At 63.7% G+C, this 43,736-nt stretch carries 38 protein-coding genes; 22 read left to right on the top strand and 16 right to left on the bottom strand.

All coding sequences use genetic code 11. From position 1 onward, the window contains the following. From PLU72_16770 to PLU72_16720, 11 genes are all read right to left on the bottom strand, one after another. The coding region (locus PLU72_16770; GenBank protein ID HOT29833.1) for a PD-(D/E)XK nuclease family transposase at positions 1-184 on the bottom strand (184 nt) is incomplete at its 3' end. A 204-nt stretch (positions 185-388) separates the two neighbouring features. Beyond that, positions 389-2,347 carry a carboxypeptidase regulatory-like domain-containing protein gene (locus PLU72_16765; protein HOT29832.1) on the bottom strand — a complete coding sequence of 653 codons (1,959 nt, stop codon included), beginning with the start codon at positions 2,345-2,347 and terminating at the stop codon, positions 389-391. A 23-nt stretch (positions 2,348-2,370) separates the two neighbouring features. Beyond that, a complete protein-coding gene (locus tag PLU72_16760) occupies positions 2,371-3,090 on the bottom strand; it encodes a hypothetical protein (GenBank protein HOT29831.1) in 720 nt (239 codons plus the stop codon). A gap of 1 nt (position 3,091) precedes the next feature. Then, positions 3,092-4,069, bottom strand: a complete 978-nt coding sequence (locus tag PLU72_16755; GenBank protein ID HOT29830.1) for a hypothetical protein — start codon at positions 4,067-4,069, stop codon at positions 3,092-3,094. 160 nt (positions 4,070-4,229) lie between these two features. Then, positions 4,230-6,287 (bottom strand): secretin N-terminal domain-containing protein, encoded by a 2,058-nt coding sequence (locus PLU72_16750; protein ID HOT29829.1) that lies wholly within the window; start codon positions 6,285-6,287, stop codon positions 4,230-4,232. Continuing rightward, on the bottom strand, positions 6,274-6,852 hold the full coding sequence (locus PLU72_16745) for a hypothetical protein (GenBank protein HOT29828.1): 579 nt from the start codon (positions 6,850-6,852) through the stop codon (positions 6,274-6,276). The genes PLU72_16750 and PLU72_16745 overlap by 14 nt, the downstream gene beginning before the upstream one ends. A gap of 4 nt (positions 6,853-6,856) precedes the next feature. After that, positions 6,857-7,423 carry a type 4a pilus biogenesis protein PilO gene (gene pilO / locus PLU72_16740; protein HOT29827.1) on the bottom strand — a complete coding sequence of 189 codons (567 nt, stop codon included), beginning with the start codon at positions 7,421-7,423 and terminating at the stop codon, positions 6,857-6,859. Continuing rightward, positions 7,420-9,231 (bottom strand): pilus assembly protein PilM, encoded by a 1,812-nt coding sequence (pilM, locus tag PLU72_16735; GenBank protein ID HOT29826.1) that lies wholly within the window; start codon positions 9,229-9,231, stop codon positions 7,420-7,422. The genes pilO and pilM overlap by 4 nt, the downstream gene beginning before the upstream one ends. A 283-nt stretch (positions 9,232-9,514) precedes the next feature. Further along, positions 9,515-10,729: a type II secretion system F family protein gene (locus tag PLU72_16730; GenBank protein HOT29825.1), complete on the bottom strand. Its 1,215-nt coding sequence runs from the start codon at positions 10,727-10,729 to the stop codon at positions 9,515-9,517. Between the two features lies 1 nt (position 10,730). Next, complete coding sequence (locus PLU72_16725) at positions 10,731-12,431, bottom strand: ATPase, T2SS/T4P/T4SS family (GenBank protein HOT29824.1); 1,701 nt, start codon at positions 12,429-12,431, stop codon at positions 10,731-10,733. Beyond that, positions 12,428-13,213 (bottom strand): tetratricopeptide repeat protein, encoded by a 786-nt coding sequence (locus PLU72_16720; protein HOT29823.1) that lies wholly within the window; start codon positions 13,211-13,213, stop codon positions 12,428-12,430. Before PLU72_16720 ends, PLU72_16725 begins: the two co-directional genes overlap by 4 nt. A 351-nt stretch (positions 13,214-13,564) precedes the next feature. Between PLU72_16720 and PLU72_16715 the strand changes: the two genes are divergently transcribed. From PLU72_16715 to PLU72_16665, 11 genes are all read left to right on the top strand, one after another. Then, a complete protein-coding gene (locus PLU72_16715) occupies positions 13,565-14,173 on the top strand; it encodes a type II secretion system protein (protein ID HOT29822.1) in 609 nt (202 codons plus the stop codon). 164 nt (positions 14,174-14,337) lie between these two features. Further along, on the top strand, positions 14,338-14,763 hold the full coding sequence (locus tag PLU72_16710) for a hypothetical protein (protein ID HOT29821.1): 426 nt from the start codon (positions 14,338-14,340) through the stop codon (positions 14,761-14,763). Further along, a complete protein-coding gene (locus tag PLU72_16705) occupies positions 14,760-15,359 on the top strand; it encodes a hypothetical protein (GenBank protein ID HOT29820.1) in 600 nt (199 codons plus the stop codon). Before PLU72_16710 ends, PLU72_16705 begins: the two co-directional genes overlap by 4 nt. Positions 15,360-15,363: 4 nt before the next feature. After that, the gene (locus tag PLU72_16700) at positions 15,364-15,783 is read left to right on the top strand and encodes a hypothetical protein (protein ID HOT29819.1); all 420 of its coding nucleotides are present in this window, start codon (positions 15,364-15,366) and stop codon (positions 15,781-15,783) included. Positions 15,784-15,795: 12 nt separating this feature from the next. Then, positions 15,796-16,605 (top strand): ABC transporter ATP-binding protein, encoded by an 810-nt coding sequence (locus PLU72_16695; protein HOT29818.1) that lies wholly within the window; start codon positions 15,796-15,798, stop codon positions 16,603-16,605. A gap of 65 nt (positions 16,606-16,670) precedes the next feature. Continuing rightward, positions 16,671-17,027 carry a hypothetical protein gene (locus PLU72_16690; protein ID HOT29817.1) on the top strand — a complete coding sequence of 119 codons (357 nt, stop codon included), beginning with the start codon at positions 16,671-16,673 and terminating at the stop codon, positions 17,025-17,027. Positions 17,028-17,071: 44 nt separating this feature from the next. Continuing rightward, complete coding sequence (locus PLU72_16685) at positions 17,072-17,731, top strand: prepilin-type N-terminal cleavage/methylation domain-containing protein (GenBank protein HOT29816.1); 660 nt, start codon at positions 17,072-17,074, stop codon at positions 17,729-17,731. A gap of 256 nt (positions 17,732-17,987) precedes the next feature. After that, positions 17,988-18,764, top strand: a complete 777-nt coding sequence (locus PLU72_16680) for a hypothetical protein (GenBank protein HOT29815.1) — start codon at positions 17,988-17,990, stop codon at positions 18,762-18,764. After that, the gene (locus PLU72_16675) at positions 18,761-19,840 is read left to right on the top strand and encodes a hypothetical protein (GenBank protein ID HOT29814.1); all 1,080 of its coding nucleotides are present in this window, start codon (positions 18,761-18,763) and stop codon (positions 19,838-19,840) included. The genes PLU72_16680 and PLU72_16675 overlap by 4 nt, the downstream gene beginning before the upstream one ends. Positions 19,841-19,947: 107 nt before the next feature. Then, complete coding sequence (locus tag PLU72_16670) at positions 19,948-20,307, top strand: hypothetical protein (GenBank protein ID HOT29813.1); 360 nt, start codon at positions 19,948-19,950, stop codon at positions 20,305-20,307. Further along, positions 20,304-20,696, top strand: a complete 393-nt coding sequence (locus PLU72_16665) for a type II toxin-antitoxin system PemK/MazF family toxin (GenBank protein HOT29812.1) — start codon at positions 20,304-20,306, stop codon at positions 20,694-20,696. The genes PLU72_16670 and PLU72_16665 overlap by 4 nt, the downstream gene beginning before the upstream one ends. A 36-nt stretch (positions 20,697-20,732) precedes the next feature. On the opposite strand, the gene PLU72_16660 is transcribed toward PLU72_16665, so the two are convergent. From PLU72_16660 to PLU72_16645, 4 genes are read right to left on the bottom strand one after another with little or no spacing between them, the layout of a single operon-like run. Then, entirely contained in the window at positions 20,733-22,094 is a 1,362-nt protein-coding gene (locus PLU72_16660) for a PFL family protein (GenBank protein HOT29811.1), read from the bottom strand. 15 nt (positions 22,095-22,109) lie between these two features. Further along, positions 22,110-22,397, bottom strand: a complete 288-nt coding sequence (locus PLU72_16655; protein HOT29810.1) for an ACT domain-containing protein — start codon at positions 22,395-22,397, stop codon at positions 22,110-22,112. Beyond that, a complete protein-coding gene (locus PLU72_16650; GenBank protein HOT29809.1) occupies positions 22,394-23,119 on the bottom strand; it encodes a PHP domain-containing protein in 726 nt (241 codons plus the stop codon). The genes PLU72_16655 and PLU72_16650 overlap by 4 nt, the downstream gene beginning before the upstream one ends. Before the next feature lie 17 nt (positions 23,120-23,136). Beyond that, positions 23,137-26,979, bottom strand: a complete 3,843-nt coding sequence (locus PLU72_16645; GenBank protein HOT29808.1) for a response regulator — start codon at positions 26,977-26,979, stop codon at positions 23,137-23,139. Positions 26,980-27,250: 271 nt separating this feature from the next. Between PLU72_16645 and PLU72_16640 the strand changes: the two genes are divergently transcribed. Next, positions 27,251-29,284, top strand: coding sequence for a hypothetical protein (locus PLU72_16640; GenBank protein HOT29807.1), 2,034 nt, complete (start codon positions 27,251-27,253; stop codon positions 29,282-29,284). 69 nt (positions 29,285-29,353) lie between these two features. On the opposite strand, the gene PLU72_16635 is transcribed toward PLU72_16640, so the two are convergent. Next, a complete protein-coding gene (locus PLU72_16635; protein ID HOT29806.1) occupies positions 29,354-29,812 on the bottom strand; it encodes a Smr/MutS family protein in 459 nt (152 codons plus the stop codon). A 123-nt stretch (positions 29,813-29,935) separates the two neighbouring features. Between PLU72_16635 and PLU72_16630 the strand changes: the two genes are divergently transcribed. The 10 genes from PLU72_16630 to PLU72_16585 form a co-directional block, all read left to right on the top strand. Beyond that, positions 29,936-30,109: a hypothetical protein gene (locus PLU72_16630; protein ID HOT29805.1), complete on the top strand. Its 174-nt coding sequence runs from the start codon at positions 29,936-29,938 to the stop codon at positions 30,107-30,109. Beyond that, the gene (locus PLU72_16625) at positions 30,110-31,762 is read left to right on the top strand and encodes a radical SAM protein (protein HOT29804.1); all 1,653 of its coding nucleotides are present in this window, start codon (positions 30,110-30,112) and stop codon (positions 31,760-31,762) included. A 68-nt stretch (positions 31,763-31,830) separates the two neighbouring features. Beyond that, the gene (locus PLU72_16620) at positions 31,831-32,406 is read left to right on the top strand and encodes a BrxE family protein (protein ID HOT29803.1); all 576 of its coding nucleotides are present in this window, start codon (positions 31,831-31,833) and stop codon (positions 32,404-32,406) included. After that, positions 32,357-33,199, top strand: a complete 843-nt coding sequence (locus PLU72_16615; GenBank protein HOT29802.1) for a DUF1819 family protein — start codon at positions 32,357-32,359, stop codon at positions 33,197-33,199. The genes PLU72_16620 and PLU72_16615 overlap by 50 nt, the downstream gene beginning before the upstream one ends. After that, on the top strand, positions 33,174-33,749 hold the full coding sequence (locus PLU72_16610) for a DUF1788 domain-containing protein (GenBank protein HOT29801.1): 576 nt from the start codon (positions 33,174-33,176) through the stop codon (positions 33,747-33,749). Before PLU72_16615 ends, PLU72_16610 begins: the two co-directional genes overlap by 26 nt. A 4-nt stretch (positions 33,750-33,753) precedes the next feature. Continuing rightward, a complete protein-coding gene (brxC, locus tag PLU72_16605) occupies positions 33,754-37,461 on the top strand; it encodes a BREX system P-loop protein BrxC (protein HOT29800.1) in 3,708 nt (1,235 codons plus the stop codon). Positions 37,462-37,889: 428 nt separating this feature from the next. Then, entirely contained in the window at positions 37,890-38,945 is a 1,056-nt protein-coding gene (locus PLU72_16600; GenBank protein HOT29799.1) for a type IV toxin-antitoxin system AbiEi family antitoxin, read from the top strand. Continuing rightward, the gene (locus PLU72_16595) at positions 38,929-39,777 is read left to right on the top strand and encodes a hypothetical protein (GenBank protein HOT29798.1); all 849 of its coding nucleotides are present in this window, start codon (positions 38,929-38,931) and stop codon (positions 39,775-39,777) included. Before PLU72_16600 ends, PLU72_16595 begins: the two co-directional genes overlap by 17 nt. 46 nt (positions 39,778-39,823) lie before the next feature. Beyond that, complete coding sequence (locus PLU72_16590) at positions 39,824-41,776, top strand: SAM-dependent methyltransferase (GenBank protein ID HOT29797.1); 1,953 nt, start codon at positions 39,824-39,826, stop codon at positions 41,774-41,776. A gap of 662 nt (positions 41,777-42,438) precedes the next feature. Next, the coding region (locus PLU72_16585; GenBank protein ID HOT29796.1) for a hypothetical protein at positions 42,439-43,736 on the top strand (1,298 nt) is incomplete at its 3' end.

Here is a 43,736-nt window from a genome sequence, read left to right as displayed (position 1 = left end):
TGTCGTCGTGGAACTCCTTCAGATTCAGCGGGCTCAGCAGGGTCAACTCGGCGATGCACCGGTCGCCGGTGAAATGCAGGAGGGCATCGATCAGCCTCGCCAGAATCTCCTCGTTGCCCTCCCTGCCGAACACGAGCTTGAACACAACATCATTCCGCAATGGATACACTTTCCGGTCCGCCATCGCACCGCTCCTTCGCCCGATGATTCGAAGCGGCCCAACACCATCCGCTCCATCCATACATCAGGCGAACCGGGGGGCTGGTAAAGAATATTTTTCACTATCTTTTTTATCCGCAACCCCGGGGAAGTGATCGGCCTGGAACGGACAAGGCCCGGGGCGGGTTCCCCGGGCCTGTCGCTTTCCTAACTCCCCTTCCCTGTGTCTTTAGTAGTTGGGAGGGTTGTAATTCTCGAGGTAGGTGGTGGTCTTGGCCGCCACATCGACCAGCGACCAGGAGTGGAGGCGGTTGACATTGCCCGTGTCTTCGACCATCCACACCTGGGGCGGCGCGCTGACATCGGCGGGATCGTTGTACTGCGCACGCAGGATCGTCGAGTTGCCGTTACCGATATATACCAAATACTTTTCCGTATCGGACGTCGGCTGGAGGTGCTCGAGGCGGAAGGTTCCGGCGAGGTCCTCGTTGCCGGCGAGATCCTGACCCGTTCGAGTCGAGAGAATCGGCGAACCGGCGACCTCCCAGTAGGAGACTTCCTTTTCCGACTGTTCGCCGGCCACCAGCACAATGATCGTGCGGGTTTCGAGTTTCATGGGGTAGACCCTGACGATCAGGCCGTCGACACCCACGCCGGTCGTTTCGTTGACGTACCGGCCGGTGATGGCCCCGACGTCGGTTTCCTGGTTCTGGATCATCTGGTAGGCGAGCGTCGCCGGGAACATGGTCGTCACGCCATTGTTCTCTTTCACGATGAAGTTGATCGTCAGGTCCTGCCACCCCGGCTTTGAGAAAGTCAACTCGTAGTCGCCGGGCACGAGATTGGCGAAGGAGAAGCGGCCCTGGTCGTCGGTGATGGTGCCGCCCACGCCCTTCAGGGTACATGTCACATACTGGAGCGGCGCCTTCGTGAACGCATCATGAACGGTGCCGGCAGCGAGCGGGTGGACGACGTCATCTGCGGTCAGCACCTTCGGAGAGACGAACAGCTCAGGTTTTTCGGGAACGAGCGTGCCGTCGTTCAGAATCAGCACGACATAGGTCGCCGGGGAATACGCCGCCGCATCCCGCGCCAAACCGATGTTGTAGGTCCCCGGCGAAAGATTCTCGAAGACGAACTCCCCCTGTGCGGTCGTGTTGACGGATCCCACGAGCGAACCGCTCAGATAGGCCTCAACCAGGATATTGGGAAGCACTTCCGATGTCGTGGTTAATTTGACGACCCCTTGCATCGTCGTCTTTGGGCCGAGTGAGAAGTCCTTTACCTGGTCGACGTTCGACTGGATGGTGACCGTGGCTGTCTGGCGCCCGAAACCGCTTTTAGTCAGCGTCATCGAATAGGTTCCGGATCCGAGATAGAGACTGTATTTGCCATCTTCCCCGGTTTTGACATCTGACGCAGAGCCGACGCCACCGGACGGAACCACCCTGATCAGAACGTCCTTCTGCGGAGTCCCCTCCGTGTCGGTAACCAGGCCCGTCAAATACGCGCCATTCGGAGACAACGTGAAATCCTGGGTCACGGACGTGTTGGATACGATCGTCACCGTCGCGGTTCCGTTGGCATAGCCGCTTTTCGACGCCGTGACGAGATAGGTGCCTGTGGCCAGGGTGAATTGGTAGGCGCCCGCGGCATCGGTCATCACCGGACTGATCTGGAGCGCGGGTGTGGTCCGAGAAACGACCGTCACCGTCACACTGGCGATACTGGCTCCGGCACGAGCATCACGGATGGCTCCGCTCAGCGTGCCCACGGAAGAGGAAATCACGAGATTAGCTCCGTTCGTCCCTCCAATTGATACGATAACCGACTGGTCAACCGCTGCATACCCTGGTTGAGTGACGCGCATGACATATGAGCCGGGGGCCAGAAGAACCTGATAGGTTCCATCGGAAGCGGTCGTCGTACTTTTCACCAGTGTTCCATTCTGCAAAAAAGCGACGGTGGCACCACTGACCGGCTGAGCAGAGGCGTTTGTAATCTTACCAGAAACCAACTCTTCAATCCCTGAAACCGTTGGAAGGCCGCTCCAGGTTCCATCAGCTCCGCTTCGGCCGCCGCTGTTACAGCCGGCGATGACTGCCGCCAGAACCAGCACGGCCAGGAGGCTGCCGGCGAGCCGGCGTGCGAAGCCGGGGGTGTTTATCGTTCGATATCGCTTATTCATCTGATATTCCTCCCGAGCCGGGGTCAGTTGCCGCTTGCTTTCAGGATACTCGTCGACAGGGTGGTCTGCGCGGTCATCGAGATTTCCTTGTCGTTCAGATCGCGGCCATGGATCGTGATCCGGGCGACGATCGGGGTGATATCATCGCTCGGATTCGCATTTCCCCGGGTCAGATACGCGTAGAGAGCCGGCGAGTAGACGTCGAGCGTCGTGTACCCGGCCACATCCGACGGAATCGTCTGCTGCTGGCCGGAGCCGCCGGCGTCTTGAGCCCGGACAGAGGCACTGGTGCCGCTCGAACTACTGGAGCTGCTGGAACTGCTGGAGCTGCTCGAATTGCTCGAATTATCCGACGAGGAATCCCCGCTTCCCGAGTCGAAGGTCTTGATTTCGGGAGCCTGAATGAATGCCGAGAGAGCCCCGGAAACGTCGTAGCGGCCGTTGGCCAGCGAAACACCGTTCGGCGTATAATATCGAACAGAATATTGATCGAGAAACACGGAAACGCCGTTGGTCACGCGAAAATACACCTGCATGAGGGGAAACGTCGGCCCCGTGGATTCCGAATTTTCGCCGGAATCGGACGATTCTTCGGTGGGCTGGAGAACCGAGGGACTGACGCCGGCGACGTGAATATCGGATGAAGGCGAGAACAACTGGCCCGTGGAGTTCTGGCAGCCGGCGAGGGCGACCAGGAGGGTGACCACGCTCAACGTCATCACATATTTCATAGAATATTTCATATTATCTCCACGCCAAGGGGCTTTCGTTCGCGCCGGCCACGGGAGTGCCTTTGATGGGAGCGCTCCGAACGATGTTCGGGGTGATGAAGACGACCAGTTCGGAACGTTTGTTCGTCTTCGAGGTGGAGTTGAAGACCTTCTTGAAGAGAGGAATCCGACCCAGGACCGGGACGGCGTTGACGTCGTCGGATTTGCTTTCGGTGATCAGGCCGCCGAGAATCAGGGTCTCGCCGGAATGGATGACCACTTCGGTGTTGGCAGTGCGGCTTTCCGTCCAGGGAACGCCCTCGACGAACGAGCGAAGGGCGGTGATGGTCGGCGTCACTTTCAACCGGATGGTGCCGTCGTCGTAGATGGTCGGATTCACCGCCAGGTTGATGGGAACCGGCTCGAACTTCACTTCACGGTTGGTGATGGTCGTGCCGTTGCTCACCGTCGTGTTCGTCGTGACGTAGGGAACCTTCTGGCCGACTTCGATCAGGGCGTTCTGGCCATTCATGGCTGTCACTTTCGGATTGGAGAGAGACCTGGCGCGGTTGTTCTTCTTGAGGCCGCGCAACAGCAGGGAAAAGTGCTCGTTACTGAGGGTGCCGAAACGCAGGATTCCGTTGCCGCCGGTCGGCGCCAGGGTCTGGTCGAACTGCCAGAGAGGAGCCTGGCGACCGAGTTGGGTCATCATCGCGGACCAGTCGATGCCGGTCGAGTTTTCGTCGTCGAGGGCCACGTCGAAGATGTGGGCTTCGATCAGTACCTGTTTGGGCGGCACGTCGAGGCTTCGGATGATCTGCTCGATCTTCTTGAGGTTGTCGGGCGTTTCGCGGATCACGAACGTGCTCTCCAGGGGCACGGAGGCGCCGCCGGTTCCGCCGCCGGCCGGGGCTGCCTGACCGAAGGCCGGGACGCGGCTGATCGCCAGGGACAGGATGCCGCACAGCAGGCCGGCCGCGAGCATCACGCGCAGGGTTCTGGTTCGTTTCATGATCTGGTTCCCTCCCCTTCGGCCGTCACATGCCGCCGGACGCGCCGCCGGTCATGCCGGTGCCGCCGCCCGAGCCGCTCATGCCGCCGGATGAACTGCCGCCGGAACCGCCGGCTCCGCCCATGCCCGAAGCAACGGCGCCCGAATCGACTCGCTGAACCTAGAGCATCTGCTTGTCGGGGTCGAACCGGGGAAGCACCATCTGGATGGCCTTCACCAGCGTATTCCTGTCGATATATTTCAGTTTGAATATTCGCTCCTGCATCTGGCGGTTCTCCATCGAGACGTCGAACACCTCGAGGAGCCGCGCGATCTCGTCGAGCTTCGGCCGGGGGGCCAGCACGATCAGCGAGTTGGACCGCTCGTCGGCCTGGATGCTCCAGCGGCCCGACGACGAGACGCGGGGCGAGGCCGTCACGGCGGCACCGGCGCTTCCCGAACCGGGAGCGGCGGGCTGGCCGGCCGCACCGGCCGCGGGGGCTCCGGCAGCGGCGGGCGCGGGGGCGCCTCCGGCTGCTCCGGCAACACCGGCGTTTCCGGCGGCGGGCGCTCCGGCCGGGGCGGCTCCCCCGGCGGGGGCGGGAGCGGCGGCGGGCGCGGCCATCGTCGAGGCCGCTGCGGGGCGCGAGGCCGCCAAGAGTGCCGACATCTCGTCGGGCTGGCTGTCGAGCTGCTGCAGGGTGTTCTCGACGAGCGGCAGGATCTCGTAGGCCATGGCGTGGCGCAGGAAGAAGACGCGGGTCTCGAGGGGCTCCTCGCCCACACGGTAGACCCAGACGACGCCGTCGCGCACCTCGTACGAGTAGCCGTTGGTCTTGAGCACCGTGTCGAGCGCGGTGCCGATCGGGATATCCTGGAAGTTGACCGTCGTCTGGCCGGAGATCGGGTTCTTCGACACCATGTTCAGGTTGGCCTTGTTGGCCAGCAGCCGCACCAGGTCGGCGAGCTGAACGTCGCGGAACTCGAGCGACACCCGGATGCTCGACAGGTCACGCAGGGCGTTGTCACGCTTCGGCGCGAGGCTGACCGACTTGACCGGCTGGTCGGGCTCGGGCACCACCACCGGGCCGGGCTGGGCCTTCTTCGGGAAAAGAGGCTGCGACTGGGCCACGGGGGCCTTCTTCACCGGCACGATCATCGATTTGGGAACCGTCAGATACGTCTTCTTCGCGATCTTCGCCGGCGCGGTCGCGACGGCGGGGGCGGGGGCGGCCGGGGGCGGCGCGATCGGCGTCTGCACGCGGCGCACCTTCACCACGGCGCGCTTCGGCTCGGCCGGCGGCACGGCTTCCTCCTCGACCGTCACCGTCTCCTCCTCGATCACCTTTCTGGCATGCGCGGAGGACGCGGAACGGGCGGGAGCGCTCACGACCGGCTTCGGAGCATCCGGAGCGACGACCCGGGCAACCGGCGCGGGAGCAGGAGCCGGAGCGGAAACAGGCTCGATGACGGTCCTGGAAGCAGGCGCGGGCAGGGAAACCGGGGCCGGGGAAGCCGCCTTCGGGGTCGGAACGGCCGCGGGGGCCGCCGCCGGCCGTGAGCCGGGCTGACGCCGCACCTTCACCACGGCCATGCCGGCTTCATCGCCGGAAGTGGCGCTCCGTTTCACGACAACCGTCTCTTCTTCCACGACCGTTTCGCCGGCCGGAGCGGGTTTCGGCAACGGGATCGCCGGCGCGGCCGCCGTGCGGGCGGGACGTGCCTGGAGCGCCGGTTCCGGTTCGGGAACGGCGACGGGAGGGCGTTCGGGTTCAGGCTCCACAACCGCCCTGGGCGCCGACTTCCGGACAATGTCGGGTCTCGGTTCGACGGCCGGCGGAGAAGCCTTGGCGACGGGTTTCACGGCCGCGATCGGGGCGGAGGGAGACGGCGAGCCGATCTCGATGCCGGCCTCCCGGAGTTTCGCCCGGAACTTCGCGGCCTCCTCCTCCTTGAAATCCTCGTCGAGCAGGGTGACGAGCTCCTCGCCCCGGCTCCGCACGAGAGCGACGGGAACGGGCTTGCCGGCCGTGCTCATGGTTTCCTTCTGGAGCTTGACGGCGTCGTCCGCCCTGCCGGACATCAGATACAAAACGGACAGGCGATCGGTGATCAGACGGAAAAGAGTTCTGTCCTGCATCTCGGCCTCCGGCTGCACGGCGGCCGAAAGGCCGGCCGAACCGGCACCTCCGAGGGCCACGGCCAGAATCAAGGGCAGGAAACGGTTATTCTTTGACATACAGGACATACTCCTTCCCGTCTCGCGACAAGGTCACTCTCCTGGGCTTGATGGACCGAACGGTGAACCCGTCGCAGAAGTCTCCCTCGCGAACCATGTTCTGGCCGAGAATCGCGACCCGGTCGTCATCCGACCCGGTCATGACGCCGTGCAGGACCGGCAGCCGGACCGACTCTCCGGTCAGGTCGACCGCGTCCGGCGTCTGCGCCTGGGTTTGCGACGGGGCGATCGCGGGTGCGGGGATCGCGCCCTTTCCCGGCCGGAAGATGTCGCGCGCCTGGTTCCAGACGCCCTCCGGGCCTCCCCCCTCGATCTTTTCCCATTCTTCCATAGACTCGGTTATATTCCACTTGCTCTTTTTTTCCGCACCTTCCGCGTCGGCACCTTCGGCGGGCGGCACTTCGAATCCGGGCGGGACTTCCCGGATGCCGGACGTATCCGGGCCGGGCGACTCCACGCCCGGCGGCACCGGGGCCGGGGCGCCACCACCCATCTGGGAATAGGCCGAGCTCCCCAACAGCAGGGTCATGCCGAGGGCGGCCGTCAGTCGCAGGTTCGGATTCATCGCATCACCCGCCGTAGATGTAGGTTTTCACGCGCATCTTGATCTCCAGGGGGCCGGGTTTCGTCGGCGCAAGCACCTGGATCCCGTCCACGTCGACGAGGCGCGGGATCTGTTCCAGGCGCTCCAGGTAGGCTCCGAGATCGCGATAGAAGGTGTGCATTTCGAGAGACAGTTCCATCTCCTCGTATTTGACCTGGGCCACCGGATCGTTCGCCGCCAGCCTGATGCCGACGGTCTTGGCGGCCAGGGCTGCAGGGGTGACCGAGTCGATCCGCATCCGTTTCGTGGTCGAAGTGGTGGTGATCTGCTCGAGGAGGGCGCCCGCCTCGCTCCGCTTGGGCAACTGTTTCGACAGTTCGACCGAGAGCGCCTGCGTTTTTTTGATATCGGCCTGGAGGGTGGCGATCTTCGCCTTGGCGTCGAGGGCCGTGTTCAGGTCCTGGCGGAGCTTCTCGTTCGTCTGTTCCTGGGCCGTCACGCCCATCTGGCGCTGCGGGTGGTTGTACTGCCAATCGTAGCCGACCAGCGCGAGGCTGATCACCAGGATGGCGATGATGACCTGCTGGTTCACGGCTGCTTTCCTCCCCCGGCGGCAGGCGGCCGCAGTTCGCACGAGACGGAGAACTCGACGATCTCCGTTCCCGCCTGGGCCCGTTCGCTCCTCTGCCAGACAACGTTTTGGAACGCCGCCGAGCCTTCGAGGTTCTTGATGAACGTGGAAAACGCGCCGAAGCCGAAGCTCCGGCCCTTCATGCTCAGGCTTCGCGGCCCTTTCCTGGCGGCGGGCTTCTGGCCACCGCCGGTTTCACCCGGCATCCCGCCCCCCATCGACTGGTCGAGGGCCGTGCTCTGAGCGGCGACGTAATCGTCGCTCAGGATCTCGGTCAACCAGACTTCGGGCGGCATGCAGGTTCCCAGCTCGGTAAAGATTCTCGACCAGAAGATGCGCTTGCGGAGAATGCTCTGGATGAACGTCGTGCGGATCGTCAGGTCCCGTTTTTGCTTCACGAGCTGGTCATACTGGGCCTTGAACGAGGCGACCTGCGCGAACTCGTTCGTCATGCGGACGTTTTCCTCGACGGCCCGCATGACCCGCGCCCGGTGGGGCAGATACACCTGCCAGGCATACAGCGCGGGCGCGAGCAGGGCGGCCAGGCCGCACAGGGCGGGCACGAGCACGGTCGCGATCATGCGCTGGATCCGCTTCCGCCGCTCGGCCTGCATGCCTTCCATCAGATTGAGGACGGCCGCGTTGCCACGCATGCCGCACAGGGCGGCTCCGACGGCCGGGACGATTACGGGCGCGAGGCGCGGGTCGGGCGTCTGGCCGTCTTTCGGCAGGAACGGCACGGATTTGAACGGGAAGAGGGGCTGGATGAGGCTGACCGTCAGATTCTCCTGCAGGTTGCCTTCGAGACTGCGCAAATTGGCAGCGCCGCCGAAGACGAAGGCCTGGCTGACCTGGCTCTTCATCTGGCCCTTGAAGTAGTCGAGGGACAGGCGCACCTTCTGCATCATGCGTTCCATCCCGCGCCTGATACCCTCGGAAACCTGTATCTCGACGGCATCGCTCTCGTAGGCCCGCTGTTCCTCGGGTGAGAGAATGCCGATGGTCACCTTGTACTGTTCGGCCGCGTTCCGGTCGAGAACGATCTCCTGGCCACCCGATTTGTAGGTTTTGGTCAGGGATTGAGTCAGCTCATCCCCCGCGAAGGGGAACGTACGAGCGAGGCGGAGAGTCTGCAGATCGCAGACGGCGACCTGGTTGGACGTAGCTCCGAGGTTCAACAGGGCGATGAGATAGGGCGACACTTTTTCCTCGAAACTCTCGCCGTAGTTGATCCAGAAGCACTCGCGCAGGGCCACGGGATACGGATAGACGCCCTCGAGCGAAAGGCCGGCTTCCCTGATCTGCTCCTCTTTTTCGCGGAGCCAGGATACCGGGAAGGAGGCCACGAGCAAATGCACCGTGGCCCGTTCTTCGAGGGCGGATTGTCCGAGAATGGTGTAGGTGTGCGCGAGTTCGACCGTCGGGCCTTCGAGGCTGGGCGGCGGCTTCATCTCGAGCTCCATGACCTGGTCGAGCTGTTGCCGGGTCATGGGAGGTTTTTCGACGAACTTCAGCTGGACGTCGCGGTCGGCGGTGAGCAGGGCGACGGACTTCGTCTCGTGGCCGAAGGCGGCCGCCACGTTGCGCAGACCTTCGAGCAGGACCGGCTTCGTCAGCCCGATGTCGCGCGGCACGTCGAAGCAGTACATGCCGCGGCAGATGGGCGCGCCGGACTGGAGTTCCAGCAGGACCGCCTTGATCGAGGTCGAGCCGATGTCGAGGCCGATGACCTTCTTCAAGCCGTCGAAGACGATTGGTTGGCTGCTCATGATCTCGACACTGTCCTGTTCGCCGGCACCCGCCGGAGGTGGAATCTGTTCCGGGCGAAAGAGATCACGGCAATGCCCGGAAGATAATCTCCGCGATCGCGGGCATTATCGACAGGGTGCCGAGATTTGTTAACGCCTCATTTCACGGCCAAAGGAAAACCGAATCCGCAGATGATGTTCATGAAAAAATCTGCGTCATCTGCGGATGCGGTGGTCCCTGTGGGTGCCGCTCATGCGCCCGCAGGGGCGGGTTTGAAACCCGCCCTGCCCTGGCCGGCGATGATCAGCGCAGGACTTTGGAGATGTTGAAGAGGGGAAGGAACATGGAAGCGGCGATCGTGAGAACGATCGTGCCCATGACGACCGTCAGGATCGGCTCGATGGCGGTCAGGATGGCGGAAATGGCCTCCGAGACCTCCTGGTCGTAGTATTCGCCGACCTTGTCGAGCATGTGGTCGATCTTGCCGGTCGATTCGCCGACGCTGATCATCAGGGTGACCATCGTGGGAAACAGGTGCTTGTGCCTCTGCATCGGCGCCGAGAAGGTGCCGCCGCGCTCGACGCTCTCCTGGATCGAGGCGATGACGTCCTTCACCTCGGTGTTCGGAATCGTCTCGCTCGTGATCCTGAGGGCGCGCAGGGCCGGCACGCCGCCCTTGACCAGCGAACCGAGCGTGTGAGCGAAGCGGGCGACGTAGGCTTTGCGAAACAGGGTCCCGAAGAGCGGCACCCGGAGCTGGAGCCAGGAGAATGCACGCCAGCCCTTTTCCCACTTGAGGAAGAGCCACAGGCCGATGGTCCCGAAAATCGCCAGGCCGATGATGGCGAGATACTGGTACCGGAGGAAATCCGAGACGGCCATGACGACCTGGGTGGGGAGGGGAAGCATGTTCTCGCGGCCCTTGAACAGCTGCATGAACGTCGGGAACACGTAGGTCAGCAGGCCGATGACGACGCCGACGGCCACGAGGATCATGATGGCCGGCAGGATGAGGGCGCCCCGGATGCGGCCCTTGATGGCCTCCTGGTTTTCGGTGAAGGCGGCGTAGCGCAGCAGGATCTGGTCGAGCATGCCGCCTTCCTCGCCGGCCTTGACGAGGCTGACGAACAGGGGACTGAAGACGTTGGGGTGGGCCTGGAGCGACTCGGAGAAGGATTTGCCGCTGGCGATCGCGGCGTTGATGTCGGTCAGCGCCTTCTTCAGGAGGGGATTGTCCGACTGGTCGCCCAGCGAGGCGAGGCTGGCGCGAAGGGTGCAGCCGGCTTCGATCAGAGTGGCGAGGTTCACGTACAGGAATTTCAGTTCGTGCGCCGACACCCACTGGAACTTGTTTCCGATTGCCTCGAAAACGCTCGCGCCCTTCTTGGCCCGAATCTCGAGCACCGAGACGCCGCCCGCCATGAGGCGGTTCATCACCTCGGTCTGATTGTCGCCGAACTCTTCGCCGGAGACGGAATGCCCCTTCGAGTCGATGCCTGAATAGACGTACCAGGGCACGTCAGATTTCCTCGTTCTTCGTCACGCGCAGGATCTCCTCGATCGTGGTGACGCCCTTCGACGCCTTGAGGATCGCGCATTTTCGCAGGGGAACCATGCCTCCGTCGATGGCGGCGCGGCGGATCTCGGAAGCTGAGGCCTTGTTCACGATGAGGCGGCGGATGGGATCGCTCAGGGTCATCATCTCGTGGACGGCGGTGCGGCCCTTGTAGCCGGAGGTTTTGCAGTTGTTGCAGCCCTTGCCCTTGAAGAAGGCGAGGCCGGCGGGCACGTTCAGCTTGTCCATCTGCAGGTCTTCGACCTCGCTCTCGGCAGGCGCGTGGGGCTGGACGCACCGGGGGCAGATCCGCCGCACGAGTCGCTGGGCGACGGCGACCGAGAGGGTCGAGGCGATGAGGTACGGCTCGACCTCGAGGTCGATGAGTCGGCCGATGGTGGACGGGGCATCGTTGGTGTGGAGAGTCGAGAGGACGAGGTGGCCGGTCATGGCGGCCTCGACGGCGATCTGGGCCGTCTCGGTGTCGCGGATTTCGCCGACCATGATGACGTTGGGATCCTGGCGCATCAGGGCGCGCAGAGTGCGGGCGAAGGTGAGGCCGATGTCGGACTTGACGTGGACCTGGTTGACGCCCTTGACCTGCATTTCGACCGGGTCTTCGGCGGTCGAGATGTTGATCTTCGGGGAGATGATGTAGTTGAGCGCGGCGTAGAGGGTCGAGGTCTTGCCGCTGCCGGTGGGGCCGTTGAGCAGGATGATGCCGTTGGGCTGGCGCACGGCGGTCTCGAACCGCTCCAGCAGGTCGTCTTCGAAGCCGACGTCGCGCAGGGAAAGGCTGAGCGCGCTTTTATCGAGAATACGAACGACGATTTTTTCGCCCCAGACCACCGGCAGGCAGCTGACGCGCAGGTCGACGTTCTTGTCGGTCAGGCGGGCGCGGATGCGGCCGTCCTGCGGGAGGCGCTTTTCGGAGATGTCCATTTCGGCCATGATCTTGAGGCGCGAGGTGATTTCGGCCTGGTTCGCCTTGGGCACGCGCACGATCTCGACCAGCACGCCGTCGATGCGGAACCGGATGCGCAGGCCGTCCTCTTCGGGCTCGAGGTGGATGTCGGAGGCCTTGTCGTTGATGGCCTGCCGGATGATCTTGCTGACGAAGTTGACGACGGCGGCCTCGTCGGTGGCCATCAGGTCGAACGCGTTGGCGTCTTCGGGAAGGGCGGCCAGATCTCCCTGGTCGTCTTTCTTGATGGTGCGCAGGGCCGAGGACATGTCCTCGGAGCCGAAGTAGCGGCGAATCACGTCGAGAATGGCCGACTCGGGCGCGATCGCCTCTTCCACTTCGAAGTTGGTCTGGTAGCGGATCTCGTCGACGATGAAGGCGTCGAGCGGATCGGCCATGGCCACGGTGAGCACGTTGCCCTTGCGGGCGACCGGCAGGAGGGTATGACTGCGAACGATGGTTTCGGGAATCAGCCGCAGCACTTCGGGCGGAACCGATATTTCGTCCATCTCGATGAAGTTGATGCCGAGCTGGCCGGCCAGGGCTTTCGCGATCTGCTCGTCGGTGCAGAGCTTCATTTCGGCGAGCACCTTGCCGAGGCGCTTGCCCAGCTCTTTCTGCTTGACGAGGGCTTCGCTGAGCTGTTCGGCGGTGACGAGGCCGGCGTCGACGAGAGCGTCTCCGAGTCGCTTGCGGATCATGGCTGCTTCGCCTGTCTCGGATCGGAATCGTCTTCCCAGTGCCAGTAGTAGTGGCGGGCCAGGTGAAACTTCGGGTTCAGGGTCAGCGCCTTCCGGAAATGCTCGAGAGCCTGGTCTTTCTGCCCCTTGCGGCGGAAGGCCATGGCCAGCTTGTAATGCAGATCGGCGAAGTTCGGATACAGGTTGATGGCGGACTCGAGCTGCCGGATGGCCTCGTTCAGCAGAAGCGGGTCGTCGAACAGCGTTTCGAGGTCGTAGGGAAAGGGGTTGCGCGACTTGTCGGGCAGGCCCGGCATCGCGATGATCTTCTTGAGGGTCTCGACGGTGCGAGGCCAGTCCTGCTCACGCTCGTAGGCGAGGGCAAGGGAATACATGGCGTCGCGGAAGCGGGGGTTGCGGTCGATGGCGGCCTGGAGCTCGCGCTTCGCATCGGCGGTGCGGCCGGCGGCGAGGTGGGCCTTGCCGACGTAGTAGTGCGTATCGGGCCACTCCGGCTCGATGTCGAGCGCGTTCGCGAACGCCCGTTCAGCCTCGGCCTGCTGACCCAGCAACTCGTGGCAACGGCCGACGGCGAGCTGGATCTCCGCATCGCGCGGCTTGAGGCGTGCGGCCTCGACGAACGCCGCGAGGGCTTCCTGGTGACTCCCCTTCTTGAAATACGCCTGGCCGAGATTTCTGTGGAGTTCCGGATCGTTGGGCTTGCCGACCAGCTCCTTTCGGCACTTCTCGATGACTTCGTCGACGAGGTGGGTACTGAAATACGATATGAATTTCTCCGGCACCGGAAACCTCCTCTCCCTCTTTTCCGCCATTGTAGGCACTCCCCCCCGAGCACGCAACATCCAATTTCAAAATTCGATCTCCCCCGGAGGTGGCGGTCCCATGCCAGGCCTTCGGCCGGGCCATGATACCGCACTACCTCGCAATTTCTGGTCGGCCCACCATGCCGGATCGGGTCACAATGCCGGGGCGGCCCGCATGTTCGGGTGTAGGGGCGGGTTTGAAACCCGACCGTGAACACCGTGATCGACATGTCACATGAAACAACGGGAGATTTCCCTGGCGGGGCGACAAGAATATGGGGTAACATGGATGCGAAAAGGGTTCTTCCGGAGGGGAACGTTCACCGGGACATGAGAGCTCATCGCATCGGGCACACCGGACTCGGCGGCTTCACCATCGTCGAGTTTCTCGTTGTGCTCGTCATCATGGGCATCCTGTCGACGGCCGGGTACCCGCTGCTCATGGAGTTCGCGCACCAGAGCCGCCTCGAACAGGAGGCCCGCGTCATCTTCCAGGACATCTGCCTCGCACGACAGGCTGTGATCAGTGCAGGAACCGGAACCGGCACGGTCAACTTCATCCGGGTCCCCACCGAGGCGTTTGTCTCGTCCTACGAGATGTTCGCCCCCGACGGTTCGAATGTGCGCAGCGTGCTGATGGACGAGATGCTGTCGACGCAACAGAGCTGGCGGCGCCGGCTCGACACGCGCTCCATCTGCATTCTTCCGCTTTCGGTGCCGGCCTCGAGCGCGACGCATTTCACCCTGCATTTCAACGACCGGGGCCAGTTGACCAACCTGCCTCCCGCCGCCTCCTACACGCTCCGGGTCCAGGCGTTTCACGACGATGCGAACCCGGCCAACCGCCGACCCCTCCCCGAAGTCGGCGGCTGGGATATCATCATCGACGGCCCAACGAATACCTCTGCCGTTCTGCCGAGGCTGGTGCAGCTGCCATGACCGACTTCATCGCATCCCCCGTTCGTGCTGAACCTGCCGAAGCACGAACATTCCCCCTTCCCCTTCGACAGGCTCAGGGTGAGCGGGCGGGGACATTGCCAAGTGGTAAACTAAATTTTATATATCGTAAGGGATATTTTCTTTTCGAGGCCCTGATCGCCGTCGTGATTCTCGGGACGGCCGTCATATCCCTGGTCGGCTCGCTTCAATCGAGCCTCGGAGAGATCCAGAACAGCAAGAATCAGTTCCAGGCGCTGTATCTCGCCGAGGGCGCCCTCGAGGAGCTGCGGGCCGTCTGGGCGTCGAACCCCGCCAGCCTCGACGTGACCGGCGTCTGGCAGACGTTGACCCCGGCCGGCACACCGCCGTTGCGCGACGCCGCGTTCCAAGTCAGGTATCGTGCCAGGTCGCACACCCAATGGGACCTCCCGCCGGTTTCGGCTTCAGCACCAGTCTGGGTCCCAGGCCCGGCACCGGCGATTCCTGCCGACCGGCTGTATGTGGTCGAAGTCGAGGCGGTGCCGCTCAGCCCCGCCCTCCCTGATGAAGGTGCCACGCTCTCGACATTTCTCGGAAGGCGCGGACCATGAGACGCAACCTTGGCAGCGCCGGCTTTTCCCTGATCGAGATCCTGATGGCCTCGATCACGTTCCTCGTCATCCTGACCGGGCTGGCGACGACGTTCCAAGCCGGCATCACTACGAACAAGGCGATCCAGGACCTCGGCGACTGCCAGCAGGCGCTGCGCGACGGCATCCGCCTCATCGCCGAAGGGGACGGCGCACCGGTCAATCCGCACGACGGCCTGTATCAGGCGGACCGTGCGAGCATCGTTGCGGGCGGGCGGCTGGAATACCGGGTCGGCGGCACGAACTGGCGAGTCTGGATCCAGAACGGCCAACTTCTCCGCCAAAGAGTCGGCGGCGGACCGCCCATCCAGAAAGTCCTCGCGGGGGAGCCTCTTCCTCCCCCGCTCGAAACACGAAAAACGCGACTGATGCTCTCCCCCGACACGACGGCGGCGAACCCCATGGCCGTTCTCACCGTTCCCAACAACTCGGCCAGCGCCGCGGTGCGTCTGTCGCTGACGATGCACCGGGACCGCGACGCCGACGATCTGCCCAGCGGAGACGAGATGTTCCTGACCGTGCAGCCGACGATCTACCTTCGGAACTCGGAGAATTGAACGCATGAGACTTCCGCCTCATCCGCGCCGGGGCTCGTTTTTTGTATACGCGTTGATATTGATAACGATCCTCGGGCTCTACGTGTCGAGCCAGAAGATCCTGACGCTCGATCACACCATCTCGCACGCGATGACGGTCTTCGAGGCCCAGGCACGCCAGGGTGCGCAGAGCGGGCTGAACGTCTGCCTGCGCCTCGGGGTCGCGGTCACGCCGCCGCAGATGGTCTCGATGTTCTTTCCCACCGGCCAGGTCGCCTCGATGGCGGTCTGGTACGAGCTGAGCGGACCGCCCGGCAATTCCCAGGCCAGCGTGACCGCACTGGTCTTCGACCGCAACGGCACCCTGCGGGCCATGCGCCGCGCGGAACAGCGCGTGAACCGCAACACCTTCACGTTCCAGAACGACAGCTGGTCGCGCCCCTGACAGGAGGATTCCGTGGAAGCCACGCCCATTCTCGAGATCCGTGACATCACGAAGACGTATGACATCATCAGCGATCCGCTGGCGGCCTGCGGGCGACGGGCGGTGCTGGACGGGGTGTCGCTCACGCTGATGCCCGGCGAGATTTACGGGTTCGTCGGTCTGAACGGGGCCGGCAAGACGACGACGATCAAGATCGCGCTGGGGCTGACCCGCCCCGACGGCGGCCGGGTGCGGTTCCTTGGCCAGGACGCGACGCCGGAGGATTTGCGGCGACTGGGCTTCGCTCCCGAGAAGCCGTCGTTCTACGAGTTTCTGAACGCGCTCGAAACGCTGCGGTACGCGGCACGCCTGCTGGGAATTCCTCACGACGACGACCGCTCACGCCAGGTGCTGGAGGATCTCGAACTCTGGAACGACCGGGAAAAGCCGGTCGGCGCGTATTCCAAGGGCATGCAGCAACGGCTCGCGCTTGCATGCGCCATGCTGCACGACCCCGACGTTTACATTCTCGACGAACCCAGCAGCGGTCTCGACCCGCTGGGAAGACGCCGGGTCAAGGAAATCCTGCGGTCCCTGAGAACGCGTGGAAAGACGGTGTTCTTCAGCACGCACATCCTGGCGGATGTACGGGAACTGTGCGACCGGGTCGGCGTCATTCACCGCGGCCGCATGCTGTTCGAGGGTCCCCTCGCCGGCCTGAACCCGAGCGGAAGCGATCTCGAGGAAGCGTTCGTTTCGCTGATATCGATCCATTCGCCATCCGCAAGCTGTACAGAAACTTCCGAATCCGAAAAAGTTGTTGACTCGAAACGCTCCTGCTAGCATTATGGAGAGAGGAGTATCCTGAATTCATCATTCATTTTTCAGAAGAAGGGGAGGTCCCTACCATGTTTCGATCCAAGGCTTTTTTTTCGCTGCTCGTGATGCTCGTTCTCGCCGGGTTCACCGCCGGTTGCGGCACGACGCAGCCCGCGCCGATTCCGCCCGAGAACAAAAATCTGGGTGTTGATGCAAACGGCAACACGACGGCCCCCGGCGTTCCGATCCCCGGCGCAGAGACCGCAGCTCCCGCAGAAGGCGATGCAGCAGCTCCCGCCGCAGGCGGCGAAGTGATCGACGCGACCACCCCTGCTCCGGCTGCTGCTGATGCCGCTGCCCCCGCCGCTCCGGCTGATGCCGCTGCTCCGGCCGCCCCGGCCGACGCTGCCGCTCCGGCTGCTCCCGCTGCCCCCGCCGGCAACTGATCCTGTCCGCCCCTGAAGATTTTTCATTACGAAAGGGAGGAATCATGAACAGACTAGGTTTTACCCTGATCGAACTGATGATCGTCGTCCTCGTCATCGGTATCCTGGCCGCCGTCGGTATTCCGAAGTATCAGAGCTTCGTCATGGAGTCGCGCCAGCGCGCCTGCATGTCTCAGCTCAAGTCGATCGACCAGGCCATCGGCGTCTGGGAAACCCAGCACACTGCGTTCCAGTTCAATGACGCCGTCCAGCTGGACTTCAACCCCCAGAACGCGAACCTCGCCGGCCGCCAGATTCTCCGCCAGAACCCGACGACTCTCGCCTGGCAGTGGATCAACGTCAACGGCATCACCCCCAATACCGATGAAATTCTTCGCATCGTGAAAGACGGTCGCGTCTTCGCCTGCCCCGAAGTCATGCAGTATTACCCCCGTCTCGACCTGATCCCCAACGATTATCGCACCCGGTATCGCTTCCTCAAGATCAGCGGCGATACCACCCAGACCTGGTCGGAAAACTGGGTTCCCCGCAACGTCGGACGGGCCACCTGCTGCTTCGCCTTCGGGTATAACAACTCCAACGGTCTTGCGAACCCGGCGCCTTGGGGCACGTTCACCGGCACCAACGGCGTGGTATTCTATCCCGGCTGCGGCGGTCCCGACCGCACCCGCGCAACCCTGCACCTGCAGTGGCTGTCGAACTGACCTGATCTTTCAAAACCCGGGCCGCACGACGGCCCGGGTTTTCATTTTCCTTCGAATCTGGTATCTTCACACGACCCACCGGAACGAGGACAAACGATCTGCAGATGACGCAGGCCTCTCGCCCTTCGACAGGCTCAGGGCGAACGGTCATGAATCTTCATGCGACACGAAATAATGTATTTTACAGAATAGTATCTGCGAAATCTGCGGATCGGCATCTCGGTTCTTCGTGAATCTGCAAGGAGCTCATGGTCGTATGAAGCATGCCCTGACAACGGCGTTCTGGATCGGGTGGTATGGCTTCCTCGAAGCCCTTCGCAGTCGCCTCCTGCTGGGTATTCTTCTTCTGCTGCTGCCCCTGACCGCATCGGCATGGCTGCTCGACGTGTATCGGATCGGCTTCCAGGTCAAGGTCGTGAAGGACCTCGGCATGAACCTGGCCTCGCTGTTCGGGCTGATGATCGTCCTGTTCCTCTCGTTCGAGCAGATCCTGCCCGATATCGAGCGCCGGACCATCTACTTCATCCTGACGCGCTACAATGATAGACGCAGCTATTTATTGGGCCGGTTTCTGGGCGTCGCCGGCACGCTGGCGTTCTTTCACGCCCTGATGGGCCTCGGGCTTCTCCTGCTCCTGCGCTGGCACGACGGGGCCTGGTTCTGGGAGGTGCCGGTCGGCTCGCTCGTCCTCTTCCTCAAGCAGAGCGTTGTCGTGGCCGTCATCCTCCTGCTGGCCATCGTCACGACCCGCATCGTCGTCCTGAGCCTGACGGTGCTCGTCTACGTGCTCGGCCACGGTCTCGACGTCGGTCGCATGCTGCTCGACAAACACCAGGTGCCCGCCCTGTCCTGGCTTCTGGAAGCCGTCGCCCTCGTGCTGCCCGATTTCACGCTGTTCGAGATGCGAATGGCCGTCGTCCACGACGCGCCCATCCAGGCCGGTGCCGTGGCCCTGCTGTCGGCTTACACCGCGCTGCTCTGCCTCTTCTACCTGGCCGCCGGCGCATTCCTACTGAGCAGGCGCGACCTGTGACCGCCTCGCCCGCGGCGCGGCCCTGCCGTCCCCTGTTTGTCCTCGCCCTGCTGCTGAGCATGTGCGTGAGCGTCCAGTGGAGTCTGCGGGCCGGCTGGTGGGAAACCATCTACCCGGACGTCCCCGCCCTCGAGCTGGGTGAGGCCTGCCTTGAAGCCGTGCCGCGCCAGCTCCGGAGTATCGTCGCCGACGCATGCTGGCTGCGCGCGGATGAGTACATGCACTTCGGCCCGACCCGCCGCCTCGCCGCCCGGTTCATCCCGGGAAGCTACGCCGGCAACACCGAGATCATGCCTCTCCTCGAGCTGGCCATCAGTCTCGATCCGAACCATATCGACGCCTATTCTCTCATCGTCCAGAACCTGTCGCTGCACCTCGGCCGGTTCACCGACGGCCTCCGCCTCCTCCAGTCCGGCATTCTCGCCAACCGCGGGAACCCGCGCATTCACGAGTTATACGGAACCGGCGCCCACTTGTGGGGCTTCCGCGAAAGCTACAACGTCCCCGAGCCCAACAACCGCCTGGCCGCCCTGCGCTACGCCGAGAAAGCCCTCGCTCTGTATCGCGACCCGGGTGACGACCCACTGGCCGACCCGATCATGGTTCCGCGCACTTACGCGATCTGGAAGTCACGGTTTCTCGTCGACCTGGGCCGCCGCAAAGACGCCGTGCAGGCCTGGAAGGCCGCCAACCTTCCCCTCAGCATCGAGGGCGGCCTGCTGGGCGAGTATCTGCGCATGGTCGACGCAGGCCAGCCGGTGCCGGCCCTCCCCGAGCAACTGCTTCCCCCGGCGGAACCGGTTCCCGCGACGGCAACCCTGCAACCGGGCCAACCTCCCGCCGAACCCTCCCCCGTGCATGATCCCCTCGATCCGTTCGCGCGGCCTCAGACAGGCGAACACACAGAAGACCACGGGGAATGCAATCACGCCGAGGGAGAATGTTCCCACACCGCCGAAGCCCCCGCCATCAGCACCCTCGAAAAATTCCCCCGCCGTCTCCTCTGGCACCTCGCCATCCTCCTCCTCGGCACCCTCCTCCTCTCCCGCCTCGCCCGCCGCCCGGGCTTCGGCTGATTCCGTCAAACAACTGCATCCCGGCCTTCACGTGATTCAGCATCCTCATTTGCATAGAAAAGTTATTTAGATTATATTTATAAGTGAATAACATCAGGGAGGCCGGTATGGAGCGCACCATCAAACGCATCAACATTCCTCTCGACCCGGAACTGCACCGGAGAATGAAAACGGCCGCGGCGAATCTCGGCATCCAGATCAAGGATTTCGTCGTTGCCGCAATCAGCCGGGCCGTCAGGGATACCCGTCGGGAAACGGCTTCGGACGAACCGGATGAGGCGATGATCGCCGAGGATGCCATCTGGCTCGAGGACGGCGCCGAAGATCTTCGCGAAACGCTGGCCGACATCGAAAAAGACGTTTCGCCGGGTGAGTTGAAGAAGTATCTATCGGCATTCGAAGATGCCAGCACACCCATTCGCTGGAATCCGCGCACGAAGTCCTTCGACAAGGTCCGGAAGCGGTGATTCCCCGCATCGGCTGTGTCCTCCGCGTCGCGCTCGAGCGACATGTCCCCGGCGGTCACGAACAGGAGGGAACCCGGCCTGTCCTCGTCGTCGGTCTTCCTGAGCATATCGGAACACCCAGGTATCCGATGCTGATCGTCGTTCCCCTGACCACCGACCGCCATTCCAGGTGGTCAGCGGCTTCACCGGCCCTGTATCCCCGTCTTTCCGCGGGAACGGGCGGAATTCCCAGCAACTCGATCGCCCTCCTCGACCAGGTTCGTGCCATCGATGTATCGCGCGTCGTCGGCACATCCGGCGAAGTCCCGGAATCAACGATGAAATCGATCCTGGCATCCCTGAAACACATCTTCGACACGCATCCACACAGAACGCAGGGGCGGGTTTGAAACCCGCCCCCACATACACATAACCGTATATAACGGTCAGTTTTTCATGCTGTGGATGGGGGCGGGGATGCGGCCGCCGCGTTTTACGAAGGCGGCGGGGGAGTGGCGGACGACGTCCATGATCGGGCCTTTGCCGAGGAGGCCGCCGAAGTCGACGATATCGCCCGCTTTTTTTCCGGGGACCGGGATGAGGCGGACGGCGGTGGTCTTGTGGTTGATCATGCCGATCGCCATCTCGTCGGCGATGATGCCGGCAAGCACCTCGACGCTCGTGTCGCCTGGGATGGCGACCATGTCGAGGCCGACCGAGCAGACGCAGGTCATCGCCTCGAGCTTCTGAATCGTCAGCACGCCCTCTTCGACGGCGCGGCACATGCTCGCATCCTCGGTGACCGGGATGAACGCGCCCGAGAGGCCGCCCGCGTAGGTACAGGCCATGACGCCGCCCTTCTTGACCGCGTCGTTGAGCAGCGCGAGCGCCGCCGTGGTGCCGTGACAGCCGGTGCGTTCGAGGCCCATCGCCTCGAGAATGTCGGCGATCGAGTCGCCCTCGGCCGGCGTCGGGGCCAGCGAAAGATCGATGACGCCGAACGGGATGCCCATCAGGCGCGAGGCCTCGCGGCCGACCAGCTCGCCCACGCGGGTGATCTTGAAACTGGTCTTCTTGATCAGCTCGGACAGCTCGCCGAAATCGAGGGCGCCGGCGTTCGCGAGCGCCGCCCGAACCACGCCCGGGCCCGAGATGCCGACGTGCAGGATCGCCTCGGCCTCGCCTACGCCGTGGCAGGCGCCGGCCATGAAGGGGTTGTCCTCGGGCTGGTTGCAGAAGATGACGAGCTTGGCGCAGCCAAGCCCGTCGCGATCGCGCGTGCGCTCGGCCGTCTCCTTCATGATCTGGGCCATGCGGTAGACGCCGTCCATGTTGATGCCGGACGCTGAGCTGCCCACGTTGACGCTCGAGCAGACGCGCTTCGTCGTGCTCAGGGCGTCGGGGATCGAGTTGACGAGCAGCTGGTCGCCGCGCGTGAAGCCCTTCTGGATGTTGGCGGTGAAGCCGCCGACAAAGTCGACGCCCAGCTCGGTCGCGGCGCGGTCGAGCGCGGCAGCGACCGGCACAACCGTGTCGCCCTTGCACGGGCCGGCGATCTGCGCGACCGGGCTGACCGAGATGCGCTTGTTGACGATCGGAATGCCGAACTTGCGCTCGATCGCCTGGGCGGTCGGCACGAGGTTGGCCGCCGTGCGCATGACCTTGTCGTAGACCTTGGCCGCGCACCGCTCGACATCCTCGTCGGCGCAGGTAAGCAGCGAAACGCCCACCGTGATCGTGCGGATATCGAAGGTCTCGACGCCGACCGCGGTAATCAGTTCAATGACTTCTTCGAGACTGTACGACATGGCGCGCTCCGCGGCTCACAGCCGGTGCATGAATTTGAACACGTCTTCGTGCTGGATGAAAATCTTCACCTTCAGCTCGTCGGCCGCCTTCTGCATCCGCGACTGAAATTCGTCGAAGCTACAGTTCGCCTGCGCGACGTCCGTCACCATCATGAGGGCGAACAAATCCTGCATGATCTTCTGCGTGACGTCCTCGATGTTGACGTTGCTCTCGGCAATCGTCCTCGTGATACCGGCCAGCACGCCGGGCTTGTTGGCGCCGAGCGCCGTGATGACCACACGTTCGCGTTTTTCACCGTTCATCGGATGCCCTCCGCAAGTCTGTCCGGATCGGCGAGCCGGTCGAGCAGCCCGTTCCGTTCGAGGAACGCGAGGCACTTTCCGATCTCTCCGACGTCTTCGAGACGCTCGTGGGTGTCGGTTCCGATGGTCAGGCACAGGTCGCGAAGAATGCCCGCGTCGCGCCGCGCCCAGAACCACGGATTCCGACTTCCGCCGGGCATCTCGAGGCCGTATCCGAACCGACGTACCATATCACAGAGCGGCCCCAGCCGCAACGAATCTTCGAGGCGGTCGATCGCTGGATGTGCGACAATGACCGGAATACGACAGTGTTGCCGAAGCTCCGCGAGCCTCGCTACTGGCATGCCGCCCCACTCTTCCTCGCCCGCGTATTCGACCAGCAGGTAGTCGAGCGAGTTGATGCCGGCCCACGGCAGCTCGGCCAGACTCATCTCAACCCGGTCGAAACAGGTGTCGAGCTCGATCCCGAACCAGACTTTCGGCCCGCCGGAACCGGCCGCGCGCCACGTTTCCGCTTCGGCCAGGTAGGCCGGCCATACCGAGTTCAGCCATGCTTGCGGTTCGCTCCTCCGGAATACCTTGCGCGTATAGAAATGATCGCTGATGCCGATGCCCTCGAGACCCACGCGCGCTGCCTCGGCGACGATTTCGGAAACGGCGAACCGGCCGTCGGAAAAGGTCGTATGGTTATGCAGGTTGATGCGCCGGCGCACGACTGTCATAGAGGTTCCGGCCCGATTCAGCCCGCCGCCCCGTCCGCCAGGCCCTGCTCGAGGATCGCGAGGGCTTCTTCGAAGTCGTACTCACGGACGGTCTTCTCCAGCGCCGCGAACCTGTCGCCAAAGGCCTCCCGGAGCAGGGCCGCGTGGTTCTCGACCAGGGTGATCGCGGCCGCGTCATCCTGCTCGAACAATTTCCGAAGCCGGTCGCAGACGTCGAGCAGCTCCCGGCGATCGTGCATGGCGGGTGTCGGAACCGGCGTGGTCTTCGGCGGTTCGTCGAGGGCCGCCAGTTCCCGCAGAACCCGATCCAGCTCGGCGGCCGTTTCCTCGAGCAGAGCATCGATCGTCGCGGGATCCCCTCCCTCGGAGCAGGCTTTTTCGAGCTTCATCGCGCGCTCCTGGATGCAGGTGATGCCCAGATTGGCCGAGCAGCCTTTCAGGGTGTGGGCGCAACGCACGGCCGCCTGCGGATCGTCGTCGGCACGGGCTTTTGCGAACGCATCCCGGAAACGGCCTTGGGTATTGCGAAACTTGATCAGCATACGCCTGTAGAACGACGCGTTTCCCATGACGAGGCTCAGCCCTCGCTCCAGATCGATGCCTTCGATCGGCGGAATGCGGACGGAAGGCTCGGTTGCCACAGGAGCATGCTCCAGCACGGCTTTTCCGGAAGGCTTGATCCATTTTGCAAGCGTGGCGAACATCCCCTGCACGTTCAGCGGCTTGGCCACGTGATCGTTCATGCCGGCGTCGAGCACCTTCTCGCGATCGCCGGCCATCGCGTTGGCCGTCATGGCAATGATCGGGATGTCCTTGAACGCCGGCATGGCCCGGATCGCCCGGGTCGCCTCGTAGCCGTCCATCACCGGCATCTGGCAGTCCATGAGGATGCCGTCGATTCGGCCGCACTCGCCGAGCACCCGGAGGGCTTCACTGCCGTTTCCCGCGAGGACCACCTCGAGGCCGGCGCGCCGAAGCAGTTCCTGGGCGAGTTCGCGGTTCAGATCGTTGTCCTCCACCAGGAGCACCCTCGCGCCGCCGAGTTTGCGCAAGCTCGCCACGAGCGCTTCGTCGCGCGTCGTCGAACGCCGATCGACCGGGGAAACGCGACCCAGCACGTCCCCGATCGAGTCGAGAAGCGTGGATGGGGTGACGGGCTTCGTGAGAATCTTGATCGGAGCGATGCCGATCCTCTTTGCATCGGTGAGCGCCTCGTCACGCCCGTAGGCGGTAACCATGATGACGGCGGGAATGCGTGAGACGCGGTTGCTGCGAATGCGCTGGATGCACTCGAGGCCCGTCATGCCCGGCATCCGCCAGTCCATGAGGATGAGGTCGAACGGCCGGCCTCCCGACCGGTCGGACTGTTCGACCAGTTCGATCGCCCGGTATCCGTTCGAGGCGGTTTCGATCGCGAAGCCGAAGCTTTTCGCGATCGAGCCGAGGATCTCGCGGGCGCCGGCGTTGTCGTCGACGATCAGGACGCGCATGCCCTTCACGTCGTCTGCCGTCAGGGCCGTGCGGCGCAGGGGAGACGCCTGGAGGCCGAACCGGGCCGTGAAATGGAAGGTGGAGCCTTTCCCGGGAGCGCTTTCGAGCCAGATGCGGCCGTGCATCATTTCGACGAGCCGCCTGGAAATGGCCAGGCCCAGGCCGGTGCCGCCGTATTTGCGGGTCGTCGATGCGTCCGCCTGGCTGAAGGATTCGAATAGCTTCGCCTGCTCGTCGGGCGACATGCCGATGCCGGAATCGCGGACCCAGAAGTGAAGCTCGACGGAGCTTTCGCTTTGTTCGGCAACGTCGACGCCGATGACGATGTCGCCCTTTTCGGTGAACTTCACGGCATTGTTTCCGAGGTTCACGATGATCTGGCCCAGCCGCAGGGGGTCGCCGACGAGGGCCGACGGGATGTCGACCGGCGTGTTGAAGAGGAGTTCCAGGCCTTTGTCTTCGGCCCTCAGGCCGATCAGACCGGCGATGTTGTCGAACACATCCTCGAGCCAGAAGTCGGTATTCTCCATGGTCAACCGGTTCGCCTCGATCTTGGAGAAGTCGAGGATGTCGTTGATGATGCCCAGCAGGTTCTCGGCGGCGCGATGCACCTTGCTGACGTAGTTGCGCTGCTGGGGGTTGAGGTCGGTCTGGAGGGCGAGCTGGGTCATACCGAGAATCGCGTTCATCGGCGTGCGGATCTCGTGGGACATGTTGGCCAAAAAGCTCGACTTGGCGGCGGTTGCGGCTTCGGCCATCTCCTTGGCTTTCGCGAGGGCCGCCTCGACCTCCTTGCGGGCGTCGAGGTCGAGCTGGATCCCGATCATTCGGGTGCCGCGGCCGGCGGCATCGCGCTCAACGCACCTGCCGATGTCGAGAAGCCATTTCCAGCCCCCCGCCTTCGTCTTCATGCGATACTCGGCCCGGAACTCGTCGAGGTTTCCGGACAGATGCTCTTCGCCGATCCGCACGACCTTCTCGAGATCGTCGGGGTGAACCAGGGCCCGCCACCGGGCGGAACCGCGCCCGTATGTTTCGAGAAGCTCGCCGGGCGTATAGCCGAGAAGTTCGGCCCAGATCTCGTTCGTGTCGAATATGTCGGCGTCGATGCGCCAGTCCGACAACCCCAGCCGGGCGCCTTTCAGGGCAAGTTCGAGGCGTTCCTGACTTCGGGCGAGGGCCTGCTGCGCCACGACCTGGTCGGTGACGTCCTGGGCCACGCCCAGCATCTCGACGGGCCGTCCTTCCGAATCTTTTGTTATATATCCATGTTCATGTATCCAGACGACGACGCCGTCGTTCGGCCGTCTGTAGGGATATCGCGCGTCGTAGATCGGATACCGCCCCTCCATCGCTCCCGTGAACAATTCGTCGGCGCGCTTCGCCGCGGCGGGGTCCGCCTCCTCGACGTGAACCAGCCAGTCGGCGACCAGGTGGTACCGCCAGTCGGGGCGGGGCTCGTAGCCGAAGATCTTCGCCGCGCGTTCGGACGCGATATAGTATCCGGAGCCGTCCATCGGGATCGTCCAGTGGCCGGCCTTCGTCAGTTCGAGGGCGTTCTCGGCGAGGAAGCCGGTACGCGTGAGTTTTTCCCGGACGTCGCGGATCTCGGTGAAATCGTAGAACCAGTTCAGCCGCTGGCGGGCGCCAGCGACCTCGATGAACTGCGCGTTCAGAAGCACCCAGACGATGCGCCCGTCGGGGCGGCGGAACGCCGTTTCCCTGTCGCGCAGGATGCCCGTGCGCTCGAGCTCCTTCGTGATCGCAAGCTTGTCGTCTGGATTGGCGAGGTAGGAGGCGCAGGAACGCGCCATCAACTCCTCGTGGGGGACACCGAACAGCTCGGCAAGGCGCCGGTTGCTGAAGATCTGCCGGCCGGCGGCGTCGAGGATCGACACCCCGACGGGGCTCTCCTCGAGGATCGCCCTGAGCTGATCGGTCTCGGCGTGCGGCCGGGCGATCTCGTGGAACGAGAGAAGCGCCCCGACCCGCTGCTTCCCGTCGAGAACCGGCGCAATCGAGTATCTGACGTGGAAGGAACTCCCGTCTTTCCGGCGGAAAATATCGGTATCGGAATGCTCCGCACCAGACTCGCTTACAGAGCGTTTCAGCGGGCACCCGGCCTCCTGAATCGGGTCATCGCCCTGATGCGGACCATGCAGCAGGTCATGCGCGTTCCTGCCGCTCATCTCCGCATGAGCGTATCCCGTCAGTCTGAGAGAGGCCGGGTTGGCATGGGTGATATTCCCCTGAAGATCGATTCCCACCAGGCCGTCGGCCGCGGCGTCGAAAAACAGGCGGAACCGGCTCTCATCGGCCGGCGATGCGTTCTCTGCCGCGCGATTCGTCGTGGCATCCCGTTCGTTCATTCCTGCTCGTATCCGTCTCACAGGGACCGGCGAAGGTCGGCCCCGATCTCTCCGGGAAATTCCCGGTCCGTCATTTCGTCATCTTTTCTCGTGCGGCTTCGAAGCCGGCGACCGTTGTATTCTCGATCGCTTCTCTCATGATAAACCCCTTCCTCCCGTACTGCAATCGGCACACAGGGCGCAAAAGGGTATTTTCATGTATAGTGAATTCGCCGTTTCATGACAGCGGCCCATGAAAGTATATATGATGCTATGGAGGATATCAAAGGGCATGAGAACCTGTTTTCATTTTCTCGCACCGGTTGCCATCGCGATCGCCCTGGGCGGAGCCGTCTGGGCCGCCGACCTTCGGGCGACGATCACGACCACCGAGGGCAGGACCATCGACGTCACGGCGATCAGCCCCGACGGCCGGATCGAGTACACGCCCGTCGGCGGCAAGAAGACGAGCATCCTGTTCAAGGACATCAAAAAGATCGAGTGGGACAAGAACACCCGCATCCACACGGTAACCACCCTCGACGGAAAAACCCGGCAACTCGAGCGCGCCTGGATCTTCGTGGGCAGGAGCGTCCACATGGAGTTCACCGGCACCGACAGGGAAACGGGCGAGGACGCGAACGGCACCGTCACGGGAAGCGACATCGCCGGCATCGAGTTCGCGGAAGCGGCTCCCCAGGCATCTCAAGCTCCCCAGGCCCCGTCGACACCGCAACCGACCGCCGAGCCCGCCGCCCCTCCGGATCCGGTTGCGGCCGCCACGCCTGCCGACCCCGTTCCCGAAAAGAAAACCGGTCCATCCAAGCGGCTTCCGACAAATAATATCGACTATACGAAAGATGCGATCGCCGCGTTCGAGCAGGCGTTTCCCGGGCTCGTCAAGGCGTATGACGAGGCGAAAGCCGCCGGCAGCCTGACGGCCGACGAACAAGACCCCAACACCGGCGAGATGGAGCCGAAGGACGTCCTGATCCAGCGGAAGGCCCACAAGCTGTTCCACGAGGCGGTAGGGTATTACACGGCCGCCCTGCAGGACGGCTGGGAAGCCACGGATGCCGAGCTGGCGCCGCATCGCGACAAGCTCGCGGCCATGGTTTCCGAACTCGAAAAGATCGGCTACAAGAGTTGCTTCAACCCCGGCGACGCTCCCTGCGACAACCTCGAGAACATGGATCGCGCGCGTCTCGAGGCATACAAGGCGATGCTGCTGACCACCGCCCGCGGCAATGCCGGAGCCGGACAGGAACTCATGGCGCAGGTCGGAAAGACCGTGGAGCAGGTCTCGAACGTGTTCGCGAACGATCATCAGGCCGGACACCCGGCACTGAAGCGATTCCAAGAGGAGGTAAAGAGGATGGAACAAGCGTGTGAGGCAGGCTTTGCCGAAGCCGGGAAGGAAAAGGAGGCGGTTCTCGCCGCATGGCAGGCGCTCCGGGACGAGCGTGAGAAGCTCAGGGAGACCACCTACAAGATCGAAAACGGCAACATTCACCCGATGAATTGGGCGTCGTTCTACGACGAGCTGGAAAAGTTCGAGAAGACCGACTCGGCCGTCGTGAAGCAGAAAATCGAGTATCTCGGGAAGCTCTGCGGCGCGAAGCAGGAAGCGCTCGAAACCGCCATGGAGGGCCTTCTCGGCAAGAACCCCTCCGGCTGGGACTGGAGCGCCGAGGTGGTGTATTTCGACAAGATCTTCAGCGCTATTCCGAAACTGCGCAAGGAGACCGCCGACGCGATCGTCGAGCAGACGAACCAGGACCTCCAGATCATGAGCGCCTTCGCCGAGGCCATCCGGGCCAAGAAGTTCGAGGAGCTGAAGCAGCTCGTACAGCTCGGCCTGCGCTACGACCCGCACAACGCCGCTCTGATCGACCTCACGGCGAAGGTCGAGGAAGCTGCTGTCGGGGATGCGGCCGCCATCGAGAAACAGATCGCCGAACGCCAGTGGCCCGGCAACCACAAGGGCTTCGCCGGCCCCGGCACGCCGGAGGAGCTGACGAAAGCCGCCCTCGACTACTTCAACTCCACCTGCAAGCCGACCGAGAAGGCGCTCGCCGCCTGCATCGTCGAGCCCGACTGGTATTGTTTCAAGCGCAATATTTTCGGCCAGCCCGTGCAGTGGGCGCTGACCTTCCAGGTGGCCGTCGACGTCGAGGGCGAGACCACCCCCGACATCATCTACACCTGGAGCATTTCGTTTTTGACCGAGGAGAACGTCGGCGTCGCGAAGGCCCCGCCGTTCAAGTGGGCCGCCTTCAACTTCAAGCAGAAGATGAAGCGCGCCAACGTCCCCGGCCTGAAATGAGCTGAAACGACTCTGACAGCCGGCCTCGGGAAGCTCGTCTTGCTTATGCCTATCCCGGGGCCGGTTTGCTTATATTGAAGTATATACCTTATAACCGCCCTTGTGAGTGACGGCAAGTCGCTTCTTTTTTTCGAGGTCCTGGAGGCACGCCTGGATTTTCGCTTCGCCGGCGTTGCGGAACTTGCCGGCGATCTTCGATTTCGTCTTGGGACTCCGGCAGTAGTCGAGGATCTCGTTGGACAGGGCATCGAGCGGCGAAGGCAAAAACTTTCGGGGAAAGACGAAGGTACTGCCGAGGTTTCCGCCGCTGAGATGCTCGCCGGGTTCGAAGGAAAGATACTCCTCGTGGCCGGCCAGGAAACTCCGGAGCCGGGTCCGGATCTTCCCGCCCTCGCCGGTTGAGCCGTAGCCGTGGATGACGAGGATGCGGCGGTAATCGCCGCCGCGCACCCGGTCGTTGTAATACCCGATGAACGCCTCGATGGCTTCGGCCACCAGGAGCCCGTGCAGATCGATTTCGTTGTCCATGCTATGTTTCGCAGTATAATGAAAGAGAGAGACGCTCTTCAAGCACTTCCCGGATGAAACGTTCCCGTTCACCCGATCTGCGTCATCTGCGGATGAAGGTTCTTATCGAAAAGGAGAGGAAGTATGGCCGAGAAACGTCGTGTCAGCGGGGTGGTCGACCGCATCGAGGGAAGCGTCGTCGTCGTGCTCGTGAAAGACCCGAAGGACCCTGAAATGATGATCGAGGTCTACGTGCCCCGCAGCAAGATCAAGAAAGTCGAACTCGAAGAGGGCGACCGCGTCTCCGTGCTGGTCTGAATGCGCGCCGCCCTGGTCTTCCCGCCCCAGTGGGACCCCCGCCAGCCGCCGCTCGCCCCGGCCGTATTGGCGGGCGCGCTGCGCCGGGCCGGGGCGGATGTGCTGGTCAGGGATCTGAACCTGGCGCTGTACCGGCGGCTGCTCCGGCCCGAACTGCCGGGCGGCATCGAGGAGTTTCTTCTCGGGAAACTGCTCGACCCCGCATCGTTGCGTGACGCCCGGGAATACCTGCGCATCACGGGCGAACTCCAGAAGATTTTCGACGGGCGGTTCGACCCGCGGGGAAAGGGCCGCCTGTTCTGGGATACCTGCGGCGGCACCCCCTCTGCCGTCGCCTCGCGCGACTGGAAAGCCGTCCTCGCCGCGCCTGACTCGGTGCCCTTTCTGCGCCACCTGGAGTCGGAGATCGCGGAAATCCTGTCGTGGAATCCTGATCTCATAGGTATCTCCGCCATCTCCGACACCCAGCTTGCGGCATCGCTCGCCCTGGCGGCCAGGTTCCGGCGCGACCTTCCCCGCGTGCGGATCGTTCTGGGCGGAGACGCCGTCACGTATCGCCGGAGCATGCTCCCTCAGATGAGCTGGCTGCAGCCCGCAGTCAACGCGCTCGGCCTTGGAGACGGGGAACCGCTGCTGTCGGCGCTGGCTGCCGGAGCGCCGCTCGCGGAGGCCCCCAACGCCGTGGGGTGGAACGAGACGGATGCCGGGCATTCTCGACATTCAATAGTCATGAATATGTCGGATGCCGGCACCCCGGATTTCGACTGCTTGCCGCTGAAAGGGTATCTGACGCCACATCTGGTCATGCCGGTCGAGACGGCCCGGGGCTGCCCGTGGGGCCGCTGTGCCTTTTGCATCCACCCCGTGCGGGCCGCCACCGGCCGCCCGCTGTATCGTCCCAAGCCGATCGCTCACGTTTCGGCCGAGATCGGGAGCCTCTTCGCCGCGGGCCATCGGCGGTTCTTCATCGTCGACGAAGCCGTGCCGCCGCCACGAATGCGGGAGTTGTCCGGCATATTCGAGGCGCTCCCGGAGCCGGTTTCCTGGATCGCGTATGCCCGCCTCGACGAAGGCCATACCCGGGAAACCTTCGACCACGCCCGCGCCGCAGGTTGCCGGAAACTGTTCATCGGCGTCGAAAGCGGTTCAGACCGTCTTCTGGAAAAATTCCATAAAGGCACGAATACAACCAGATCACGCCGCATCCTGCGGGATGCCGCCGCGGCCGGCCTGGCCGTGCACTTTTTCCTGATGACCGGCTTTCCGGGCGAGGAAGAGAGCGACCGCCAGGCGACGCTCGACCTGCTCGCCGACGTCTGGCCCGCCTTCGACCCCTTCGGCGTCTCGTTCGACCTGTTTCCGCTGACCGGCGAGCTCGAAACCGACCTCGCGGCCGACCCTTCCTCGTTCGGCTGGAACGGCCCGATCCGCGCATCCCACAACGACCTCGCCTGGCAGTTTCCCGTCACTTCCGGCCCCGCCGCCTCGACCTCCCTTCACGAGTTCCGAACCCGCATCGCCGCCCTCGCAGACCGCATCCTCGGCCCCGCCTTCGGCCTCCGCCACGCCTCCCTCGCCCAGGACTCGCTCCACCTGCTTCTCCTCGAAGCCAACACCGCGAATCAGAGCGACCTCGCTCCCCGCGCATTATAATATGCTTTATGATATATTACAGGTAGGCCGCTAAAATGCTTGCCTTCTTCGGGGAAGGGGAATAGTATATGGTCCACAATCATCATACGGAGCAGGAGCCCTTGGACCAGACCCCGCACAACCGGGCGGATCGCACCCCAGCCGCCGACGTCGATTGCCTTCGCAAGCTCCTGAACCTGCGGGCCGCCGTCGGCTTCCTTGGCGAGCAGCACCAGGCGGGCTGGTGGGACACCACCTTTCTGAGCGCCACAGGGCGCCAGTTCCTGGCCGTCACGTTCCCCCGCACGCCGATCGCGGCAGGCATCACCTCGGTCACCGAGGCCGCACGCCGCCTCCATGACGAGCGAATCGGCAAGGCGGGCGTGTTCCATCTGTTCCGCCTCCCGCTTCCTATCGAGGAGCAGATGCATCGACTTCTGCTCGACGAGGTCGCCCCGCAGGCCGCCGATAGTATCGCCTCCCGCGAAACGGCGCTCGAACTGCTGAAAAAGCTGGGACCCGGAGGCCTCCGCGCCCCCGACGGCCCCGTCCAGATCGGCACCGTCCGCACCGTTCTCACCGGCTTTGCCGTCGAGGAGCTGGCCCGACATTATCATGACGCATTCCACCGCGGCACCCAGACGTTCCCCTACTTCGCCGCCTGACCGCCGGCCGCGCCGATACACCACGGCGCTCTCGAAGGGCCAGGGAATGCCCGACGAGACGGCCGCCCTGCTCCGCCTCTGGGAGCCGGGCATGACCGTTGCCGCCCTGAAACGGAAAGCGGCAGCATCCGGCGCCCTCGGCCGCGCCACCGCCCTGCGCGTCGAAGACATCGTCGGCCGCGTCTTCGCCGACCGCTACCTGCGCGGGGAGCCGCCCGCCGCGTCGCACCTGAAGACCCTGCTCGAACTCGGCGTCCCATGGCGCAGTCTCATGCAGCTCCTCCTGCTGTACACGGCCCGGGCAAACCCGGTCCTGGCGGACTTCCTGGAAAACGTCTACTGGCGAAGGTTCGCGGCCGGCGCCCTCGATATCACCCGGGACCACGCGCTCGACTTCCTGACCACGGCCACGGCCGAGGGCGCCATCGACCCGCCCTGGTCGGATATCATGATGATCCGCGTCGCCCGCTACCTGACCGGCTGCCTGACCGAGTTCGGCCTCGCCGGGCCCGACCGCGCCGGCATCCGCCAGATTCTCCCCTTCCGGCTTGACGACCTGACCGCCCTGTATCTGGCCCACGAGCTCCACTTCTCCGGCATCAACGACACCTCGCTCGTGAATCATCCCGACTGGCGGCTGTTCGGCCTCGAGCCGGCCGACGTCCCGCCCCACCTCGTCCGCACAGCCGGCCGGCACTTCATCCTGCAGGGCGCCGGCGACCTCGTGCGCATTGCGTGGCAGTATCGCTCCTTCGAGGAGGCCCTTCGTGGAATCGCTGCAAACCGCTTTTGAAGAGCTGAAACACCGTCTGAAAGCCGGCCGGAGCTTCTCCACGCCCGGCGACGACCCCGTCTGGTATCTCGTGTTCGATCCCGCGCTCATGCTGGCCGTCAAGGGCCGCATGAAAGCCTGGGCCGCCCAGCTCGCCCTCGACGGCTGGACGCTCGAGACCTTCTCGATGGCCGACGCCGTCCATGAGATCCTCACCACCCACGACATGCGCGACGTCTGGCTCGAATCCGAAGCCGAATCGCCCCACGCCTTCCATGAGATCAACGCGACCCTCGCCGACGCCCTCACCGCCGAAAAGGCCCTGCTGAACAGCCTGGAAGCGCGTCTCGCGGCTCTCGCCGGCCGGCCCATGACCGTGCTGTTCGTCACCGATCTCGAGGCGCTTCATCCCTACCTGCGCGTCGGAACGCTCGAGCACCAGCTCCAGGGGCGATTCACCGTTCCGACCGTCATCCTCTACCCCGGCTGTCGCGCCGGCAAGCACGCGCTCCGCTTCCTGGGCATCTACCCGGAAGACGGCAACTACCGTTCGACTCACATCGGGGGCTGATTCCATGCCGACCATCCGCGAACTCTTCGACCCGTCACGCAGCATCGACCGCCGCATCGAGAAGGTCATCACCTACGACGCCACCGTCGAGGATCTTCTCGAGCAGGAAATCCGCGAGTATGTCGCGACCGACAGCATCCAGGAGCATTTCGGGACCCTGCTCGACCTGCTCGAGGAGGGCATGACCTCCGGCAACAACCCCGAGGTCGGCGTCTGGGTCTCGGGCTTCTACGGCTCGGGAAAAAGCTCTTTCACGAAGTATCTCGGCTTCGCCCTCGACCCGGCCCGCACCCTCCGCGACCGCCCCTTCCGCGAGTGGCTGTACGACCGGTTCACCTCGAAAGCTCTCCGGCAGCGGCTGAACGTGGTCGCGAAAAAATGCCCCGCCGTCGTCGTCATGCTCGATCTCGCCAGCGACCAGTGGGCCGGCGCTTCCCTCGCCGCCATCTCGAGCATCCTGTACGCGAAGATCATGCAGTGGGCCGGCTACTCGCGCGACGAGAAGATCGCCTACCTCGAGTTCATGCTCGAGCGCGACGGCCGGCTCGACGCGTTCAAGGCCCGTATCCGCGACGTGTCGAAGGGCAAGGAGTGGGAGGAGATCCGCAACCAGCCGCTCGCGACCAAGGCCCTCGCCGCGAAGGTCGCCGTCGAGTTCTACCCCGAATTCTTCCCCGACACGAAGGCGTTCAACGAGATCAGGATCGAGGAGCGCGTGAAGGAGAGCGACCGGGTGAAGGAGATGCTCGATCTGATCGAGCGCCGCACCGGCCACCGCAACATCCTGTTCGTGCTCGACGAGGTCGGCCAGTACGTCGCCGCCCGCGAGGATCTGATCCTCAACCTCGACGGCCTGGCGAAGAACATCAAGAATATCGGCCGCGGCTCGGCCTGGATCATCGCCACGGCCCAGCAGACGCTGACCGAGGACGACCCGCGCGCGATCACGAACAGCACGAAGCTGTTCAAGCTGAAGGACCGCTTCCCGATCACGATCGACCTTGAGGCCAGCGACATCCGCGAGATCTGCCACCGCCGCCTGCTCACCAAGTCGGCCGAGGGCCTCGCGACGCTCGAGGCGCTGTTCGACCGGCACGGCCCCCAGTGCCGCCACGCGACCGACTTGAAGAACACCCGCTTCTACCGCGCCGACCTGACGAAGGAAACGTTCTGCCGCTTCTACCCGTTCCTGCCCCAGCACTTCGACATCCTGCTCCAACTGCTCGCCCGCCTGGCGCGCACGCGGGGCGGCGTCGGCCTGCGCTCGGCCATCAAGGTAATCCAGGACATCCTGACCGACCCCGGCTCTGCCCGGGAAAGCCAGGCGCGGCTCGCCGAGGCCGAGGCCGGCACGCTCGCCACCGCCGCCATGTTCTACGAGACCCTGCGCGAGGATATCCGCAAGCCGATGCCCCATATCATCGACGGCGTGGAAAAGGCCGCGCGCGTCTTCGAATCCGAACCCTTCACCGTCGACGTCGCCAAGGCGATCGGCGTGCTCCAGGTGCTCGAGGATTTCCCGGTCAGCCGCGAGAATATCGCCGCGCTGGTCCACCCGTCGATCGCCGCCCCGTCCTGTCTCGACCGGGTCGCCGCCGCCGTCGATGCCCTTTTGCGCGAGCCGTCGGTGCCTGTCAGCGAGATCGACGGCAGCCTGCGGTTCATGAGCGCGGCGGTCATCGACCTCGACAAGGAGCGGGGCCGCATCCAGCCGACGACCGCCGAGATGCGCAAGATCGTGAACACGGCGATCCGCGAGATCTTCACGCCGCTCCCCGACGCGAAACTCGACGGCGCGCGGCAGATCCGCACGGGTATCAAGGTCGCGGCGGGCAGCCTGGCCGTCTCGGTCAGCGGCGAGAAGGAGACGATCCAGACGATCGTCGAGCTCGTTCCGGAGAAGCGGATGGAACAGGTGCGGCTCGAGCGCATCGCCGATTCCCAGCAGAGGTCGAGCGACCGGTCCGTCTGGCTGATCGGGTACGAAGACCCGGCCATCGAGTCGCTCGCCCTCGACATTCACCGCAGTCAGACCATCTACTCGCAGTACCGGAACAAGACGAACGACAAGGACGTCGAGGAATACCTTCGGGCCCAGCAACAGCGCGCGGATGCCCTGACCGCCGAGCTGGCCCGCATCATGACGGGTGCGCTGGCGAAAGGTTCGTTCGTCTTCCGGGGAACCCCGAAAGCCGTCGGCGCTCTCTCGCCGGACCTCCTCGAGGCCTCGTGCCGCCACATGGCCGACGTGGCACGTCGCGTCTACGAGAAATACCCGGAAGCCCCGGTCCAGGCGCCGTCGAACGCCGCCGAGAATTTTCTGAGGACCGAACAGCTCCAGAAGATCGCCTCGAAGGACGACCCGCTCGGCCTGGTCAACCGGAAAGGCTCGGGCGCGACGATCGACGTCGACCACGCCGCACTTCTCTCGGTCAGGAACTTCCTCGAACACCATGGCCTCGTCGATGGCCGCCGCCTGCTCGACGAGTTCTTCGAACCGCCCTACGGCTGGTCGAAAGATACCACTCGCTATATCATTGCCGTCCTCTTGACCGCCGGCGTCGTGAAACTGCGGGTTGCGGGCGCCGACATCACGACCCGGGCCGGCGACGCGGCGCTGAACAGCCTTCGGAACACGAACGCGTTCAACCGCATCTCGGTCGCCCTCCGCAACTCGGCGCCGCCGCTCGAAGCGCTCCTGCGGGCGAAAGACCGCCTTCTCACGCTGACGGGGGACGAGATCTCGCCGCTCGAAGAGGACATCAGCCGCTGCGTGATCCGGCACTTTCCCGATTACCAGCAGGAATACGCGCCCCTGCGCACGCGCCTCGAGACGCTCGGCCTTCCCGGCGTCGAGCGGGCTCAAAATATACAAGACAATATATCAGAAATCCTGAAGGGCGACGCGTCGGACGCCGCGGGCCGCCTGGGGAACGACGCATGCCCCTTCTTCGACGACCTGCTCTGGGCGCGGGCCGTCAGCCTCGCCTTCGAGAACGGCCTCGGCGAGGTTGCGTCCGAGGCCCGCACCCTGCTGAAGGAGATAGCCGACCTTCCGCCCGACGGCCCGCCCGGCGCCCTCGCACGCGACTCCGAGGAACTGCGCCGCGAGCTGGCCGGCTGTCTCGACCGCGAGGATTTCCACGCGATCCTGCCCGAGATGCGTCAGAAGGTCACCGAGCTGCGGGCGATGGCCGCCGGACACGCGAAGGCCTTCCTCGAAACCGAAACCGCCTGGCTCGACGAGCAGAAGACCGAGGTGCGGGCGATGCCCGAGTGGAACCGCCTCGGCACCGACGACAAGGGCCGCCTCGGCGCCGGCCTCGAAGCCCTGCTCCCCGTCGCCACCCCGGACCTGGCCGGCATCCGCAAACTCCTCAACGGCCACTACTCGCTCGATCAGAAAATCAAGCGCATCCGGGACGACGTCCGCCGCCAGGCCGCCCCCGCCGAGCCCACGCATGCACCTGACGACACCGGCGCGGCCACCGGATCGTCGTATCCCGGCCCGGACACCCACCCGGGGCCCCAACACCCCGCACCTTCAAAAACCGCCGACCCTGCCGTTCCCCTGAAACCCCCGGCGCCAAAGCGCATCAAAGCCCCCCGCGCCATCACCACCATCAAAGACCTCGACGCCCTCCTCGACCTGCTCCAACGCGCCCGCCCCCACCTCGAAGCCGGCGGCACGATCCAGCTGACTGCGGAATGATTTGCGAAAACTCCGCAAGTTCAGGCAAGTTTCATGCAAGTTTCGAATTTCATGAAACCGGGAAACTCCCCTGTTTATCGCGGTTTTCACAGGCATGGCCGTGTCATGTTCCAGGCAAGTTCATGCAAGTTCCGCAACTTGCCGCATTTGACCCGGAATGAAAACAATGTGCAAGTTGCGTGCAAGTCTGGTGCAATTCCGGTGCAATTCCGGCCGGGTGACACACCTTGATATTCTTTACTGATGCGGCTTTTGGCGTTTTGCGCAGTTGCACCGTCGGTGCAATTCATGTGCAAGTTGTGTGCAAGTTCGGCAAGTTGGGCAAAATATGATTTCTTTCTGTTGCCAAACCCCGCAACTTTGTTCATATTTATAATATGTTCACGTTTCGTGAACAAAGATAGAAAATGAACACAGGGGTGTCGGGCATGGGACGCACCAGGGCGCCTTTTGAAATGCGAGACCTCGTCGAACAGGCGCTCGCGGCCCTCGAGCGCACGACAGGCATGAAAGGCGCGATCGAGAAATCTCCCCCCAAGCCGGGTGATCGCCATGGCTGTCTCCTGGTTCGTCTCGAAGGAAACGATATCGGGCACATCTTTCTCGCGGAGTGCCGGGCGACCGTCGACAGAATCGGCGCCCTCGCCGAAATACGGGCACGGGGCGAACATCCGCAATACCGGAGCATCCTCGTCACCGGTCATCTGACCTCTGCTCTGGCAGACGCCTGCCGAAAGCTGGATCTTCCGTTCATCGACACCTCGGGCAATGCCTTCGTGAATGCGCCCGGGTTCTATATCTTCACGCGAGGCAATCCCAGAAACAGCCCCCATGCACAAACCACCGCCAGGAATGCGATCAATGCAACGTCGTTACGCCTGCTGTTCACGCTCCTGTGCGACCGCGACGCCCGCAACACGTCATACCGCACAATGGCGGAAAAAGCCGGCATCTCGCTCGGCGCCGTCAGTATTTCCATTCAGAGGCTCCGCCACACGGGGCATATCCTCCGGGCGGCGCCCGGCGCCATCGAGATCGATACCCGGCGTTGTTTTGACGCATGGGTGAATATGTATCCGGGTATTCTTCGGCCCAAACTGCATGCCCGGCGATTCACCTGCAGAGATATCAATTGGTATACAAACGCCGACGTGCGCGAGGTGAACGCCTGCTGGAGCGGCGAGGTTGCCGCCGACAAACTTCTGAGAATCCTCAAACCAGCCCGCCAGACGATCTATCTGCCTCCGGATTCGATGGAAGAAGGCATGGAAAAGCTCATTCGCCGGCATCGCCTGGTTCCCGATCCGAAGGGGTTCATCGAGCTCCTGCCGGCATTCTGGAACTTCAGCCTCGACTCCCGTCACCCGGATATCGCACCGGCGATTCTCGTCTATGCCGACCTTTTGTCGAGTCTCGATCCCAGAAACATCGAGATCGCCAGAAAACTCTACGAAGCGAAGATCGAACATGACCTTCAAGCTTGAGATCCCGCTCGACCGCCCGACTGCCGAAGCCATGGCGACGGTTGTCTCGACAGCTCAACGGCGCGGGGTGAAATGCCTTCTCATTGGAGCGGCCGCACGAGACCTGATTCTCGTCAACGGCTGGAATCGCAGAACGGGCACGGCAACACGCGACCTCGATTTTGCATTCGCGCTGGAAAGCTGGGAACAGTTTCATGCATTGAAAATGGCTCTGAAAGCGACCGGGAGCGTCGTTTGCGACGAACGGTCCCCGCACCTCGTTCAGTTTTCGGGGCCTGGCGGCATCCAACTGCCGATCGATCTGATTCCATTCGGGCCTCTCGAGACACCTGCAGGGGAGATCCGATGGCCCGGTCCGGATGGGGGTGTTCTTCCCGTGCACGGCTTTCAGGAAGCCATGGCCAACGCGCTCGAGATCGAAATCCGACCCGGACTGATGCTTCGGGTCGCTTCCATTCCAAGCCAGGTCGTGCTGAAATGCTTCGCCTGGAGGGATAGAAAAGCCCGTCTGACGCATGATGCCTCGGACATCGCGCTCCTTTTGAGAACTTACGCCGAGCTGGGAAATGAAGATCGCCTCTATGGGGATGAATATAGTATCCTTCAGCAGTGCGGCTTCGACCCGGTGTTGGCCGGCGCACGGCTTCTCGGGCAGGACATCCGCCGTATGCATGGGCCGGAAACGTGCCGTCTCATCAGGGCCATTCTTGATGACAAGGCATCACGGGAGGAACTGAGCCGCCGGATGGTCGCGTCCCTGGTGTATGCCGAGGAGGAGCAGGTGCGCATCGCTCGATTGTTATCGCAGTTTCACGCGGGGATCACCGCATAGACACGGGGCGTCGGCAGGAGTCGACGGTTTTCAGGGGAGTCCAGGAATGGCATTCGATACCGAGACGCGGAACCGGCTGAGCCGGATGGTGGGGGCGGCGCGAACACTGTTGACCGAGGAGTTCACGCGGCAGTTGCAGGAAGTCCACGGGATCCAGCCGGACGGGACGGTGACGGGGCTGGAGCGGCTGACGCACCTGTCGGACGGGGAGCGGGCGGCGAGTCGGGCCCTGCGCGACCGGGTGGCGCACCTGGCGGCGGGGCGCGAGACGGCGAAGGGCGCGTATGCCGAGGCGGTCGACCGGGTGATCCGGGAGCAGGCGTTCACGGTGCTGAACCGGTTCGCCGCCCTGCGGATGGCCGAGGAGCGGCGGCTGGTCGAGGAGAGCGTGCGCGAGGGCTACCGGTCGAAGGGGTTCCAGGTTTACCTGAAGATCGCCGGAACGGCTCTCGGGACGCATTACCAGCGGTACTGCGCCTACCTCTCCTGCCTCTGCGACGAGATCTCGGTCGATCTGGGCGTGCTGTTCGACCGCCACTCCCCGATGGGCCTGCTGTTCCCGCGCGAGCCGGCCCTGCTCGCCCTGCTCGAGCTGATCGACGCCGCCGACCTGAAGCACCTCTGGGCCGAGGACGAAACCATCGGCTGGATCTACCAGTATTTCAACTCGCGGGAAGAGCGCAAAGCCATGCGCGACGCCTCGGCCGCCCCGCGCAACAGCCGCGAGCTCGCCGTCCGCAACCAGTTCTTCACCCCCCGCTACGTCGTCCAGTTCCTCACCGACAACACCCTCGGCCGGATCTGGTACGAGATGAGAAAGGGAAACACCCGCCTGGCCGAGGCCTGCGAGTTCCTGGTCGTCCGGCCCGGCGAAGCCTGGGAACCCCGGTCGATGAAGGACCCGCGGGATCTGCGCCTGCTCGACCCGGCGTGCGGCTCGGGGCATTTTCTGCTGTATGCATACGATCTGCTGGCGATCATGTACGAGGAGGCCTGGAACGACCCGGAGGCACCCGCGAGCGAGTCGACGGGGAAGCCGTTGCGCGAGGAGTATCCGACGCTCGAAGCCCTGCGCGCGGCCGTGCCGGGGCTGATCCTGGGCCGGAACCTGCACGGGGTCGACATCGACCCGCGGTGCGCCCAGATCGCCCAGCTCTCGCTCTGGCTGAGGGCCCAGCGGTCGTTCCGGGACGCGGGGCTGAGCCGGGCGGCCCGGCCGCTGATCCGGCGGACGAACGTCGTGGTCGCCGAGCCGATGCCGGGCGACGCGGCGCTCGTCGAGGAGTTCGCCGGAACGCTCGACCCGCCCCTGCTGGGCGCCCTGTTCAAAAACATCGTTACGGAAATGCAGCTCGCCGGGGAGCTCGGTCTGCTGTTGAAGATCGAGGCGTCGATCGCCGGGGCCGTCGCGGAGGCGCGGAGCCAGTTCGCCGCCCGCGAGCGGGAGAAGAAGAAGGGCTACCTGCCCGGCTTCGAACCGGAGCGGGCCCAGGGCGAGCTGGACTTTTCGGGCATCGACGACCAGCGGTTCTTCGAGTTTCTCGAGCCCCGGCTCGTCGAGGCGTTGCACACCTTCGTCTCGTCGGCCGCGGCCGAGGCGGCCGGGACGCGCCGGCGGCTGTTCGCCGACGACGCCCTGCAGGGCCTCGGCCTCGTCGAGACGGCCGGGAAAACATACGATGTGGTATTGATGAATCCCCCGTTCGGGGCCTGCGCCTCGACGGCCAAAAAAACGTTCGAGAAGAGCTGGCCGAAAACGAAGAACGACGTCTACGCCGCCTTCGTCGAGCGGGGCATCGACCTCCTCCACCCCCGCGCCCGCCTCGGCGCCATCACCTCCCGCACCGGCTTCTTCCTCTCGAGCTTCCAGAAATGGCGCGAGGAGGTCATCCTCCCCAAGGCCCCGCCCGCCGTCTTCGCCGACCTCGGCCACGGCGTCCTCGACAACGCCATGGTAGAAGTCGCCGCCTACTGCCTGGAAAAGAGTATTATACAATGAATACTATATTTATTCGTCTTCTTGGTGCTGCCGACAAAACTGTAGCCCTGCGATCTGCATTAGAAAGTCCTTCTTTAGAACAAGGGAAACAAGTCTTCATTGTCGATCCCACAAGTTTTACCGCTGTTCCACGAACTCCCTTTGCTTACTGGGTAAGTGATGATTTTCTCGATAAATTCAGAGTTTTTCAACCCTTTGAGTCAGATGGGCGTGTTGCACAGCGAGCACTTTCGACAAACAATGACTTTCGCTATCTTCGTCTCTCTTGGGAAAGATTCGCTGATCAAGCGCTCACACGCCCTGCCTCAGGATGGTTTCCTTTCGCAAAGGGAGGCCAATTCAGCCGGTTTTATGCTGATATCTACTTAATTGTGAATTGGATTGACGAAGGGCGTGAAATTGAAGCTGAAGCGATCAAAAAGTTTCCTTACCTCAAGGGCAATGCAAGCTGGGTTATGCACCGTGAATGTAATTATATTCGACCCGGAATAACTTGGCCTCGGAGAACCCAGGGAGGGTTATCCGTACGAATAATGCCCACTGGATGCCTTTTTGCCGATAAGGGGCCATCAGCTTTCGTTGAAGGAGATTCATCAAAAGAGCTTTGTTCTTTACTTGCCATTATTAATTCAAGCACTTTTCGCGCATTTGTCGATTTACAGATGGCGTTCGGCTCATTTGAGGTCGGCGTCATCCAGCGTACGCCGGTGCCGGAGCTTTCGGCGGCCGACCGGGAGGCGCTCGCGGGGCTGGCCCGGCGGGCCTGGGCGCTGAAGCGGTCCCTCGACACGCGCAATGAGACATCGCATGCGTTCGAACTTCCCGCGCTTTTGTCATGCATCCGGAATGCCTCTTCCGTTCGTGCTGAGGTATCGAAGCACGAATATTCACTCGCTATGCGGGCGGCGATGTGGGGTGAGCGCGCCAGGGCCGTTGATGCAGAGTTGGCATCGATCCAGGCCGAGATCGACGAGCGATGCTTCGACCTGTATGGCATCGGCGAGGAGGACCGGCGGGCCATCGCCCCCGAGAAAGCCGGCCCGATGCCGGCCGATGGTGATGACGCGGCCATAGATAGCGATAAATATACTGATGAAGCCGGCGCCGAAGCGGATGATGGGTACGAAGCCGACGATGATGCTGCGGCGGATGCCGCGGGCCTCACCGCCGAGCTGGTCTCGTGGGCGTTCGGGGCGGCGTTCGGCCGGTTCGACGTCCGGCTCGCCACGGGCGGGCGAGAGCCGCCCCCGGCGCCGGCCCCGTTCGACCCGCTCCCGGCCTGCTCGGCCGGCATGCTGACCGGCCCCGATGGGCTCCCCTGCGCGGCGCCGCCCGAGGGCTACCCGGTCGCCTTCCCCGAGAACGGCATCCTCGTCGACGATCCCGGCCATCCCCGCGACATCGAGCCGCTCGTCCGGAGCATTCTCGACGCGATCGTGTTCGCCGGCCAGCCCGTCGAACAGGAGATCTGCGAGATCCTCGGGGTGAAATCCCTGCGCGAGTATTTCCGCAAGCCGGCGCTGTTCTTTGCGGATCACCTGAAGCGCTACTCGAAGAGCCGGCGGAAGGCGCCGATATACTGGCCGCTATCGACGGCGTCGGGGTCATACACGCTGTGGGTGTATTACCACCGGCTCACCGACCAGACGCTGTACGCGTGCATCACCGACTTCGTCGAGCCGAAGATCGCCGACGTCGAGAAGGACCTGGCGCGCGTCCGGGCCCGGATGGGCGAGGCCCCGTCCGCGAAGGACCGGAAGGCGGCCGAGGAACTCGAGAGCCTGCTCCACGAGCTGAAGGACTTTCGCGACGAGCTGCTCCGCGTGGCGAAACTGCCCTACAAGCCCGACCTCAACGACGGCGTCATGATCACCGCCGCCCCCCTCGCGAGGCTGTTCCTCCACAAACCCTGGCAGAAAGAGCTTCTCGCCTGCTGGAAAAAGCTCGAGGCCGGCGAGTA

The sequence above is a fragment of the Candidatus Ozemobacteraceae bacterium genome, assembly GCA_035373905.1.
GTDB lineage: Bacteria > Muiribacteriota > Ozemobacteria > Ozemobacterales > Ozemobacteraceae > MWAR01.
The sequence above is the reverse complement of the archived record's forward strand: the minus strand, read 5'-3'. Positions and strand labels throughout refer to the sequence as shown.

Bases quoted from the DNA above. Each gene is read 5' to 3' on its own strand.
- PLU72_16765 (HOT29832.1), bottom strand. From the start codon at position 2,347: ATGAATAAGCGATATCGAACGATAAACACCCCCGGCTTCGCACGCCGG.
- PLU72_16760 (HOT29831.1), bottom strand. From the start codon at position 3,090: ATGAAATATTCTATGAAATATGTGATGACGTTGAGCGTGGTCACCCTC.
- PLU72_16755 (HOT29830.1), bottom strand. From the start codon at position 4,069: ATGAAACGAACCAGAACCCTGCGCGTGATGCTCGCGGCCGGCCTGCTG.
- PLU72_16750 (HOT29829.1), bottom strand. From the start codon at position 6,287: ATGTCAAAGAATAACCGTTTCCTGCCCTTGATTCTGGCCGTGGCCCTC.
- PLU72_16745 (HOT29828.1), bottom strand. From the start codon at position 6,852: ATGAATCCGAACCTGCGACTGACGGCCGCCCTCGGCATGACCCTGCTG.
- pilM (HOT29826.1), bottom strand. From the start codon at position 9,231: ATGAGCAGCCAACCAATCGTCTTCGACGGCTTGAAGAAGGTCATCGGC.
- PLU72_16725 (HOT29824.1), bottom strand. From the start codon at position 12,431: ATGATCCGCAAGCGACTCGGAGACGCTCTCGTCGACGCCGGCCTCGTC.
- PLU72_16715 (HOT29822.1), top strand. From the start codon at position 13,565: ATGAGAGCTCATCGCATCGGGCACACCGGACTCGGCGGCTTCACCATC.
- PLU72_16705 (HOT29820.1), top strand. From the start codon at position 14,760: ATGAGACGCAACCTTGGCAGCGCCGGCTTTTCCCTGATCGAGATCCTG.
- PLU72_16700 (HOT29819.1), top strand. From the start codon at position 15,364: ATGAGACTTCCGCCTCATCCGCGCCGGGGCTCGTTTTTTGTATACGCG.
- PLU72_16690 (HOT29817.1), top strand. From the start codon at position 16,671: ATGTTTCGATCCAAGGCTTTTTTTTCGCTGCTCGTGATGCTCGTTCTC.
- PLU72_16685 (HOT29816.1), top strand. From the start codon at position 17,072: ATGAACAGACTAGGTTTTACCCTGATCGAACTGATGATCGTCGTCCTC.
- PLU72_16680 (HOT29815.1), top strand. From the start codon at position 17,988: ATGAAGCATGCCCTGACAACGGCGTTCTGGATCGGGTGGTATGGCTTC.
- PLU72_16670 (HOT29813.1), top strand. From the start codon at position 19,948: ATGGAGCGCACCATCAAACGCATCAACATTCCTCTCGACCCGGAACTG.
- PLU72_16660 (HOT29811.1), bottom strand. From the start codon at position 22,094: ATGTCGTACAGTCTCGAAGAAGTCATTGAACTGATTACCGCGGTCGGC.
- PLU72_16655 (HOT29810.1), bottom strand. From the start codon at position 22,397: ATGAACGGTGAAAAACGCGAACGTGTGGTCATCACGGCGCTCGGCGCC.
- PLU72_16650 (HOT29809.1), bottom strand. From the start codon at position 23,119: ATGACAGTCGTGCGCCGGCGCATCAACCTGCATAACCATACGACCTTT.
- PLU72_16645 (HOT29808.1), bottom strand. From the start codon at position 26,979: ATGAACGAACGGGATGCCACGACGAATCGCGCGGCAGAGAACGCATCG.
- PLU72_16640 (HOT29807.1), top strand. From the start codon at position 27,251: ATGAGAACCTGTTTTCATTTTCTCGCACCGGTTGCCATCGCGATCGCC.
- PLU72_16635 (HOT29806.1), bottom strand. From the start codon at position 29,812: ATGGACAACGAAATCGATCTGCACGGGCTCCTGGTGGCCGAAGCCATC.
- PLU72_16630 (HOT29805.1), top strand. From the start codon at position 29,936: ATGGCCGAGAAACGTCGTGTCAGCGGGGTGGTCGACCGCATCGAGGGA.
- PLU72_16625 (HOT29804.1), top strand. From the start codon at position 30,110: ATGCGCGCCGCCCTGGTCTTCCCGCCCCAGTGGGACCCCCGCCAGCCG.
- PLU72_16620 (HOT29803.1), top strand. From the start codon at position 31,831: ATGGTCCACAATCATCATACGGAGCAGGAGCCCTTGGACCAGACCCCG.
- PLU72_16615 (HOT29802.1), top strand. From the start codon at position 32,357: ATGACGCATTCCACCGCGGCACCCAGACGTTCCCCTACTTCGCCGCCT.
- brxC (HOT29800.1), top strand. From the start codon at position 33,754: ATGCCGACCATCCGCGAACTCTTCGACCCGTCACGCAGCATCGACCGC.
- PLU72_16600 (HOT29799.1), top strand. From the start codon at position 37,890: ATGGGACGCACCAGGGCGCCTTTTGAAATGCGAGACCTCGTCGAACAG.
- PLU72_16595 (HOT29798.1), top strand. From the start codon at position 38,929: ATGACCTTCAAGCTTGAGATCCCGCTCGACCGCCCGACTGCCGAAGCC.
- PLU72_16590 (HOT29797.1), top strand. From the start codon at position 39,824: ATGGCATTCGATACCGAGACGCGGAACCGGCTGAGCCGGATGGTGGGG.